The organism is Streptomyces sp. NPDC056527, assembly GCF_042794475.1.
Lineage (GTDB): Bacteria > Actinomycetota > Actinomycetes > Streptomycetales > Streptomycetaceae > Streptomyces.
The window spans coordinates 40,648-94,737 of record NZ_JBHTTQ010000016.1; the positions used below are offsets into that span (position 1 = coordinate 40,648).

General features: G+C 72.6%; 54 protein-coding genes and 1 pseudogene. 19 read left to right on the forward strand and 36 right to left on the reverse strand.

Going from position 1 to position 54,090, the window contains the following annotated elements; genetic code table 11:
- Positions 1-187: 187 nt before the first annotated feature.
- Positions 188-652 (forward strand): RICIN domain-containing protein, encoded by a 465-nt coding sequence (locus ACFQ7Q_RS11785; protein WP_383552737.1) that lies wholly within the window; start codon positions 188-190, stop codon positions 650-652.
- A 15-nt stretch (positions 653-667) separates the two neighbouring features.
- On the opposite strand, the gene ACFQ7Q_RS11790 is transcribed toward ACFQ7Q_RS11785, so the two are convergent.
- Together ACFQ7Q_RS11790 and ACFQ7Q_RS11795 are read right to left on the reverse strand one after the other, a co-directional pair.
- Positions 668-1,531: a class I SAM-dependent methyltransferase gene (locus ACFQ7Q_RS11790; protein ID WP_383552739.1), complete on the reverse strand. Its 864-nt coding sequence runs from the start codon at positions 1,529-1,531 to the stop codon at positions 668-670.
- Positions 1,532-1,592: 61 nt separating this feature from the next.
- Positions 1,593-2,525, reverse strand: coding sequence for a cupin domain-containing protein (locus tag ACFQ7Q_RS11795; protein ID WP_383552742.1), 933 nt, complete (start codon positions 2,523-2,525; stop codon positions 1,593-1,595).
- Positions 2,526-2,608: 83 nt separating this feature from the next.
- Here ACFQ7Q_RS11795 and ACFQ7Q_RS11800 point away from each other — a divergent pair, with 83 nt between their 5' ends.
- On the forward strand, positions 2,609-3,439 hold the full coding sequence (locus ACFQ7Q_RS11800) for an NmrA family NAD(P)-binding protein (RefSeq protein ID WP_383552745.1): 831 nt from the start codon (positions 2,609-2,611) through the stop codon (positions 3,437-3,439).
- Between the two features lie 126 nt (positions 3,440-3,565).
- On the opposite strand, the gene ACFQ7Q_RS11805 is transcribed toward ACFQ7Q_RS11800, so the two are convergent.
- Together ACFQ7Q_RS11805 and ACFQ7Q_RS11810 are read right to left on the reverse strand one after the other, a co-directional pair.
- Positions 3,566-4,225, reverse strand: a complete 660-nt coding sequence (locus ACFQ7Q_RS11805) for a class I SAM-dependent methyltransferase (protein WP_383552897.1) — start codon at positions 4,223-4,225, stop codon at positions 3,566-3,568.
- A gap of 97 nt (positions 4,226-4,322) precedes the next feature.
- Complete coding sequence (locus ACFQ7Q_RS11810; protein ID WP_383552748.1) at positions 4,323-4,628, reverse strand: 4a-hydroxytetrahydrobiopterin dehydratase; 306 nt, start codon at positions 4,626-4,628, stop codon at positions 4,323-4,325.
- Between the two features lie 91 nt (positions 4,629-4,719).
- Between ACFQ7Q_RS11810 and ACFQ7Q_RS11815 the strand changes: the two genes are divergently transcribed.
- Positions 4,720-5,529, forward strand: a complete 810-nt coding sequence (locus ACFQ7Q_RS11815) for a helix-turn-helix domain-containing protein (RefSeq protein ID WP_383552750.1) — start codon at positions 4,720-4,722, stop codon at positions 5,527-5,529.
- On the opposite strand, the gene ACFQ7Q_RS11820 is transcribed toward ACFQ7Q_RS11815, so the two are convergent.
- Together ACFQ7Q_RS11820 and ACFQ7Q_RS11825 are read right to left on the reverse strand one after the other, a co-directional pair.
- Positions 5,519-5,935, reverse strand: a complete 417-nt coding sequence (locus ACFQ7Q_RS11820; protein ID WP_383552753.1) for a hypothetical protein — start codon at positions 5,933-5,935, stop codon at positions 5,519-5,521. The two genes, ACFQ7Q_RS11815 and ACFQ7Q_RS11820, sit on opposite strands and share 11 nt — an antisense overlap.
- 309 nt (positions 5,936-6,244) lie before the next feature.
- Entirely contained in the window at positions 6,245-6,823 is a 579-nt protein-coding gene (locus ACFQ7Q_RS11825) for a TetR/AcrR family transcriptional regulator (protein ID WP_383552755.1), read from the reverse strand.
- Positions 6,824-6,911: 88 nt separating this feature from the next.
- Here ACFQ7Q_RS11825 and ACFQ7Q_RS11830 point away from each other — a divergent pair, with 88 nt between their 5' ends.
- The 4 genes from ACFQ7Q_RS11830 (at position 6,912) to ACFQ7Q_RS11845 (ending at position 9,277) form a co-directional block, all read left to right on the forward strand.
- Entirely contained in the window at positions 6,912-7,358 is a 447-nt protein-coding gene (locus tag ACFQ7Q_RS11830) for an anthrone oxygenase family protein (RefSeq protein ID WP_383552758.1), read from the forward strand.
- Between the two features lie 94 nt (positions 7,359-7,452).
- On the forward strand, positions 7,453-7,878 hold the full coding sequence (locus tag ACFQ7Q_RS11835; protein ID WP_383552761.1) for a DUF4267 domain-containing protein: 426 nt from the start codon (positions 7,453-7,455) through the stop codon (positions 7,876-7,878).
- Between the two features lie 168 nt (positions 7,879-8,046).
- Entirely contained in the window at positions 8,047-8,535 is a 489-nt protein-coding gene (locus ACFQ7Q_RS11840; RefSeq protein ID WP_383552763.1) for an anthrone oxygenase family protein, read from the forward strand.
- A gap of 172 nt (positions 8,536-8,707) precedes the next feature.
- A complete protein-coding gene (locus ACFQ7Q_RS11845) occupies positions 8,708-9,277 on the forward strand; it encodes a hypothetical protein (RefSeq protein WP_383552767.1) in 570 nt (189 codons plus the stop codon).
- A gap of 100 nt (positions 9,278-9,377) precedes the next feature.
- Here ACFQ7Q_RS11845 and ACFQ7Q_RS11850 read toward each other — a convergent pair whose 3' ends face one another.
- The 4 genes from ACFQ7Q_RS11850 to ACFQ7Q_RS11865 all read right to left on the reverse strand — a co-directional run bounded on the left by ACFQ7Q_RS11850 (position 9,378) and on the right by ACFQ7Q_RS11865 (position 13,307).
- Positions 9,378-9,905, reverse strand: a complete 528-nt coding sequence (locus ACFQ7Q_RS11850; RefSeq protein ID WP_383552769.1) for a GNAT family N-acetyltransferase — start codon at positions 9,903-9,905, stop codon at positions 9,378-9,380.
- 191 nt (positions 9,906-10,096) lie between these two features.
- The gene (locus ACFQ7Q_RS11855) at positions 10,097-10,654 is read right to left on the reverse strand and encodes an SMI1/KNR4 family protein (RefSeq protein WP_383552772.1); all 558 of its coding nucleotides are present in this window, start codon (positions 10,652-10,654) and stop codon (positions 10,097-10,099) included.
- A 53-nt stretch (positions 10,655-10,707) separates the two neighbouring features.
- Positions 10,708-11,937, reverse strand: coding sequence for an MFS transporter (locus ACFQ7Q_RS11860; RefSeq protein WP_383552775.1), 1,230 nt, complete (start codon positions 11,935-11,937; stop codon positions 10,708-10,710).
- Entirely contained in the window at positions 11,934-13,307 is a 1,374-nt protein-coding gene (locus tag ACFQ7Q_RS11865; protein ID WP_383552778.1) for an NAD(P)-binding domain-containing protein, read from the reverse strand. Before ACFQ7Q_RS11865 ends, ACFQ7Q_RS11860 begins: the two co-directional genes overlap by 4 nt.
- Positions 13,308-13,473: 166 nt before the next feature.
- Between ACFQ7Q_RS11865 and ACFQ7Q_RS11870 the strand changes: the two genes are divergently transcribed.
- Together ACFQ7Q_RS11870 and ACFQ7Q_RS11875 are read left to right on the forward strand one after the other, a co-directional pair.
- Positions 13,474-13,836, forward strand: coding sequence for an ArsR/SmtB family transcription factor (locus ACFQ7Q_RS11870; RefSeq protein ID WP_383552781.1), 363 nt, complete (start codon positions 13,474-13,476; stop codon positions 13,834-13,836).
- 40 nt (positions 13,837-13,876) lie between these two features.
- Positions 13,877-14,233 carry a hypothetical protein gene (locus ACFQ7Q_RS11875; protein WP_383552784.1) on the forward strand — a complete coding sequence of 119 codons (357 nt, stop codon included), beginning with the start codon at positions 13,877-13,879 and terminating at the stop codon, positions 14,231-14,233.
- A gap of 196 nt (positions 14,234-14,429) precedes the next feature.
- On the opposite strand, the gene ACFQ7Q_RS11880 is transcribed toward ACFQ7Q_RS11875, so the two are convergent.
- Both ACFQ7Q_RS11880 and ACFQ7Q_RS11885 read right to left on the reverse strand, forming a co-directional pair.
- Entirely contained in the window at positions 14,430-15,200 is a 771-nt protein-coding gene (locus ACFQ7Q_RS11880) for an aquaporin (RefSeq protein WP_383552787.1), read from the reverse strand.
- A gap of 34 nt (positions 15,201-15,234) precedes the next feature.
- Entirely contained in the window at positions 15,235-15,543 is a 309-nt protein-coding gene (locus tag ACFQ7Q_RS11885) for an ArsR/SmtB family transcription factor (RefSeq protein ID WP_383552789.1), read from the reverse strand.
- A gap of 196 nt (positions 15,544-15,739) precedes the next feature.
- Here ACFQ7Q_RS11885 and ACFQ7Q_RS11890 point away from each other — a divergent pair, with 196 nt between their 5' ends.
- Positions 15,740-16,156 carry an arsenate reductase ArsC gene (locus ACFQ7Q_RS11890; RefSeq protein WP_383552792.1) on the forward strand — a complete coding sequence of 139 codons (417 nt, stop codon included), beginning with the start codon at positions 15,740-15,742 and terminating at the stop codon, positions 16,154-16,156.
- A 102-nt stretch (positions 16,157-16,258) separates the two neighbouring features.
- The gene (locus tag ACFQ7Q_RS11895; RefSeq protein ID WP_383552795.1) at positions 16,259-17,464 is read left to right on the forward strand and encodes a low temperature requirement protein A; all 1,206 of its coding nucleotides are present in this window, start codon (positions 16,259-16,261) and stop codon (positions 17,462-17,464) included.
- A gap of 24 nt (positions 17,465-17,488) precedes the next feature.
- On the opposite strand, the gene ACFQ7Q_RS11900 is transcribed toward ACFQ7Q_RS11895, so the two are convergent.
- From ACFQ7Q_RS11900 to ACFQ7Q_RS11925, 6 genes are all read right to left on the reverse strand, one after another.
- Positions 17,489-19,204 carry an alpha/beta hydrolase gene (locus ACFQ7Q_RS11900; RefSeq protein WP_383552900.1) on the reverse strand — a complete coding sequence of 572 codons (1,716 nt, stop codon included), beginning with the start codon at positions 19,202-19,204 and terminating at the stop codon, positions 17,489-17,491.
- Between the two features lie 404 nt (positions 19,205-19,608).
- A complete protein-coding gene (locus ACFQ7Q_RS11905; protein WP_383552797.1) occupies positions 19,609-19,749 on the reverse strand; it encodes a hypothetical protein in 141 nt (46 codons plus the stop codon).
- A 52-nt stretch (positions 19,750-19,801) separates the two neighbouring features.
- The gene (locus ACFQ7Q_RS11910) at positions 19,802-20,263 is read right to left on the reverse strand and encodes a hypothetical protein (RefSeq protein ID WP_383552800.1); all 462 of its coding nucleotides are present in this window, start codon (positions 20,261-20,263) and stop codon (positions 19,802-19,804) included.
- Positions 20,264-20,344: 81 nt separating this feature from the next.
- Entirely contained in the window at positions 20,345-21,784 is a 1,440-nt protein-coding gene (locus ACFQ7Q_RS11915) for an amino acid permease (protein ID WP_383552803.1), read from the reverse strand.
- A 66-nt stretch (positions 21,785-21,850) separates the two neighbouring features.
- Positions 21,851-24,037: a phage holin family protein gene (locus ACFQ7Q_RS11920; protein WP_383552806.1), complete on the reverse strand. Its 2,187-nt coding sequence runs from the start codon at positions 24,035-24,037 to the stop codon at positions 21,851-21,853.
- Positions 24,038-24,137: 100 nt separating this feature from the next.
- Positions 24,138-24,542 (reverse strand): recombinase family protein, encoded by a 405-nt coding sequence (locus tag ACFQ7Q_RS11925; RefSeq protein WP_383552808.1) that lies wholly within the window; start codon positions 24,540-24,542, stop codon positions 24,138-24,140.
- Positions 24,543-24,851: 309 nt separating this feature from the next.
- Here ACFQ7Q_RS11925 and ACFQ7Q_RS11930 point away from each other — a divergent pair, with 309 nt between their 5' ends.
- Positions 24,852-25,625: an MBL fold metallo-hydrolase gene (locus tag ACFQ7Q_RS11930; protein WP_383552811.1), complete on the forward strand. Its 774-nt coding sequence runs from the start codon at positions 24,852-24,854 to the stop codon at positions 25,623-25,625.
- An 8-nt stretch (positions 25,626-25,633) separates the two neighbouring features.
- Positions 25,634-26,272 (forward strand): DedA family protein, encoded by a 639-nt coding sequence (locus ACFQ7Q_RS11935; protein WP_383552903.1) that lies wholly within the window; start codon positions 25,634-25,636, stop codon positions 26,270-26,272.
- On the opposite strand, the gene ACFQ7Q_RS11940 is transcribed toward ACFQ7Q_RS11935, so the two are convergent.
- From ACFQ7Q_RS11940 to ACFQ7Q_RS11955, 4 genes are all read right to left on the reverse strand, one after another.
- Complete coding sequence (locus tag ACFQ7Q_RS11940) at positions 26,252-27,376, reverse strand: MBL fold metallo-hydrolase (RefSeq protein WP_383552813.1); 1,125 nt, start codon at positions 27,374-27,376, stop codon at positions 26,252-26,254. The genes ACFQ7Q_RS11935 and ACFQ7Q_RS11940 overlap by 21 nt on opposite strands.
- A gap of 72 nt (positions 27,377-27,448) precedes the next feature.
- A complete protein-coding gene (locus ACFQ7Q_RS11945) occupies positions 27,449-28,681 on the reverse strand; it encodes an aminotransferase class I/II-fold pyridoxal phosphate-dependent enzyme (protein ID WP_383552816.1) in 1,233 nt (410 codons plus the stop codon).
- A gap of 84 nt (positions 28,682-28,765) precedes the next feature.
- Positions 28,766-29,962, reverse strand: a complete 1,197-nt coding sequence (locus ACFQ7Q_RS11950) for a sulfite oxidase (protein ID WP_383552821.1) — start codon at positions 29,960-29,962, stop codon at positions 28,766-28,768.
- Between the two features lie 255 nt (positions 29,963-30,217).
- Positions 30,218-32,068, reverse strand: coding sequence for a transketolase (locus ACFQ7Q_RS11955; RefSeq protein ID WP_383552906.1), 1,851 nt, complete (start codon positions 32,066-32,068; stop codon positions 30,218-30,220).
- A gap of 216 nt (positions 32,069-32,284) precedes the next feature.
- Between ACFQ7Q_RS11955 and ACFQ7Q_RS11960 the strand changes: the two genes are divergently transcribed.
- Together ACFQ7Q_RS11960 and ACFQ7Q_RS11965 are read left to right on the forward strand one after the other, a co-directional pair.
- Entirely contained in the window at positions 32,285-33,121 is an 837-nt protein-coding gene (locus ACFQ7Q_RS11960) for a methyltransferase domain-containing protein (protein WP_383552824.1), read from the forward strand.
- A gap of 21 nt (positions 33,122-33,142) precedes the next feature.
- Positions 33,143-33,493, forward strand: a complete 351-nt coding sequence (locus ACFQ7Q_RS11965) for a VOC family protein (protein ID WP_383552827.1) — start codon at positions 33,143-33,145, stop codon at positions 33,491-33,493.
- A gap of 23 nt (positions 33,494-33,516) precedes the next feature.
- Here the strand turns inward: ACFQ7Q_RS11965 and ACFQ7Q_RS11970 are convergent, their stop codons facing one another.
- Positions 33,517-35,493, reverse strand: coding sequence for a DUF5107 domain-containing protein (locus tag ACFQ7Q_RS11970; protein WP_383552830.1), 1,977 nt, complete (start codon positions 35,491-35,493; stop codon positions 33,517-33,519).
- A gap of 40 nt (positions 35,494-35,533) precedes the next feature.
- Positions 35,534-36,439 (reverse strand): arginase family protein, encoded by a 906-nt coding sequence (locus tag ACFQ7Q_RS11975; RefSeq protein WP_383552832.1) that lies wholly within the window; start codon positions 36,437-36,439, stop codon positions 35,534-35,536.
- Between the two features lie 68 nt (positions 36,440-36,507).
- Between ACFQ7Q_RS11975 and ACFQ7Q_RS11980 the strand changes: the two genes are divergently transcribed.
- Positions 36,508-36,840, forward strand: coding sequence for a DUF6204 family protein (locus ACFQ7Q_RS11980; protein ID WP_383552909.1), 333 nt, complete (start codon positions 36,508-36,510; stop codon positions 36,838-36,840).
- A 38-nt stretch (positions 36,841-36,878) separates the two neighbouring features.
- Here the strand turns inward: ACFQ7Q_RS11980 and ACFQ7Q_RS11985 are convergent, their stop codons facing one another.
- Together ACFQ7Q_RS11985 and ACFQ7Q_RS11990 are read right to left on the reverse strand one after the other, a co-directional pair.
- Positions 36,879-37,268: a hypothetical protein gene (locus ACFQ7Q_RS11985; RefSeq protein WP_383552836.1), complete on the reverse strand. Its 390-nt coding sequence runs from the start codon at positions 37,266-37,268 to the stop codon at positions 36,879-36,881.
- A gap of 121 nt (positions 37,269-37,389) precedes the next feature.
- On the reverse strand, positions 37,390-38,817 hold the full coding sequence (locus tag ACFQ7Q_RS11990) for an MFS transporter (RefSeq protein WP_383552839.1): 1,428 nt from the start codon (positions 38,815-38,817) through the stop codon (positions 37,390-37,392).
- Positions 38,818-38,975: 158 nt separating this feature from the next.
- On the opposite strand from ACFQ7Q_RS11990, the gene ACFQ7Q_RS11995 reads away from it, so the two are divergent.
- Positions 38,976-39,725, forward strand: coding sequence for a GntR family transcriptional regulator (locus tag ACFQ7Q_RS11995; protein ID WP_383552842.1), 750 nt, complete (start codon positions 38,976-38,978; stop codon positions 39,723-39,725).
- A gap of 77 nt (positions 39,726-39,802) precedes the next feature.
- Positions 39,803-40,903, forward strand: a complete 1,101-nt coding sequence (locus ACFQ7Q_RS12000) for an adenosine deaminase (RefSeq protein WP_383552845.1) — start codon at positions 39,803-39,805, stop codon at positions 40,901-40,903.
- Positions 40,904-40,968: 65 nt separating this feature from the next.
- Here the strand turns inward: ACFQ7Q_RS12000 and ACFQ7Q_RS12005 are convergent, their stop codons facing one another.
- The 8 genes from ACFQ7Q_RS12005 to ACFQ7Q_RS12040 form a co-directional block, all read right to left on the reverse strand.
- A complete protein-coding gene (locus tag ACFQ7Q_RS12005; protein ID WP_383552848.1) occupies positions 40,969-41,715 on the reverse strand; it encodes a GNAT family N-acetyltransferase in 747 nt (248 codons plus the stop codon).
- Between the two features lie 150 nt (positions 41,716-41,865).
- On the reverse strand, positions 41,866-43,635 hold the full coding sequence (locus ACFQ7Q_RS12010; RefSeq protein WP_383552912.1) for a CocE/NonD family hydrolase: 1,770 nt from the start codon (positions 43,633-43,635) through the stop codon (positions 41,866-41,868).
- A 161-nt stretch (positions 43,636-43,796) separates the two neighbouring features.
- Complete coding sequence (locus tag ACFQ7Q_RS12015; RefSeq protein ID WP_383552850.1) at positions 43,797-44,729, reverse strand: LD-carboxypeptidase; 933 nt, start codon at positions 44,727-44,729, stop codon at positions 43,797-43,799.
- Positions 44,726-46,711 carry a prolyl oligopeptidase family serine peptidase gene (locus ACFQ7Q_RS12020; protein WP_383552914.1) on the reverse strand — a complete coding sequence of 662 codons (1,986 nt, stop codon included), beginning with the start codon at positions 46,709-46,711 and terminating at the stop codon, positions 44,726-44,728. The genes ACFQ7Q_RS12015 and ACFQ7Q_RS12020 overlap by 4 nt, the downstream gene beginning before the upstream one ends.
- An 11-nt stretch (positions 46,712-46,722) precedes the next feature.
- Entirely contained in the window at positions 46,723-48,057 is a 1,335-nt protein-coding gene (locus ACFQ7Q_RS12025) for a M20/M25/M40 family metallo-hydrolase (RefSeq protein ID WP_383552852.1), read from the reverse strand.
- Complete coding sequence (locus ACFQ7Q_RS12030) at positions 48,050-48,883, reverse strand: M55 family metallopeptidase (RefSeq protein WP_383552855.1); 834 nt, start codon at positions 48,881-48,883, stop codon at positions 48,050-48,052. The genes ACFQ7Q_RS12025 and ACFQ7Q_RS12030 overlap by 8 nt, the downstream gene beginning before the upstream one ends.
- A 101-nt stretch (positions 48,884-48,984) precedes the next feature.
- On the reverse strand, positions 48,985-49,158 hold the full coding sequence (locus ACFQ7Q_RS12035; protein WP_383552858.1) for a hypothetical protein: 174 nt from the start codon (positions 49,156-49,158) through the stop codon (positions 48,985-48,987).
- Between the two features lie 47 nt (positions 49,159-49,205).
- The gene (locus ACFQ7Q_RS12040; RefSeq protein WP_383552861.1) at positions 49,206-49,802 is read right to left on the reverse strand and encodes a TetR/AcrR family transcriptional regulator; all 597 of its coding nucleotides are present in this window, start codon (positions 49,800-49,802) and stop codon (positions 49,206-49,208) included.
- Between the two features lie 205 nt (positions 49,803-50,007).
- Between ACFQ7Q_RS12040 and ACFQ7Q_RS12045 the strand changes: the two are divergent.
- A pseudogene (locus ACFQ7Q_RS12045) lies at positions 50,008-50,997 on the forward strand (hypothetical protein).
- A gap of 5 nt (positions 50,998-51,002) precedes the next feature.
- Here ACFQ7Q_RS12045 and ACFQ7Q_RS12050 read toward each other — a convergent pair.
- Both ACFQ7Q_RS12050 and ACFQ7Q_RS12055 read right to left on the reverse strand, forming a co-directional pair.
- Positions 51,003-53,408 (reverse strand): MFS transporter, encoded by a 2,406-nt coding sequence (locus ACFQ7Q_RS12050; RefSeq protein ID WP_383552863.1) that lies wholly within the window; start codon positions 53,406-53,408, stop codon positions 51,003-51,005.
- A 237-nt stretch (positions 53,409-53,645) separates the two neighbouring features.
- A complete protein-coding gene (locus tag ACFQ7Q_RS12055) occupies positions 53,646-54,089 on the reverse strand; it encodes an SRPBCC family protein (protein ID WP_383552866.1) in 444 nt (147 codons plus the stop codon).
- Position 54,090: the final 1 nt, after the last annotated feature.

Consider the following 54,090-nt stretch of genomic DNA (forward strand, 5'->3'; position numbering starts at 1 on the left):
TGGGGGCCTCCGTGGCCTGGGGGGCTCCCGCCGTCCTCGCCGATCCCGGGCGTCGGGGCCCCAACCGGGCGGTGTACACCGTGGGCGCCTGCGCGGGGGGGGGGCCGGCCCGGTATCGGGCCGGCCCTCTCCCATGCCCCGGTGGTCGACCGCCCCGGTGGTCGGCCACGAGCAAGGAGTACGGACAGTGAGCGGTTCGCCCGCCCCGGTCGAAGAGGGTCTCTACCGGGTACGGAACGTGGCCAGCGGGCTGCTCCTGGAGGTGTACCAGGGCTCCACCCGCAGCGGCGCGAACGTCCAGCAGGGCAAGGAGAACGGTTCGCCCGGCCAGCACTGGCACATCACGGCCGTCCCGAACGGCGGCGGCCTCTACCACCTGGTCAATGCGGCGGGCGGCAAGCGGCTCGACGTGGCGAACGCCTCGACGGAGAACGGCGCCAACATCCAGCAGTGGAAGGCGAACAACTTCGGCGCGCAGGAGTGGATCATCGAGCAGGACCTCCAGTCGCCCGGGACGGTCGCGCTGGTGAGCTTCATCAGCGGACTGCTGCTCGAGGTCGAGGACGGTTCGACGGACGACGGCGCCAACGTCCGGCAGTGGGAGGACACCGACTCGCCGTCCCAGTGGTGGCGGCTGGAGCCGGTGTCCTGACCCTCAGGGTGCCGCTCAGCCCTTGCGGGCGGTGTGGACGGTCGAGGCGGACAGGTGGAAGAGGTCCGTGCGCCGGTGCAGGGAGAGCGGGTCCGCCGGGTCGAGCAGCCGGGCGAGGCTCGCGCGGTCCTCGGCGTCGACCCGCTCGCCGAGCGGGTGCTGCAGGCGCGTGAAGTGGGCGACGATCTGTTCGCGTACGACGGCGGGCACGGGGGCCGGGACGTCGGTGAGGAACGAGCGGGTGCCGCTGGGGGTGAGGCCGGCGGCACCGAGCAGCGCCCGCCAGTCGTCGGGCTCGTCCTTGCTGTCGGGCAGTTCGGCCCGCATCTCGGCGAACCAGTCGGCGTGCGCGGCCTCGATCCTGGTCTCCAGGCCGGACCGGCCGAAGCCGACGTTCGCCGGCAGATGACGGGCGTAGAGCCCGCCCTCGACGAGGGCGATCAGACCGCCGGGCCGCAGCAGACCGGCGAAGGCGTCGAGGGCGGCCCGCTGGTCGCCGATGTGGTGGGTGGAGTTGCCGGCCCAGATGAGGTCGGCGTCGCCCAAGGAGTCGAAGTCCTCCGGCAGTTCGGCGTGGAGGGTCGTCACCCGGCCGGCCAGGCCGCGGGCCTCGGCGCGGCCACGGGCGCGCTCCAGAAGCTCCGGGGTCACGTCCACGGCGACCACTTCGGCGGCCGGGAACGCCTCTGCGAGCAGGGTGGACACGACACCGGGGCCGCTGCCGACGTCGAGGATCCGGCGAATGCCGACGGCCGGGACCAGCTCGCCGAGCCACGCGGCGGCCCGGGTGTAGAGGGGGCTGTGGAGTTCGGCCTGGCGCTCCATGAGCGGCGCCATGGCGGCCCAGTCGAGGTGCGTGCTGTTGTGGTCGTGAGTCATGGTGCAAGCCTGCGACCAGGTCTCGGGAAACGCGAGAGAAGTTGCCGTTCCGGCAACAGACTCACTCCTGCCGCCGGTACTCCTGCGGACTCACGCCCCGTACCCGCTTGAAGGAGGCGCTGAGCGCGAACGCGCTGCTGTAGCCCACCTGACGGGCCACGGACTCGATGGTGGCGTCCGTCTCCCGGAGCAGGTCGGCCGCGAGCGCCAGGCGCCAGCCGGTGAGGTACGTCATCGGCGGCTCGCCGACGAGCTCGGCGAACCGCCGTGCGAGTCCGGCCCGCGACGCGCCGGCCTTGGCCGCCAGCGAGGCGACGGTCCAGGGGTGGGCCGGATCGTTCTGGAGGAGTCGCAGCGCCGGGCCGACGACGGGGTCCGCCATGGCGCGGTACCAGGCCGGGGCCTGCGCTCCCGGCCGGGAGAACCAGGCCCGGACCGCGGCGATCAGGAGCAGGTCGAGAACCCGGTCGAGGACGACGCTCTGGCCGGGTTCGTCACGGGAGATCTCCTCGTCGAGGAAGGGCATGAGGGGGCAGTTCCACACGTCTGCGGGCAGGTGCAGCAGCTCCGGCAGCGCGTCGAGCAGCCGTCGGCTGACCTCGCCGTCCATCTGGTAGGTGCCGACGAGCACGGTGGTGGAGCCGTCGAGGGCGTTGCCCCAGCTCCGCACGCCGAGGTGCATGGCTTCGGCGAGCGGCTCGCCGCTCAGGGTGGTGCAGACGCCGCCGGGGCCGATCACCGCCCGCGGCGGGGCGTCCGGGGCGTCGGCGACGATGTACGGCTCGGGGCCGCGGGCGATGGCGAGGTCGCCGGGCCGCAGCAGGACGGGTTCGCTCCGCGCGGGGACGATCCACGCCTCGCCCTCGGTGACGCACATCAGACAGAGCGGCGCGCGGTCCTCGATCCGTACCGACCACGGCGGCTCCATGATCATCCGGAGCAGGAAGGCCCCTTTGGCCCGAGGTCCGTCGAGGAGTCCGGCGAGAGCGTCCATGAACGCCAAGCGTAGACGGAGGCGTATGGGAGTGAGCCTGTGGAGCATGGGAAGTGGGCGGCGGGCACGCGAGTCTTGAGGACATGACGACGAACACGAACGACACGCAGACGGTTCTGGTGACGAGCGCGACCGGCAAGACGGGCCGGCGGGTGGCGGAGCTGCTCGCGGCCCGCGGCGCGACCGTGCGGGCGGGCTCGCGCTCCGGTACGACCCGCTTCGACTGGGAGGATGTGAGCACCTGGGCCCCGGCGTTGCGGGGCGCGGACGCCGCGTACGTCAACTACTACCCGGACCTCGCCGCGCCGGGCGCGGTGGAGGCGATGCGGACCCTCGGCGAACTGGCCGTGGCGAACGGGGTGCGGCGGCTGACGCTGCTGTCCGGGCGCGGCGAGCCGGAGGCGGTCCAGGCGGAGGAGGCGCTGCGCGCTTCGGGGGCCGAACTGACCGTCGTACGGGCCTCGTTCTTCGCGCAGAACTTCAACGAGGGCGCGATGGCGGAGGGCGTCGCGGCGGGCACCATCGCGTTCCCCGCGGGCGACACGGCCGAGCCGTTCATCCACGCCGACGATCTGGCGGAGGTGATCGTCGAGACCCTGGACGGTGACGGCCACGCGGGTGTGGTCCACGAGGTCACCGGTCCGCGGCTGCTGACCTTCGCGGAGGTGGCGGCGGAGGTCTCCCGCGCCTCGGGCCGTGAGGTCACGTACGTCCCGATGAGCGAGGACGAATACGCTTCCCTGCTGCAGCAGTTCGGGCTGCCCGAGCCGGACGCGCGATGGCTCTCGGCGCTGTTCTCGATGCTGCTCGACGGCCACAACGCGTCGGTGACGGACGGGGTGAAGCGGGTCCTGGGCCGCGAGCCGCGCGACTTCACCGCCTTCGCTGCGGAGGCATGGGCGCCGGGGGCGTAGCTCGGTAGCGGGCCGCCATGCGGGCGACGGTCCTTCCGCTGGTCCGGCATCTCGTCCTCCACCGCCCGTCGGGAGCAGGCGTTCGCGCTCGACGCAGGGCCGTGGGTGACGAACCGGGTGATGGAGTCAGTCGCGCCTGACGGGCCGCCGGTAGGACACCAGCCGGTATTCGGGATCGTCACGGGGGCGGTCCTGATCCGGCAGCGCGGCGAGTTCGGCGACGAGCGCGGGCGTCGTCTCCGGGGAGCCGCCGAACCACGAGGCGAAGTAGCCGCGGCGCAGCTTCTCGATGGTGGCGCGCGGGGTGTTGCCCTGGTCGTGGCCGGTGAAGCGGGTGGCGCCGGCCGGTTCGAGACCGAGCGCGGCGGCATGCGCCGCGATCCGGTCGGCTCGGTCGGAGCTCTTCTCGTACGAGCGGTGCGGGGCGAGGACGGCGTCGATGTCGCTGCCGACGTCGTGGGCGGCGTCCTTGTCGACCGTGGCGATCAGGACGCCTCCGGGCCGCAGGACACGGGCGGCCTCGGCGACGATCGCGTCCGAGAACGGGACGAGGTGCAGCAGCCAGACGGCGCTCACCGCGTCGACCGAGGCATCGGGGAGGGGCAGACGCCGGGCGTCGGCGAGGACGACCCCGCCCGGTACCCGCCGGCCGGCCCTGCTGACCATGCCGGGCGCGGCATCGGCGCCGTACACGCACAGGCCCGGGCGGGTGAGCCGCTCGGTGACGAGGCCGGTGCCGCAGGCGAGGTCGAGAAGAGTACGGGCGCCGGGCGGGACCAGACGCAGGACGGCGTCCGCCGCCGCGCGTCTCGTCGTAGCGGTCCGCCTCGGTGTCGTAGTCCAGCAAGGTCTGCCCCATGGGGCAGAGCCTAGTGTGTGAAGGTCAACTGGCCCCGTGCTCGGGGGCGATGGCCTCGACCCGCTCGGCCAGCTCGAAGTCCTTCTCCGTGACCGCGGGTCCGGCCGAGTGGGTGTTCACCGACACGGCGACGGTGTTGTAACCGAGCGTCAGATCGGAGTGGTGGTCGAGCTCCTGCTGGATCTGCGCCACGTGGACGACCATCGCCGTGGCCGCGAAGTGGTCGCCGAGACGGTAGGTGCGGGTGATCCGGTCCTCCGTCAGGGACCAGCCGGGGAGCTCTCGCAGGCGGTCCTCGATCTCCTTCTGCGACAGCGGCTCTGTGGGCATGTCCGTACTCCCTCCGGTCGGGGTTGCTGACCGTGACGATACGGTCCCGGGGTCTCGATACCCGGGTCGACACCTGGGATACCGTCGGGGCATGACAACAGTCGCGAGCGACCGGGGAGTGGGGCCGCTGCTGCGCGGCTGGCGCGAGCAGCGGCGGCTGAGCCAGTTGGAGCTGGCGCTGCGGGCGGATTCCTCGGCCCGGCACATCTCCTTCGTCGAGACGGGCCGCGCCCGGCCGAGCGAGGAGATGATCCTGCGCCTCGCCGAGCACCTGGACGTGCCGGTACGGGAGCGCAACGCGCTGCTGCTCGCGGCCGGGTACGCCCCGCGGTACCAGGAGTCGACGCTCGACGACCCGCGGCTGGACACCCTGCGGGAGGGCATCGAGCAGCTGCTGCACGGGTACGACCCGTATCCGGCGCTGGTCGTGGACGGCGCGTACACCGTGGTGGCGGCGAACGAGAGCATCGGCGTGCTGCTGTCCGGCGTGGCGGAGCACCTGCTCACCCCGCCGCTGAACGCGATGCGGATCACGCTGCATCCGGAGGGCCTCGCGCCGCGGATCAGGAACCTGCGGGAGTGGCGGGGGCATCTGCTGGCCCAGATGGAGCGGCAGATCGCACTGTCCCGCTCGGAGCCGCTGCGGAGGCTCTACGAGGAGGTGGCGGCGTACCCGCTGCCGGAGGGCACCTCGGACCCCGACGACCGCGAGGACCCGGAGTCGTATCCGTACTTCGCGCTGCCGCTGCGGATCGAACACGACGGGCGGGTGCTGTCGTTCGTGTCGTCCATCTCGACGTTCAACACCCCGATGGACGTGACGGTCGCCGAGCTGGCCATCGAGACGCTGCTCCCGGCCGACCCGGAGACCGTCGCGTATCTGCGGTCGCTCAGGGGGTAGTGGCGCGCAGGGCCGACCACTGGAGCCCCGCGAACCCGGCGACGACGGCGGCCTGCATCGGGATCCACACCAGGCCGGCGGTGGTGGGCTCCAGCCAGGCGACGAGGGCGACGACGCTGAGCGCGGTCCAGATCGCGTTGATGTCGATCACGAGCCTGACGCCGAGGGCGGGCGGCTGCGGGCGGCTCGCGAGCCAGGCGACGCCCGCCGCGTACAGGGTGAGGAGGAGGCCGAGTTCGAGCAGCAGACCGGAGTCGACGCCGAGCAGCCCGCTCAGCGGCCCGGACGCGGCGAGGTAGGCGAGGCCGTTGCCACCGGTGACGACGGCGTCGAGGGCGAGGAACCGGCGCACCATCGACTGCGGCTGGGTGGTGCGGGAGAGACCGGCGAGCAGGGCCTGGGACATGACGGATCACCCTCCGTGGGCATGTGTCTAGGGGCGTGGACCCGGAACTCGGCCGGAGTGCGCCGCCCGAGTCCCGGCGAACACCACGATGCCGCCGTGGTCGACGCGGGTCGATTACGTGGGAGGTAATGGGGCGTCATGAGGCCTCGATCAGGAGACCGGTCGTCCCTGCTCCGGGGGGGCCACGACGCCCGCCGGAGTTCGCGCACGTCCGTCAGATGTCGCCGTCGGTGGCTCCCCGTCCGGCTCCCTCACCGGACAGGCAACAGGGCCCGAGGGGCCCGGCTGCGTGCTCGTCGGGGTGGTGTGTCAGACCATGGCGAGCCGGTCCACCAGTAGCTCCACCCTCGGCTCGATGTACTCCGGTGGCAGCCGTCCCGCCCGGGTCAGGGTGGCCAGGCCGTGCAGGCCGGCCCAGAACACCTCGGTGAACAGACCCGGGTGGACGCCGTCGCCGGCGACCTCGGTGAGGGATTCGAGCAGGGCGGCGAAGGCGTCCTTCAGCGGCTCGGGGGTGTCCTCCTGCGCGTACGCCAGGCCGCCGTCGAGCTGGAACAGGGCGTCGTAGACCGCCGGGTTGCGTGCGGCGAAGTCGAGGTAGGCGCGGGCGAGGGCGGCGGCCCGCTCGCGCGGACCGACCGCGGCGGAGGTCGCGGCCCGCAGCGCCACGGCCATCTCGGTGGCGCCCTCCAGGGCGACGGCGCCGATGATCTCGCGCTTGCCGCGGAAGTGGCTGTAGAGGACGGGCTGGCTGTACTCGATGCGCTCGGCGAGGCGGCGGGTGGTGACCGCGTCCCAGCCATGCTGCTCGGCGAGTTCGCGGGCTGTCGCCACGATGAGTCGCTCGCGCTCCGCCCGTTCGCGCTCCTTGCGTTCCCTTACTGACATGAATCGATCCTAGCACCGCTAGACAATCGAGCGTGAGCAGCGCTAGCGTTGACCCATCAGCTAGCAACGCTAGATCGAAGGGATCGTCATGCTCGACACACTCCAGGTCGTCACCACCGTCGTCGTCGGCTTGATGGTGGGGGTGGAGTTCTCCGTCGCCTTCATCATGAGCCGCATCCTGGACGCGCTTCCCGAGGACAGCGGCCAGCTCGGCCACGCCCACGGCGGCCGGATGCTCGGCGCCCTGATGCCGTTCTGGTACATCGGCTCGCTCGTCCTCATCGCGATCTGGGCCGTCGCCGGATGGCAGCACCACGGCGCCGGACTCGTCGTCACCGCCGCCGGACTACTGATCCTCAGCGTGGTCATGTCGATCCTGCTGCTCGTCCCGATCAACAACCGGAACAAGACCTGGACCCCCGAGAACCGGCCCGCCGACTGGAAGGAGCAGCTGCAGCGCTGGAACCGCTACCACTACGTCCGAGTCGCCGTCATCGTCGCCGCGTTCACCCTGCTGGTCGCCGCCCTCGTCTGACCCCACCGCCGCCCCGACCGCACCGGTTCACCCCTGTACATCGACTGCATCGACGGCCTTACCAAGCCGACGACGACTCGCATGGAGAAGAGCAATGTCGCTGAAGAAGATCAACACCGTCCTGGCCGCCGTCTTCATCCTCTTCATCCTCTGGTTCGGGACGGAGTACATCCTGAGCCCGGAGACGACGGCGCCGGGCTACGGCCTGCCGAGCTGGCCGTCCGGCGACGGCGACGGCTTCCTGGTCATCAAGGGAATCCGCGACGTCGTCCTGGCCCTGGTCCTGGGCATCCTGCTGGTGACGGGCCATCGCCGGGCGCTGGGCTGGGTGCTGCTGGTGGAGGCACTCGCCGCGTACGGCGACATGACCAACGTGCTGGCCCACCACGGCTCCGTGGCCACCGCGCTCGGCGTCCACGGCCTGACCGCGACACTGATGGTGGTCAACGGCCTGCTGATCATGCGCGAGACCCGCGACGTCGCGGCCACCACGGCAACGCCCACCCCGCAGCCCGCCTGACACCACCTCGGCGCGTATCGGTTCACCCGCCCACCCCCGCCGCACGGGGAGCCGCGCAGAGCAGCAGCTCGACTGCTGCTCAGCCACTTCTCCGGCCAGGGCCCGCCACGGGCTGAACAGCTCACGCCCTCCATCACCCCCGCCACGCGCAGCCACGAAGGAGTCCCTATGCGCATCCTCGCGGTCAAAGGTCTTGCCCTGCTGTCCACCGGTGCCCTCGCAGGCGCGTTCGGCTACGGAGCGGCCAACCTCGTCCCCACGTTCGATGCCGTGCCACTCCAGATGCGACTGTCCTTCCATGCACAGCTGATGGAGATGAACGGCATCACCATGCAGGGCGCCATGGGGCTGTCCGCGCTGAGCGCCGCGACGCTCGCCGTGATGACTCGCGGCACCCCACGGTGGCTGGCCGGCGGTGCGGGCCTGCTGACACTGGCATCCTTCCTGATAACCCGGCTCGGCAACGTCCCCATCAACGGCCGGATCAAGGAGTGGGCCGCCGCCGCCTCGGCACCCCGCGATCACGCCGAGATCCTGGATCGCTGGGAGGCTTTCAACTACGCCCGCACAGGCACCGCATTCGCCGCCTTCTCGCTGCTGATCCTTCTGGCTCTGCAGCACCACAGCGCCAAGCCTGGCCCGAACGAAACGGCCTGACATTGCCAGCTGCAGCGCTCAGCGAGAGGACACCCCCGGGGAGAGCGTTCCACGGTGATCAATGACTCCCCGTCACAACCGGTCCCGGACCGCCACAAGGACCACCACGCAGCTACGTACCCGTGATCCTTTCCCGTACAACCAATCGGCCGGGGCGAAGGTCAAGCAGGGCATGGCCTCTTCCCAAGTCCTTGATGAAGCCCTGCCCGAGGGGCGGGACCCGGCGGGCAGCTCCCTGGTCACCACGGAGACCGAGCCGTCCGACAAGGTCTGGCAGCTGTGGGTGGCGGTCTTCGCCGTCGTGCTCGGCTACATCGGCTACGTCGTCTGGGTGGGCTTCGCGGTCCCGGACTCGCGGTGGAGCTGGCAAGTTGTACTCGTGGCGGGGATTCCGCTGGCCCTCGGCCTGCTCGGCAGCATCGCCGCCCTGAACAGCACGCTCAACCGGGTGACGCTCGCCCGACGCGGCATCACCGTGCGGGCATCCATGGCCTACCACGCGAACGGCAGGAAGCTCGGCTACTACACGTACACCGACGCCGGCGGCAACCAGTACTCGCACCACCCTGCGGCCAACCGTTCAACGCAGAACATCGACGTCGTCTACGACCCTCGTTCACCCAGGGTCAACGCCGTCAGACGCCCTCTTGTCGAGGTGGTGCTGATGCACCTCCTCGGCTGGCTCGTCGCCCTCGGGTGCCTCGGGACCGGCGTGGCCGGAGCGGCCGCGCCCTTCATCTGACCCCTGACTTCTGACCCGAGAATGGTGTCCTGCCGGTCGTCATCTCCGATCGGCATGACACCCCTGGCCGGCCGGCCTCAGCTCAACCGAAACGGCGAGGTCAGTCGCCGAGGATCCGCTCCCACAGCAGCCCGTCCCGCCAGCTCCCGTCGAGAAAGATCGAGGAGTGCGCGACGCCGTACGGGCTGAACCCGTTGCGGCGCAGCACCCGCTGCGACGGCAGATTCTCCAGATTGGTGGACGCCTCGGCGCGGTGCAGCCCGAGTTCGTCCGTCATCACCCGGAGTACAAGCTCGACGGCGCGCCCGGCGTGCCCTTGATTCTGGGCGACGCCGGCGATCCAGTATCCGACGGAGCCTCGGCGCAGGTGCGGCTGCGGCAGGATGCCTCCGATGGTGACCTGTCCGATCACCTGGTCGTCGGCCAGCACCACGCCCGGCCAGACCGAGCCGGCCCGGTATCCGGCCAGCAGGCTGTCGATCCGCTCCTCCTGGCCCTCCGGGGTGAAGAATTCGGCCGGCTGGGCCGGTTCCCACGGCCGGAAGGCCTCGACGTCCCGCACACGATGCGCGGCTATCGGAGCGGCGTCGGTGGGCTCGATCAGGCGGATCCTGGTGCCGCTGCGCATGGGCTGATCCTCTTCGCAGTGCGTCGAATAGGACGGCCACCCTACGCGAGGGTGCCAGCGCCACCGCAGCCACGCCCGCCGGAGGATCGAGTCGATGGATCCCCAATCGAGGTCATCACCCGCCTTGTTGGGCACAACGGCACCATCACGACGGAGCTGGTGTACCGCAAGCGGCTTCGTCCCGTGCGTGTTCACCAGGGGTGGTTCGGGCCGTCCTCGGGCTCCGGGTGGTAGCGCAGGGTCGGGCCAGGTCGGTAGCGCCCCAGGAAGGGTGGGCGGTGCGGGCCTTCGACGCAGCTCAGAAGGAACTCGGTGAAGGGGCCGGGGGCCTCGTGCCACTCCCCTTCCTCCGTCTCGACCACCACGCGCCACTCGTCGGGGTCCTCCTCCTCGGGAAGGAAGTAGTACGTGGCGCCTTCCCCGTCCCCGCCCCACGGGATCAGACCGCCGGGGTGGGGATGGAAGGGGAACGGGGTGCGCTCGGGGTCGTCGAGGTGCGGCCGACCCGACATCGGCCAGATCTGGTCCAGTTCGATCTGCGTCCCCTCGACCGGGCGGACGAGCCAGAAGAGGTGGTCGAAGGAACCCGGCCCGTACAGGTCGAGGAACGCCTTGTAGTCCGTCGGCACGGCCACCCCGAGGTGCCTCTCGGCCGCCTCCCACAGCTGCGGCCGCGCCCAGCCCCAGCACGGCGGCTCGCCCAGCAGTTCCCTCAGTCGCACCGCCGCGGGCGATGGTTGGTCGCTCATGAGGGCACCCTGTCAGACCCCACTGACAGTCCCTCGCCCTCCCTTCAGTTGGGTCAACCGGTCGGGGCCTTGGGCGGGCGGGTTCCCAGGGCGGTGACGGCGGCGAGGAGTGACACCGCCGCGAGCAGGGCGAACAGTGCGGGGTAGCCGCCGAGCGGACCGGCCAGGACTGCGCCCGCGAAGGGGGCCAGAGCGGCTGCCACATGGGCGGGTGCGCCGAGGAGTCCGGAGAGCCGGCCGTAGTGCGCGCCACCCCAGCGGTCGGTGACGGAGGTGGCCTGGAGGAGGGTGAGGTTGCCCCGGACCACCCCGGCGAGCACGGATGCGGCGATGAGAACCGCGTACGGGCCGGCCACGGTCGCGAGGGCCGCGGTGGTGAGTCCTCCGAGCCCGATCAGCGTGACCGTGCGGGCGGTGACACCGAGGCGTCGGGCCAGGGACGCGTACAGGGTGCGGCCGAGGGTCTGTCCAGCGCCGCCGAGGCCGAGGGCCCATGCGGCCTGGGAGGTGGTGTAGCCGCGTTCGAGGAGGAGGGGGACGAGGCCGATGACGACGGCGTACATCGTGAACGCGGACAGGGTGAAGGTGGCGGCCAGCATCAGGAACGCGCGGCTGCGCACCACTCCCCCGCTGCCGACGGTGACATGTGACGGGCCCTCGGGGGCTGGTGGCCATGGCGCTTTCAGGGCGAGGGCGTGGGCCGGGACGGTCAGGACCGCGAGGATGCCCGCGAGCACCACGTAGGTGGCGCGCCAGGACATGTGGTCGGCGAGGATCGCGGTCAGGGGTGCGAAGACGGTGGAGGCGAGGCCGCCGGCGAGGGTGACGATCGTCAGCGCGCGGACGTGGTCGGGGGCCCACCAGCGGGTGAGCGCGGCGAAGGCGGGCTGGTAGAAGGTGGCGGCCATCGCCGTTCCGGCGAGCAGCCACCCGGCAACGAAGACAGCGGGGTTGGGGGCCGCGGCCACGAGCAGCAGGCTCAGGACGCCGAGGACGGAACCGACCGTCATGACGACGCGGGGGCCTCGGTGGTCCAGGACGCGGCCGACGTAGATCCCGGCGAGTGCGGAGACGACGAGGGCGGCGGAGAACGCCGCGGTGGTCGAGCCCGCGCTCCACCCGGTGTCCTCGGTGATCTGCGGGTTGAGGACGGGGAAGGCGTAGTAGACGATGCCCCAGCTCGTGATCTGGGTGAGGCACAGCGCGGGCAGGACGGCGCGGGGCCGCGACCGGTCCCCTGGTCCGGTCGCGGCCCCGTTCGCACGGGTGTCGAGGTCGGTCACGAGCCGCAGGAGGGTGCCGGCGTGGTGGTACCCAGCTGGATGAGCGCGGGAGAGGGGGTGCAGCAGCCGCCGCCGCCGGCCGCCTCGTCGGTCTGCGGCTGGTCGAAGAGGCCCGCGCCGCCGCACACACCGGTCTCGGGCAGGACGAGTTCGACGCGCTCGGCGGACTCGCGGTCGCCGGCGATCGCCGCGACGACGGACCGGACCTGCTCGTAGCCGGTGAGGGCGAGGAAGGTCGGCGCGCGGCCGTAGGACTTCATGCCGACGAGGTAGACGCCCTCCTCCGGGTGGGAGAGCTCGTTGACGCCGTGCGGATAGACGGTGCCGCAGGAGTGCTGGTTGGGGTCGATGAGCGGAGCCAGTTCGACCGGGGCCTGGAGTCGTTCGTCGTGGCCGAGGCGGAGCTCGTCGAGGAAGGACAGGTCGGGCCGGAAGCCGGTCAGGACGATGACCTCGTCGACCGGGTCGAGGCGGTGGCCGTCCTCGGAGATCAGCACGAGCTGCTCGCCGGCGCGCTCGACCGCCTGCGTGCGGAAGCCGGTGACGGCGTCGGCGTGGCCCTCGTCGACGGCGGCCTTCGCGGCGAGGCCGAGTGCGCCGCGGGCGGGGAGCTGGTCGGCGGTGCCCCCGCCGAAGGTGGAGCCGGAGATGCCCCGGCGCAGGATCCAGGTGGCGTGCGTGCCGGTGCCGTCGTCGGACTTCGCGAGGTCGGCTAGCGAGGCCAGGGCGGTGAACGCGGAGGCGCCGGAGCCGATGACGGCGGTGCGCTTGCCCGCGTATCGGGCCCGTACGGCAGGGTCCTTCAGGTCCGGGACGCGGTAGGAGATCCGGTCGGCCGCCGCTCGCTCGCCGAGCGCGGGGAGGCCGTCACCGCCGGCCGGGCTCGGGATGGCCCAGGTGCCGGAGGCGTCGATGACGGCGCGGGCGAGGATCCGCTCCTCACGGCCGTCGGCGTGGGCGACGTGCACGGTGAAGGGCTGGGCGTCGCGGTCGGAGTCGACGAGCCGGTCGCGGCCCGCGCGGGAGACGCCGGTGACCCTGGCACCGACACGAACCTGGTCGCCGAGGACGTCGGCGAGCGGCTGCAGGTACTGCTGGGCCCAGTCGCCGCCGGTCGGGTAGGTGCCCGCGTCCGGCTTCACCCAGCCGGTGGGCGCGAGGAGCTTCTCGGCGGCCGGGTCGGTGAGCTCGCCCCAGGTGGAGAAGAGCCGTACGTGCGACCACTCGCGCACCGCCGCCCCCGCCTGTGCCCCCGCCTCCAGGACCAGCGCCTCAAGGCCCCGGTCGACGAGGTGCGCGGCGGCGGCCAGCCCGGCAGGCCCGGCCCCGATGACCACGACGGGCAGCTGCTCGGTGGCGGTGGCGTTCATGACGAGTCCCCTTTGTTTCGACGTTCATCGATCTCCCGCATCACCAGCATGGCACTGACATCGATAAGCGTCAACATAGACATCCATCGATATGGAAGCCGCCAGAGGGCGTCGTGGAGCTCGCCGAGCCCCATGAGCTTGGTTCGACATGTGTCAACATAGACATATGTCGAATGTGAAGGTGCTGCCGCTGTTGGAGCCCGAGGTCGAGCCCTGCTGCCCGCCGCTGAACGAGCGCCCTCTGACGGCGGAGGAGGCCGAACGGACCGCGGTCATGTTCAAGGCCCTGGGAGATCCCGTCCGACTGCGCCTTTTCTCCGCGGTCGCCTCGCACGAGGGCGGCGAGGCGTGCGTCTGCGACATCTCCGACGTCGGCGTCTCCCAGCCCACGGTGTCCCACCACCTGAAGAAGCTGAAGGAAGCCGGCCTGCTCTCCTCCGAGCGGCGCGGCACCTGGGTCTACTACCGCGTCGAGCCGGCCGTCCTCGCCGCCATGGGACAGCTGCTCACCAAGGCCGCCACCGCATAGCCCCGAGGGCGGAAGCGGGCATCGAAGGGAGGTGGCCACGATGACCACCTGGGTACCGGACTCCTGCACCCTTCCCACGGCCGCGCGGCCGCTACGGGTCGCGGAGTTCGACTCGCTGTTCACCCAGCACCTGATGAACGTGTCCCGGCCGGACCGACTGAGGCTCGAGATGGTGCTCGACGGCGAGCCGGTCGTGGATCAGGCGGTGCGTGATCTGGCGGCGCGCGAGAGCGGCTGCTGTTCGTTCTTCACCTTCACCGTCAGCCCCTGCCCGGAGGGGATCCGGCTGGACATCGCGGTGGACACCGCGCACGAAGCAGTACTGGACGCGTTGCAGACGCGGGCCGCCGCGGCCGCCGTCCCCCGCCCGGACGGAGAGGGCAGCCGCTCGGCGTGATCCCGGATCCGGTGCCGATTGCCGCTCGGGCCGCGATCCTGGCCCAAGCCGGCGCGGTGCCGTAGGCGAGGCCGGCGGCGAGCCCGGACCGATCGCCGCCACGTCCACGAGCCACCTCAGGCGGCGGTCGTCCTGTCTCACGTCCGGCCGTGGCCGTCCCGCCTCGCGTTCAGGCCGCGGTCGTCCTGCCGCGCGTTCAGGCCGTGGTCGTCCTGCCTCGCATGAAGATGACCGCGACCAGGGCGAGGCCCATGGCCGCGCCGATCAGCTGCATGCCCACGAACGCGGGGACGGAGGCGGGGGCGATGCCGGCGAAGGTGTCGGTGAAGGCACGGCCGATGGTCACTGCCGGGTTCGCGAAGGACGTGGACGAGGTGAACCAGTACGCGGCGCCGATGTAGGAGGCGACCGCGACGGGGGCGAAGCGGAGCCGGTCGGTGCGGGCCAGGCCGAAGATCAGCAGGATCAGTCCGGCCGTGGCCACGACCTCGCCGAGGAGGAGGTTGCCTGCCGAGCGGTCGTGCGTGGACCACTTCACCAGCGGCTCGCCGAACATCGCGTCCGCCAGGATCGCGCCCGCGATCGCGCCGAGGACCTGGGAGGGGATGTAGGCCGCCAGCTCACGGCCGTTCACACCGGCGCCCCCGCGCCTGGCCGTCCACCATTCGGCCAGCGTGACCGCAGGGTTGAAGTGCGCGCCGGACACCGGCCCGAGGAGGGCGATCAGGACGCCGAGGCCGAAGACGGTGGCGGTGGAGTTGGCGAGCAGCTGCAGGGCGACGTCGTCGGTGAGGCCGGTGGCCTGGATGCCGGAGCCGACGACGATCGCCACCAGGGCGGCGGTGCCGACGAATTCGGCGGTGGCTCGGGCGGCGAGCGGGGTGCGGGGCGGGGTGGCGCCGGGGGCGGGCCGCGGCGACGTGTCGGCGGCTATGGCGTCGCTCGCGGCGGGCTCGGTGGCGGTCACTGGCTGGGTCTCCTCGGCAGGTGGGGCGAGAGCGTTACGGGCAGGCTCTCTTGGTGTCGGCGTTGGCGCGCGCGGCCTCGGCGAGGGCGGCGAACTGCGCGGCCAGGCCTTCGATGACGTCCGGCTTGAGGCGGTAGTAGGTGAACCGGCCGCAGGGTTCGGTCTCGACGACCCCGGCCTCGCGCAGCACCTTCAGGTGGTTGGAGAGGTTGGTCTGCTTGGCACCGGTCTCCTCCACGAGGTGAGTGGTGCACAGCGTCTCGCGGGCGAGCAGAGTCACGATCCGGAGGCGCAGGGGATCACCCAGAATCCGGATCAGATCAGTATCGACTGACGTCAGCATGGACTGATACTGTCACATCACTCGGCGCTGATACCAGGCTGGGCTGACCCCGTGAGCCCAGGGGGTCCCCATGCAGACATGACCGAGGGCTTCGGACCTGGCCCTTCCCGACGGACGTCTCGCGGTAGACGAGCTCTCCCCAAGCCGTCGACCGACGAACCTCCCCCGCACCGTTCCCGCCCCCAAGGAAGAACCGATGACCGCTCCGCTCGCCTCCGTGCTCTTCGTCTGCGTCCACAACGCCGGCCGCTCCCAGATGGCAGCCGGATTCCTGAGCCATCTCGCGGGCGACCGGATCGAGGTCCGCTCCGCCGGATCCGTCCCGGGCGACCAGGTCAACCCGTCCGCGGTCGAGGCCATGAGGGAGGTCGGCGTCGACATCTCCGCCGCCACGCCGAAGGTCCTGACCACCGAGGCCGTCCAGGCGTCCGACTACGTCATCACCATGGGCTGCGGCGACGCCTGCCCGGTCTTCCCCGGCAAGAGGTACCTCGACTGGGCCCTCGAAGACCCGGCCGGCAAGGGCGTCGACGCCGTCCGCCCCATCCGCGACGAGATCAGGACGCGCATCGAGGCCCTGATCGCCGAGATCGACGCACGGACGGTGGCGTGACCTCGGTCCGCCTGATCCCGGAGATCGCTTCGCCCGCCGCCGGTCGTGGGTATTGTTCGCGCCGTGGCGGCGGGGGCCGTACCGAGGACGCGGGGAGCTCACATGGCACGGCGCAAGGACCGAGCGCGGATGGTCGCGGCCGGGGACGACCACCGGGTGACGCCCGCTGAACTCTTCTTCGACCTGGTCTTCGTGTACGCGATCACTCAGGTGACCGCCCTGATGGCGGCCGATCCGTCGACGATGCGGGTGGTCGGCGCGATGATCGTGCTCGCGCTGCTGTGGTGGTGCTGGTGCTGCTTCGCCTGGCTGGGCAATGTCGTACGGGCCGACTCCGGGGCGCTGTTCGCGGTGCTCGTCGTCGTGATGGCCGTCGTCTTCATCGTGTCGCTCGTGGTGCCCGAGGTGTTCGCGGACGCACCCGGCGGGCTCTCGGCCCCGCTCCTCTTCGTGCTCTGTTACGGAGCCGTGCGCACCCTCCATCTGGTCTCGTACTGGATCTCCAGCCCCGACGACACCGCCCTGCGGGCCACCCTGCGGCGTACGGCGCTGCTCTCCGTGGCGCCGCCGCTGGTGCTGCTCCTCATCGGCTCCGCGTACACGGGCAAGGTCCAACTCCTGCTGTGGCTGGGCGCGGTGGTCATCGACTACGGCGGGATCTATGTCACCGGAGCCTCCGGCTGGCGGGTCAACTCCCCCGGACACTTCTCCGAGCGGCACGGACTGATCGTCATCATCGCGCTCGGCGAGTCGATCGTGGCGATGGGCGTCGGGGTGTCCGGCTTCCCGATCACGGTCGCGGTCCTGGGCGCCGCGGCGGCCGGGCTGCTCCTCTCGGCCGCGCTCTGGGCGCTGTACTTCCGGCGGCTGGCGGAGGGGGCGGAGCATCGGCTGGAGGCGCTGGAGGGCGACGAGCGGACCCGGTTCGCCCGGGACGTGTACACCTTCCTGCACCTTCCGCTGGTCGCGGGTGTGGTGCTGTGCGCGCTCGGGATGAAGAAGGTCCTGCAACAGGTCGCGGACACCGGCCACTACGACCTCTCCGAACCGCTGCACGGCGTCGTGGCCTGGTCGTTGACGGGCGGAGTCGGCGTCTTCCTGCTCGGCGGGGCCGCCATCGTGCTGCGCACCTCCGGCCGACGTCCGACGGTCCTCGCCGTGGGCGGGGTGTGCGCGCTGGCGGCCGGCGCTCTCGTCGCCCTTGTCCCGGCCCTCGTCGCACTCGTCGTCCTCGCCGCCGGTCTGACGACGCTGGTCACCCTGCACGGCAGGGGCACCGCGGAGAAGAGCGTCCAGGAAGCCGGCTGAAGCGGCTGATCCGCCGCCGTGTACTCAGTACGCGGCTTTGCGGTCCTTGATGAAGGCGCGCAGCCGGGTCGTGTCGGCGTCCGTCCACCCCTCGGGCGGGGCGACCGCCGCCCAGCCGTCGACGGCGCCCGTGCCGTAGCGGTGGCCGTGCGGCGCCTGGACCTCGTACGAGACGGCCATGTCGATCGAGGTCTGCCAGAAGGCGACGAAGGGGAACCAGTCGATCTCGGGCGTGATGTCCGGGCCGAGCGGATGGTCCAGCCAGTCGGGGCGCTCCAGGAGGAGGTCCGGCGACCACCAGACGATCGGGTCGGAGGCGTTCTGCAGATAGACCGCGCGGGGCCACTCCCAGCGGGCCGGGGGCCTGACGAGGTCCGCCTGCGGGAACTGGGCGAAGCGCACCTGTGCTCCGCCCTGGTACTGCGGGCGCCACACCGGGCTGCCGGGGTCCCGGTCGCGGCGGATCTCCCGGGACGCCGGGGAGAAGTCGGGGGCGCCGAGGAGCAGCGCCCCGTCGGTCCGGGCGAGCATGTCGTCGGGGCCGTCGAAGGACGCCTCGACGGCGTAGGCGCCGAGGCTCTCGCCGGTGACGAGGAGCTTGGGCCGGTCCTCGGCGGGGAGCGCGTCGAGGCGGGCGCGCACGGCCCGGACGAGTTCCCGGGTCGCCTGGCCCGCCTTCTCCTTGTCGACGAGGAAGGAGACCCAACTGGGCAGGTACGAGTACTGGACGGCGACGATCGCGGTGTCGCCGCCGTACATGTACTCCAGCGGCTCGGCGACGTTCGGGTTCACCCAGCCGGTGCCGGTGGTGCCGGCGACGACGAGCACCCGGCGTTCGAAGGCGCCGGTGCGCTCCAGTTCCCGGACGGCCAGTGCGGCCTGGGCCCTGAAGGGGCGCTCGTCCTCGAAGGCGGCGGGCACCGCGGAGGGTATGTAGACGCGGACCGGGTCGAGGGCCGGGCGCCCGCTCCAGGCCGCGATGCCGTCGCCGGTCGGTACGGCGCCGGTGAAGTTGCGGCCCTGCAGCCCGAGGTTCTCCCAGCGGAGCAGGGAGCCCGGGCCGCCCGAGACGTACCGCGAGACGGGTGGGTGGATGCCGTCCTTGGTATCGCCGTTGGTGGCCTCGGCGATCCGGTCGGCGACGTCGATGATCCCCCGGTCGAAGACCACGTCCCGGACGCCGACGAGCACGACGAGGGTGGAGAACACGGCCCCGACCGCGAAGGCGACGGGCTTGGGCAGGAGCCGGCCCAGCAGCCGGATCAGCTTGGCGGAGCCGAGGCGGACGCCGCGGGCGACGAGGAGGAGCGCGAGCAGGAGCCCGATCGCCATCAGCGCGATCATCGGGGTGTGCCAGGTGAGGGCGGTCGGCAGACCTTGCAGGACCCGGAGCTGACGCTGCATCTGGGCGCTCTCGGAGATCAGCCGGATCGAGAGGGCGGGGGCCACCACCCAGTACACCTGCCAGCATCTGGCCCGCGCCCGCTCTCCGGGGCGCCCTCGCACGAGCGCCCGGAAGAGCCAGGCCAGGACGGAACCGAGGGCGTAGCCGATGGCGGCGGTGATACCGCCGACGAGCGCTTGGAGGTACCAGGGGCGCGGGACGAGCGAGGGTGTGAGGGAGGACCAGAAGAAGAGCGTGGCGAGGCAGAGCGCGGTGAGATCGGGCCAGCGGCGGATCAGGTACGAGGGGTCGGGGCGGTCCCAGTAGGGGTGCCGGGCGACGGCGAGGAGCCGCATGCCGAACGGCTTCAGCCGGTCGGCGGGGCCGGCGGACCGATCGGGAGTGGCGTACCGGTCGGCCGGGATCATCGGATGATCCTCGTGCACGGTGCACCGCTCCGCAACTCCGCCCGCCGGCCCGGTCCTAGGACGTGTTGCGAAAGTAGCGCCGTCCGCCCGCAGGGCGGGCCCCGCGGCGTCATGGGGGTCTCCCCTGCTCAAGCGCAGCCGAGAGCTTGGGCAAGCGTGCGCTCGCAAGGCGGAGGGTCGCCCTCGTACCGGGCGTACTCGGGCGATCCCTCCAACACAGCGTGGGCGCACCTCCCGTGCCCGAAGGGCTACGGGGGAGTGCGTGCCTGGGGGTACCTCCCAGCGGTAGCTGGGGGAGCGTCGCGGGGCAGGCGGGACTTTCGCAACACGCCCTAGCGGGCGGGACGCTCCTCGCGGACGGGTTCCGGCTCACGGGCCGGGGCGCGTTCCGGCTCGGCGGACGCGCCGCGTGCGTTGCGGGCGGCCTCGGCCCGCAGAAGGGCGCGGAGGACGGCGAAGGGGTCGACGGGCATGGCGAAGCTCCTTGCGGTGGGGGGTGAGGGTGCTGTGAGAGGTACGGGCCTCTCAGCAGCGCATCACCACGCACCGCCGGGCGTCGTCGCGCGGGCTCGGTACGGGCACGGGTACGGGTGCGACGGCGGGGCCGGACGCCGCCGGTCCGCGCCGGCGACCGCCGTCGCGGGGTGCGGCCCCGTGGCGCGAGCGGCTCCGGGGAGCCGCGGCGGTGGGCTCGGCCTCACCCGCCTCGTGCGTCTCCGCACCGGGGTCGGCCGCGCCGGCCGCGGCGGGCAGCACCTCGCCCGCTCCGGGGCCTACGGCGCCGCCGTAGGTCCCGAAGAGGGCGGCCAGCACGAGCAGCACCGGAACCACGGCCCGCCCGAGGGCGGAGGCTCGGGGGTGCCTGCGTCGGCCGGCGGGGGGCGGGGCGCCCGTGTGGGCGCCGTGTCCGGCCGGTGCCTCCGCGTCGTACCCGGCCCCGTCGCGCACCGGCTCGCCCGCCGGGACGGCGGGTTCGGTACGCGACACGGGAGCGGGGCTCACGGAGATGCGTACTGCCCCGCTACGGGCCCGACGTGCCGCGGCGGGCGGCGATTCCGCCCGGGCGGCCTACGCGGAAGCGCCCGAATTCACGCGCTCGGACGCGCCGTCGGCCGCCCGCGCCGGACCCGGCACGGAGACGGGGTCCGGGCCGGTCGGCTCGGTCTCCCGCCGCACCTTGCGGGCCGACATCCACGCGTACACGAGCACACCTGCGAAGAGGAACAGCACGCCCTGGTACACCGCCGCGTACCCCGAGCCCGCCACGAGCCACATGGAGAAGCCGAAGGCGGCCCCGGCCAGGACCCCGTCGCGGATCAGACGGGCGCGGTCGACGCGCTCGGACCGGCCGGAGAGCAGGAAGTAGATCTGGGCGGCTGTCGACAGCAGGTAGGGGACGGTGGCGGTGAAGGTGGTGACGAGGACGAGGATCTCGAAGACGCCCTCGGTGCCGACCGTGTAGTTGTAGACCGTCAGCAGCGAGGCCAGGACGACGGTGACGAGGACGCCGACGGTCGGGACGCCGCGCCGCTTCCGGGCGAAGACCTGCGGGAAGAGCCCGTCGCGCGCGGCCGCGTAAGGGGTCTGGGCGCTCAGCAGGGTCCAGCCGTTGAGCGCGCCGACCACGGAGACGAGAGCCATACAGGCGATGGCGGCGCCACCCCACGAGCCGCCGAACATGGCGTTCACGGCGTCCGAGAACGGCGCGGAGGATTCGACGAGCCGGTCGTGGGCGACCGTACCGAAGACGGCGAGCGTGCCCAGGAGGTAGATCGCGGCGGCGCCCAGGGTGCCGAGGACGGTGGCACGGCCGACGTTGCGCCGCGGATCGCGGACCTCGCCCGCGCTGACGGCCGCGGACTCGACGCCCAGGTAGCTGAAGAGCAGGATCGCGGCGGAGGCGGAGACCGCGCCGAGCGCGCCGCCCTCGCCGGCCTGGAACGGTCCGAGGTTGGCGCTGTCGAAGAAGAACAGTCCGCCGACGGCGACCAGGAGGAGCGGCACGAACTTGAGGACGGTCGCGACGAGCTGCACGGCCCCCACGTACCGGGTCCCGGCGAGGTTGGCGAGCGCGGGAAGCCACTGGAGCGTGAGCGCCGCGGCGATGGTCGCGAGCTTCGACTCGTGGACGGGGATCAGCACGTCGAGGTAGCCGACGGCGGCCACGGCGAGGGCCGCGTTGGAGACCCAGGCGGTGATCCAGTACGACCAGGCCGCGAGGAATCCCGCGAAGTCGCCGAAGGCGGCACGGGCGTAGACGTACGGGCCGCCGGTCTGCGGGTGGCGGTGGGCGAGCCGGCCGAAGACGAGGGCGAGGGCGATCGCGCCCAGGGTGAGGACGCCGAAGGCGACCAGGCTGATCGTGCCGAAGGGGGCGACGGAGGCGGGGAGCAGGAAGATTCCGCCGCCGATGATGTTGCCCATGACCAGGGCGGTGGCGATCGGCAGTCCGAATCGCCGGGCGTGCTTGGTCTCTTCTGCGGACTGTTCGGATATGGCCGTGCTCATGGGGGGTGGTGCGCCTCTCGTCGTGCAAACCCGACCATGGTCCGGCAGGCGAGACGCCCCACCAAATCAGCTGCTTTTGTCCGGTCCGGCGATGCCCTTGACCGGAAGAAACGCTTCCGCATCGCGTGTGGGCGGGGAAATCTCCAGCGGCACCTGCGGCCCCACGCACTCTCTCAGCCAGCGGCGCAGCACCCGGTGGAGCTGCTCGGCGCCCACGAGTTCGGCCCCGGCCGCGACCGGCGCCGAGAATTCCACGGGCGAGAGCAGGAAGGGGTGCGACTGCTCGCCGCCGAGACCGCCGTGCGAACCGATCTGCTCCTCGAAGGCATGCACGGTGCCGGTCGCCGGGTCGTACATCGAGTTGACCATGATGTCGGCGACGTGCGGGAACCCGTCCGTGCGCCGTACCGCGTCCGCCGCCCCCCGCCCGAAGACCGCGAGCGGCCCGTCGTCGGCGAGCTCGGCGACCGGCACCTCCGCGCCGTCCCTGCCGAGCACGACCGAGCCGTGCTCGGCGCTCGCGACCAGCAGGAAGCCGATGCCCGGATGGTTGGCGAGGGTGTGCAGGAGCGCGGGGTGGCGGCGCTCGATCTCCTCGCGGGTCATCCGGTGCGGCACGCCGGGGAAGGAGATGAGCCCCAGGTTGCCGGAGGCGAGCACGACGGGCCCGGCCTTGTCGGGCACCGCTCCCCCGTCCTCGTCCACCGGTCGGTGCAGCGCGCTGCGCAGCGCGTCGCGCGCCGCGTCCCTGGCCTCCGAGCCCTCCCCAGACTCCGTCTGGGGGTGCCCCCAGCGGTTCCGCCGGACCCGGCGCGGCACGGGCAGCCCGCATCCGGCGCGTACGAGATCCCGCAGGGTGAGCCCGTACGCGCCCTCGAAGGTCTCTCCGGGGCTCTGGCCGTGGTCGGAGAGGAGCACGATCCGGTACGGGCGGGGCGCGTGCTCGGCGACCTTGGCGATCAGCGCGAGCGAACGGTCGAGCCGGGCGAGGACGCGGTCGGTGTCATGGCCGTGCGGGCCGGAGTGGTGGGCCACCTCGTCGTAGGCGACGAGGTCGGCGTAGACGGCGGTCCGCCCGGCCAGCAGGTCCCCGATCACCGCGGCCACGACGACATCGCGCTCCACCACGGTGGCGAAGGCCCGGATGAAGGGGTAGGTGCCGCCCCGCGAGACCCTCGGGGTCTCCTTGCGCAGCCGCGCCCGGATCGACTGGACCACCTCGCGGGCGGCCTCGGCGACGAACGACCCCGCCGTACGGACCGCGTTGGCGGGGTCGGAGAAGTAGGTGAAGTACCCGGCGCGCGAGCGGTTGCGCCGACCGCGGCGGGCGGCCATCGACAGCACGAGGGCGAGCTGGTCGGCGCCGCCGCTGAAGAGGTTGCCCCGGGAGGCGCCGTCGACGGTCAGCAGCCCGCCGTCCCCGGTGCGCTCGATGGCCCGCCGCTGGAGCTCGACGGCGCTCGCGGGGCGGTTGGAGACCATCAGCCGGCCGCTGTCCTTCTCGTACCAGCGGAAGGCGGGCACGTCCTCGTTGGAGCCGTGCAGGATGCCGAGCTGGCTGGCGCCTGTCTGGCTCGACCAGTCGGTGCGCCAGGGGGTGAGCCGGTGGGAGCTGTCGAGCCAGTCGGCGACGGTGGGCATCAGCCCGTCGGCCACGGCGTCCCGCAGCACCAGGTGCCCGACGCCGTCGAGTTGCAGGAAGAGCGTGCCGGGGACGGGTTCGGGGCCTCCCCCTGCGCCCGGTGGCGTGCGCGGACCCCCGTTCACGGCCCGGGGGCGCCTGCGGTCGGCGAGCCGGTAGAGGCGGCGGCGATAGGCGTCGTCGTCGCGGACCGCGAGCGCGGTGGAGGTGGCCGAGGCGACGGCCGACATCACCGCGGCGACCACGACGGCGGTCTCCGGGTCGGCGGCGCCGCGGCCGTCGGGGATGAGCCAGAGCGCGATCAGCAGCAGGGAACCGTTGAGGAAGAACACCAACAGGCCGAGGACCAGGGCCGGTACGAGCAGCAGCGCCCGGACGATCACGGGCCACACCAGCGCGCCGAGCAGACCGAACGCACCGGCGCCCCAGACCGCGGTGAGGGCGGTACGGGTGATGCTGTCGCCGTCGGCGGACTGGAGTTGGAAGTCGGGCAGCAGTCCGGCCAGGGCCAGCATGGTCAGCGTCGACACCGCCCAGACCACGACCACCCGCACCAGCGCGCTCCCCGCGGTCCGCCAGCGGCCGGCGGTACGCCATCGCCCGTCACCCACGCCTGGTTCACCTTTCACCCGTTACCTGCCTCAAGCGTGGCACATCACCCAGGGGCGCGGTCAGGGCGGGAAAGGGGTGCGCGGACACCGGAGGACGGCACTAACAACCGTCGTAGCCGGCCGTGGGCATCGAGAGGCGGCGGTGCACGTCGGCCTTGGCCGCGGCGTCGTACACCGGCTCGTCGAGACCCGCGGTCTCCAGCCGTACGCCCCGTCGCTCGCACTCCGCGAAGAACGCCGGCACGTCGGTCAACGCCCGTGCGAGCACCCGTTCGTTGGGGGCGACGAAGAGGTCGACGTGCCCGGCGTCCACATCGGCCCAGAGCGCGGCGTGGTCGGGCCGGATCCCGTAGCAGAGCAGTTGTCTCGCCACGACGTAGCCCTTGTGCAGGGCCCACCGGGCGCACATCGCGTGCTGGCTGCGGGTGTCGACCAGGAAGGGGTCGCTGTCGAGTTCCTCGAGCGGGGTGAGGCTGGCGATCGCCGCCACCCGAACGTCGTCCATGGAGCGACCCTACTCCGAACCGGCTCGGGCGAGGAGGGCGTCCCTTCCCACCGCTCCCGGGCCTCACGGTGGCGAGGAGTAGCCACACGTATGACAGATCTGCCAGCCGTCCTGGGTCACGGCCAGCACGCCCCCGCAGCGCGGACACTGCATCGAATGGCAGGTCGTCCCCATCGTGCTCACCACGGCTCCCATCGCCTTGCTCCACGATCGCTACCCCCGCGACCCGCCTCGGACGCCCCGCGTCGCCCGCTCGGGACATCTACCCTCGGTATCAGCGCATCGACTCGGGCGGAAGGCGGCGTACCGGTGGAGGTCACCTGGTGGGGTCATGCCACCTGCACGGTCGAGGACTCCGGGGTCCGGTTCCTCACCGATCCGCTCTTCGCGCGCCGGCTCGCGCATCTGCGGCGGCGCCGCGGCGCGCTGCCGCCGCCCGAGGCCGCGGCCGCGGAGGCGGTGCTCGTCTCCCATCTGCACGCCGACCATCTGCATCTGCCCTCGCTGGCCCGGCTCGCGCCCGGGACGCGGCTGATCGTGCCGCGCGGCGCGCCGGGCGCGGTGGCGGGGCTGCGGAGGCTCGACGGCCGGGGTCTGCGGCTGACGGAGCTGGAGCCGGGCGACGCGGTGACGGTGGAGGGCGTGACCGTGCGGGCCGTACCGGCGCTGCACGACGGCCGGCGGCTTCCGCTGGGGCCGCACCGCTCCCCCGCGCTCGGGTATGTCGTCGAGGGCGAGGCCCGGACGTACTTCGCCGGCGACACCGGTCTCTTCGACGGGATGGCCGAGGCGGTCGGCCCGGTGGACGTGGCGCTGCTGCCGGTGGGCGGCTGGGGTCCCTATCTGGGACACGGGCATCTGGACGCGCGGCGCGCGGCGCGGGCGCTCGCGGCGCTCTCCCCCGCGGCGGCGGTCCCGGTGCACTACGGCACGTACTGGCCGATCGGCATGGACGCCATCCGGCCGCACGAGTTCCATGCCCCGGGCGACGAGTTCGTCCGGCACGCGGCGCGGCTCGCGCCGAAGGTGGCGGTGCACCTCCTCGGCCACGGCGAGCGGGTGCGGCCCGAGGTCGCCCCGTGATCGATCTGATGGGGGCGGTACGGGACCTGCCGCCCGAGTCGACGCAGCAGGCGGTCGGCTATCCCACGCTGTTCGCGCTGGTGGCGCTGGGTTCGCTGGTGCCGGTCGTACCGACGGGCGCGATCGTCAGCTCGGCGGCCGTGGTCGCCTTCCACCAGACGTCTCCGCTGTCGCTGCTCTTCGTGTTCCTGGTGTCGGCCTCCGCCGCGCTCCTGGGCGATGTGACGCTGTACTGGCTGGGGCAGCGCGGGGTGCGGTCGCGGAACGGCTCGCGCTGGCTGGAGGTGCTGCGGGGCCGGGCCGCCCCCGACCGCCTCGCGCAGGCGCAGGCGAAGCTGGAGACCCACCAGGTGTCGGTGCTCGTGCTGTCGCGGCTGGTGCCGGCCGGGCGGATTCCGGTGATGCTGGCGTGTCTGCTGGCGCGGGTGCCGCTGCGCCGGTTCGTCCGTGGGGACGTGCCGGCCTGTCTGGCGTGGGCGGCGACGTACCAGCTGATCGGGATCCTCGGCGGCTCGCTGTTCCCCGATCCGTGGCAGGGCGTGCTGGCGGCGGTGGCGCTGACGGTGCTGATCAGCGGGGCTCCCGCGCTGTGGCGGCGGATACGGGGAGCCGGGCGCGACAGCAGGTCAGGGCAGAAGCACGCGTGAGGCGCCGACGGGGAGGTCCCACAGGTCCTCGCGGCGCAGTCCGGCCCGCTCCCAGGCGGCCCTGACCCGGGTGAGGGGTTCGAGGACCGGCTCGGCGGAGAGGACGAAGGTCGCCCAGTGCATCGGCGCCATCCGCCGTGCCCCGAGGTCCTGGAAGGCGCGGACGGCCTCCTCGGGGTCGGTGTGGACGTCGCTGAGCCACCAGCGGGGGGCGTAGGCGCCGATGGGGAGCAGCGCGAGGTCGATCCCGGGGTGGCGGCGCCCGATCTCGGCGAACCAGTGGCCGTAGCCGGTGTCGCCGGCGAAGTAGACCCGGCGGTCGAAGGGGTCGGTGAGGACCCAGCCGCCCCACAGCGAGCGGCAGGTGTCGAGGAGGGTCCGCTTGGACCAGTGGTGCGAGGGGACGAACTCGAAGCGCACACCGTCGAGTTCGGCCGCCTCCCACCAGTCGAGTTCGGTGACCCGGTGGAATCTGCGACGGGTGAACCAGCGGCCGAGACCGGCGGGGACGAAGACGGGGGTGTCCCGGGGCAGCCGTTTGAGGGTGGGGGCGTCGAGGTGGTCGAAGTGGTTGTGGCTGATGACGACGGCGTCCACCGGTGGCAGGTCCTCCCAGCGCACCCCGACGGGGGTGATCCGGGTCGGGGTGCCGAGGATCCGACGGGACCAGACGGGGTCGGTGAGAACGGTCAGACCGCCGACGCGCAGGATCCAGCTGGCGTGGCCGGCCCAGGTGACGGCGAGCGTGTCGGGCCCGGCGGCGGGCAGCGGGCCGGGGGCGAACGGCAGCAGCGGGATGTCGCGCAGACCTTCCGGGCCGGGGCGCACGGCGCCCTCGCGGGCGAGCCGGGCCATCGCGCGGACGCCGGGGAGCGGCGCGGTGAGCCGGTCGGCGAAGGAACGCGGCCAGTCGGTCCTGGTCCGGCCGAGGGGCTGGAGGACGGGGGCGGCGGGAGCGGTCAGGCCGTCGGATGCGGCAGGTGCGGGTGCGGTCCGCCCGTCGGATGCGGTCCGGTCCTCCGACCCGATCCGGCCGTCCGATGCGGCCCGGCCGTCGGATCCGGTCCGTGGGGCCCGCGCGGGCCGTGCCGTCTGTTCCGTCATCTGCGAGCTCCGTTCTGCGCAGGTCGTCGAGGACGTGCTACGGGCGTACGGGGGTCCGAAGTGTCCCGGGTGTCACCGGAGTTCCTCCAGCGCCGCTCCGAAGGAGCTCAACGCGCGGGCCACGTGCGGCAATTCCACCGGCTCCGCCGCGGTGAGGGACTCCATCCGCTCCTCCTCCGTCGATCCGAGGAAGGCTCCGGTGTCGAACCGCACGCGCAGGGCGCCGATCTCGTCGCCGAAACGGTGCCCGCCGGGGACCGGGGTGCCGAGCCGCTCGCTGAGGTGGTTCTCCAGCTCCATGGAGTCGGTGACACCCCGGGCGGCGAGCCCGGCCCGGAGCGGGCCGAGGTCGGCGTAGAGGTGGCGGCCGGCCTGCGGGGGCCGGGCGAGCGCGCCGGCGGTGAGGACCGCCCGGTGCGCGGCGGCGGCCACGCGCGCGTGGAGACCGGCGGAGAGGGCCGCCCGTACGGTGACGTCCTCCGGCTCGTCGAGGGCGTGCGCGGCGGCGGGGGCGACCGGTCCCGCGACGAAGGCGCCGAGCGCGGTGAGGATGTCGAGGGTGCGGGCGCGGGGGTCGGTGTAGCGGTCGGCGCGTGAGGGGTCGGTGGGCGGGAAGCGGGCGACGGCGCAGGGCCAGGCGACCGGGGCGAGGGCGCCGGCCAGGTCGTACAGGACGGTGACGTCGTCCGGGCACATCTCGGCGGGGCTGAGGAGGACGGTGTCGTGGCGCCGGTGCAGGGTGTCGCGCCAGGTCTCGTCGCTGATGATGTGCAGCCCCTCGGCGACGGCTGCCTCGCATGCCTCGCGGACGAGTTCGGGCGGCGCGACGGTGGCGGTGGGGTCGTCGGCGACGGAGAGCAGCAGCAGCCGCGGGTGGCCGCCCTCGGCCCGGACCCGGCGGACGGTTTCGAGCAGGGCGTACGGGTCGGGTACGCCACCGCACTCGGCGGGGGTGGGCACGTGATAGGCGGGGCGGCCCAGGAGACGGGCCTGCGGGGTCCACCAGGCGGGGCACGGCCGGGGCATCAGGACGTCGCCGCCGTGGGCGGCGATCAGGGCGAGCAGCAGGGGCTGCGCGCCCGGGGCCGCGACCACGTCCTCGCCGTGGGTGCGCAGGCCGCGCCGCCACCAGTAGCCGCTGGCGGCCTCGCGGAGCACGGGCCCGCCGCCGGGTGGTTCGACGGTGGTGCGGCCGGCGGCGGCGGCGAGGATCGCGGCGAGTCCCGGGAGTACGGGCAGACCCGGTTCCGGTGCCGGAGGGCCGTAGCGCACCGGTCCGCGGCCTTCCGGAGCCGTCTGCCTCATCTCCCGTACCTCCTGGAGCACCGGTTCGCGCCCGCACGGCGCCCACAGTGCCCTTTATACGAAGGTTCGGGGAGGTTCGCTGCCTCAGACGACGGCGACCGGGTGTCGGACCACCGCGTTGAAGAGGTAGCCCTGGGTGTTGTGGACGGCCCGCTCGGGCTGGACGTTCCCGGCCGCGTCGGTGGTACGGGAGAGCAGGGTCGCCGGGCCGGTGCGGTGCGGGCGCCACGGCACGGTCCAGCGGACCCAGCCGTCACGTCGGGGGGCGTCGAGGAGCCGGGCGGGGCGCCATCGGGCGCCGCCGTCGGCCGAGAACTCCACCCTGCGCACGGGCGCGAGGGCGGACCAGGCACGGCCGGTGAGGTGGTGGACGCGGCCGGCCTCCAGCGTGGCGCCGAAGGGGAGCTCGTACCCGGACTTGAGAGTCTGGCGGGTGATCGGCGCGCTGCCGCCGGGGGGATGCGCCGCGCCGAAGAGCCGGTAGTAGTCGGTGGACCAGGGCGAGGAGAGCGGGATGGTGGAGACCTGGATGTCGCCGAGCCACTTGATGGAGGCGATGCCGACCCAGGACGGCACGACGAGGCGGACCGGGTGTCCGTGGTCGTACGGAAGGGGCTCGCCGTTCATCTCGTACGCGAGGATCACGTCGTCGAGCGCCTTGGCCACCGGCAGCGGCCGGCGGACCCGGCCGAGGTTCACGCCCCCGGTGACGTACTCGTCGTCCAGGCCGCTCGGCTGTACGTCCACGGCGTCCGCGGCGATCCCGGCGCGGCGCAGCACGTCGGAGAGGCGGGCCCCGCGCCAGCGGGCGGCGCCGACCGCGCCGAGGGTCCAGGCGGTACCGCTGACGGTCTCGCCCTGCTGGGTGGCGTAGAGGCTGCGGCCGTTTCCGGCGCACTCGACCAGGGCCGTCCGGGTGACGGAGGGGAGGTCCCGCAGCTGTCCGTAGGTGAAGTGGACGGGGCCGCGGCCGTGCAGTCCGTCGCCCCAGAGGGTGAGCCGCCAGGTGGCGGCGTCGAGGACGGGGGTGGAGGTGTGATTGCGGACGAAGAAGCGGTCCGTGGGGGTGAGGAGGCCGGTGTTCCGGAAGGAGTCGAAGCGGGACTCGGCGTTGGTCCCGCGGATCGTGAACAGCTCGGGCGGCAGCGGCTTGACGATGCCTGGCCCGGAGGCCGCCGTCGCGGGGGCCGCGGCGGCCGGTCCACCGAGTATGGAGGCCGCGGGGACGGTGGCGAGCACCTTCAGCAGGGACCGGCGGTCCGGCACGGACACGTGGGGCACGTTTCTCCTCGGGTGCGACGGCGGATGCGGGAGCGGGGGTATGTCGGAGGGTGGGTGCGGCGGAGGGTGGGAGCGGCGGTGCGGCGGAGGGCGGGGGGACGACGGCGTGCGGGATTTCGGGGGCGGCGTGGGGGCACGACGAGGGTGGCGGTGGCGCGACGAGCGTGGCGGCGGGCCCGATGCTAGGCGTACGAGAGCCCCGGGAACGGTCCGTTCACGGGTTCGTCATATGAGTGACCGTCAGGTCCGTCGGGCCTAGCGCACCAGCACGCGCTCCAGCATCAGTTCGACCGCCGAGACGATCGCGTCGGCGTCGATGCCGGCCTCGTGGAGCTGTTCCTCCGGGGTCGCGGAGAGGGGCATCGAGCGCACGGCGAGTCGTGCCAGGCGGGGCATTCCGCCGTGCCCGTTGGCGTACGCCTCGGCGACGGCGTCGCCGAGCCCGCCCTCGGGATGGTGGTCCTCCACCGTCAGGACGCAGCCGGTCGTCCCGGCCGCCTGGTCGAGGGTCTCGGTGTCCACCGGCTTGACGGAGTAGAGGTCGATCACCCGGATCGGCAGACCGTGCTCCGCGAGCCGGTCGGCCGCCTTCAGCGCCTCGTGCACGGTCACCCCGGCCGCGACGACGGTCGCCCGGTCGTCCTCGCCGTGGCCGCGGAGCACCTTGCTCCCGCCGACCGGGAACTCCTCGTCGGGCCCGTACACGACGGGGGTGCCGCCGCGGGTGGTGCGCAGATAGCGGACGCCTTCGAGGTCGGCCATGGCCACGACCAGCTTCGCCGTCTGGTTGGCGTCGCAGGGGTAGAGCACGGTGCTGCCGTGCACGGCACGCAGCATCGCCAGATCCTCCAGACCCATCTGGCTCGGCCCGTCCTGGCCGATGGACACCCCGGCATGCGAGCCGACGAGGTTGATCCCGGCCCTGCTGACGGCCGCCATCCGGACGAAGTCGTACGCGCGGGTGAGGAAGGCGGCGAAGGTCGAGGCGTACGGGACGTAGCCGCGCGCCTGGAGTCCTACGGCGGCTCCGACGAGCTGCTGCTCGGCGATCCAGCACTCGAAGTAGCGCTCGGGGTGCGCCTTCGCGAAGAACTCGGTACGGGTGGAGTCGCCGACCTCGCCGTCGAGCGCGACGATGTCGCCGCGGACCGCGCCGAGGGCGGCGAGCGCATGCCCGTAGGCGTCCCGGGTGGCGACCTTCTCGCCCCTGGTGTACCTCGGGAGCCGCGGCGCGCCGTCCCGGCCGGGGCGGGGCACCAGCGCGGCGGGCGGATCGGTCACCTGGACCCGCAGATCGCTCCGGCCGCCCAGCTCGGCGATGGCGGCCTCGGCGTCGGGGAGCGGTTTGCCGTGCATCCCCTCGCGGTTCTCCACGGCGGCCACGCCCCGGCCCTTGCGGGTGGCGGCGAGGATCGCGGTGGGCCGGCGGAGGGTCGCGCGGGCCTCGCGCAGCGCCCCGTCGACCTCCTCGACGTCGTGGCCGTCGATCCGCAGGGTGTGCCAGCCGAAGGCTTCGAGGCGGGCGGCGTAGGCGCCCAGGTCGTGCTGGTGGCGGGTGGGCCCGCGCTGGCCGAGCCGGTTGACGTCGACGATCAGGGTGAGGTTGTCCAGGCGGCAGTAGGCGGCGTGCTCCACGGCCTCCCAGACGGACCCCTCGGCCATCTCGCTGTCGCCGCACACCACCCACACCTGGTACGGGACGCGGTCGAGGAACTTCCCGGCCAGCGCCATGCCGACCCCGATGGGGAGGCCCTGGCCCAGCGAGCCGGTGGCGACGTCGACCCAGGGCAGCCGGGGCGTGGGATGGCCTTCGAGCAGGCTCCCCCTGGCGCGGAAGGTGAGCAGTTCGCTGTCGCCGACGACGCCGGCGGCCCGGTACATGGCGTACAGCAGCGGCGAGGCGTGTCCTTTGGAAAGGACGAGCCGGTCGTTGCCCGGGTGGTCGGGGCGGTCGAAGTCGTACCGCAGGTGCCGGGCGAGCAGCACGGCTCCGATCTCGGCGGCCGACATCGAGGACGTCGGATGCCCGGAGCCGGCGGCGTCGGCGGCGCGCACGGCGTCCACGCGGAGCTGCCGGGCGAGCGAGGACATCGTTTCGTACCGCATCACGGACCTTCCTCCACGAGTCTTCGCGGCGGCCGGATCAGGTCACCGTGCGCGTACCCAGGCTGCCGGGGCCTATGCCCCGTGATCCGCCCCGGATCACCGGGCGCGGGCCGCGTGATCCGCATCAACTCGATGACCGCATAGCGAGATTGCCATCTCACCATGCGGCAGTCGGGCGTACCGTGGCCACACCAACCCACACGAGGGAGTCCGGTCATGACCCATGCCTCCGAGCAGTCAGCGCTGCGGGAGACCGCCGTCTACACGCACGGGCACCACGAGTCGGTGCTGCGCTCGCACAGCTGGCGCACCGCCGCCAACTCGGCGGCCTATCTGATCCCCGAGCTGCGCCCCGGTCTGGACGTCCTGGACGTGGGCTGCGGCCCCGGCACCATCACCGCCGATCTGGCCGCGCTGGTGGCCCCCGGCCGGGTGACCGCGGTGGACGCGGCCGAGGACGTCCTGGACAAGGCACGGGCCACCTCCGCCGAACGGGGCCTGGAGAACGTGGAGTTCGCGGTCGCCGACGTCCACGACCTGGACTTCCCCGACGACTCCTTCGATGTCGTCCACGCCCACCAGGTGCTGCAGCACGTGGGGGACCCGGTGCGGGCGCTGAGCGAGATGCGCCGGGTCTGCCGTCCGGGCGGTGTGGTCGCCGCCCGGGACAGCGACTACGGATCCTTCGCCTGGTACCCGGAGCCGCCCGCCATGAAGACCTGGCAGGAGCTGTACCGGCGGGTCGCTCGGGCCAACGGCGGCGAACCCGACGCCGGGCGGCGGCTGTTCGCCTGGGCGCGGCGGGCGGGGTTCACGGACGTGACGACGACGGCCGCCACCTGGTGCTTCGCGACGCCGGAGGAGCGGGCGTGGTGGAGCGGTCTGTGGGCGGACCGGACGACGGAGTCCGTGTACGCGAAGCTGGCGGTGGACGGCGGTCACACGACGCCCGACGCGCTGGCCGACGTCTCCGAGACGTGGCGGGAGTGGGGCCGGCAGGAGGACGCCTGGTTCATGGTCCCGCACGGAGAGATCCTCTGCCGCGTCTCGTGAACCTCAACTAGGCTCGTGGGCATGGAGATTCTGGGGACCACGCTTCGTGTCTGCGTCGACGACCTCGATCCGGCCGTGGAGTTCTACGAGCGTCTCACCGGCGCCTCCGCCCTCCGCTTCGAGCGCGGCGGGGTGTCGGTCGCGGCCATCGGCTGCTTCCTGCTGATGAGCGGACCCGAGTCGGAGCTGGAGGTCCTGCGGAAGGTCGCCGCGACCATCTCCGTCCAGGACGTGGACGCGGCGTTCACCTCGCTGTCGGAGGCGGGCGCCAAGATCCTGGCCGGCCCGGTCCCCACTCCGGTGGGCCGCAATCTGATCGCGGTCCACCCGGACGGCTCCGTCTTCGAGTACGTCGACCGCCGGACCGTCTGACCGGCCGGGTCCGACGGGACGTCTCAGGGACGCATCCGGAACTCGTAGGAGTCCGGCAGCGGTTCGTCGGTCATCGCCGACCACACGTCGCCCAGTATCTCGGCGCCCTCCCGCAGGTCCGGCACCTCGAAGCCCGCGTCGAAGACGGCGCGGGCCTCGGGCTTCCGCCCCTCGGCGAGGAGGAGACGGGCCTCGGCGAAGCGGAACGCGCCGCGTGCGCGGACCGGCGCGGGCAGCCGCTCCCAGAGTGCGCGGGCCTGCGCCACCCGGCCGGCGGCGAGGAGTGCCGTGAGGGCCTCGCGGCCCAGTGCGGCGGACACCACGGTGTCCACGTCCCCGGGCAACGTGTCGAAGGCCTCCGCGAAGCGTTCGGCCGCCCGCTCCGGGTGGCCTCCCTCCTCGTCGGCGACGGCGAGGCAGTACAGCAACGGCCACCAGCGCATGCCCGTCTGCCCGAGTCCGCGCTCCCAGCTCCGTACCGCCTGGGCCAGGTCGCCCGCGTGCCACTGCGCGATCCCGAGGTGGTACTCGGTGAGCGGCTCCGCGGGGGCGGTCTCCAGCATGTCGCGCCAGTGGTCCGCGACCAGCGAGGGGCCGGGGGCGGCCCCGTCCTCGCGAGGTGGCAGGACGCCGGTGCGGAGCAGCTCCAGCCAGGGCTTCTGCTCCGCGCCCAGGGTCGACGCGGGGAACGGGGTTCCCGGCAGCTCGTGCCCTCCGGCGAGGACTTCCAGCGCGCCCCAGCCCGAGCCCGCCGCGAGGACGGTCACCGGTGCGGCGTCGGCCGCGCCGTCGCGCCATGCCGCGTACGCGGCATCGACGGCGGTCCGTGGCAGCGCCTGCTCCAGGCTCTCCTCCACGCTCGCGCGGGCGGCGGCCCAGTCCTCGCCGTGGACCGCCGAGGGCTCGGCGGTCAGCGGCCCGTACGTCTCCAGCCAGCTGAACTCCGCGCCGCCCTCCAGCTTCAGATGCTCCAGCTGGGTGCGGGCGAGTCCGGCCTGGATCTCGGCGTATCCGGGTGCTCCGGGTTCGGTGAGCCACTCCTGCCAGCGCCGTCCGCCGCGGGCCGAGCCCCAGAGGAAGAGCTTGCGCCCGCGCAGCAGGTCCGTGGAGGTCTGGACGAGCCCGGTACCGGTCTCGTCGAGGGCGGCGATCCAGCGCCGTCGTTCCTCGGGGACGTCGTAGAAGTAGTCGGCGGGGAGCGTGCTGCGCAGCGGGTACGTGCGGTCCCCCGCCGTACCCGTCTCGTCCTCGGCGACCGGGACGGGGACGCGGCGCAGGCCGCGCTCGTAGCCGTGGTGCCAGGCGTCGTCGGCGGGGGCGATGATCCGGCGGTCCTCGGGGACGGCGGTGTTGGACCACCAGTAGACGGGGACGGTCCGCTCGTGCGGGTTACGGACGCGGACGCCGACGTGCAGGAAGTCGGAGTCCTCGGGCAGCCACAGGTCGACCTGGAAGGGCAGGTCGCGCAGCCGCTCCCACTCCCACAGCCGGAGCATCTCGCCGCCGCCGGGGGCCGGGACGATCGCGGCGTGCACCGGGGAGCAGGAGAGGGTGGTGTGGCCGGTGGCGCCGATGTTCCATTCGATCCCGCCGGCGAACCAGGCGCCGTTGAGGGCGAAGGCGGCGGGCTGGAACACCGGGTTGCGGTGGACCAGTTCGCGCCCGGTGGGCTTGTGGTGCAGGGAGTGGACGCGCCCGCCGAGTCCCGGCAGCACGGTCGCGCGCAGCCGGTCGTTCTCGATGACGATCGCGTCGAGCGCGGCGGGGGTGCGCTCGCGTCCGTAGCCGTCGCGGACCGGGACAGGCAGCAGGCTGCGCAGCGGCGCGTACCCCAACTGGCGTGCCATGTCGCGCGGCACGTCCTCCTTGACGCGTGCGTCGAGGAGGGCGGCCGCGTGCGCCGCGCCCGGGGTCCGCAGGGCGGGCAGGGGGTTGTCCGGGCCCAACGGGGCCGCGGGCAGGGTCAGTACGGCACGTCGTACGGTCGTCATGTCGACCATGGAACACGCCGGGCGCGCTCCTGACCAGGGGCGCCGCTCGTCAGGCTTCGGTCAGGGCGGCGACCACGAGGTCCGTGAGCAGCGCTCCGGCGGTGCCGTCCGGGTCGAGATCGGGGTCGTAGATCGTGACGTTGAGCCCGACGCAGCGCTCGGAGCGGACCAAGGTCCGGAGCAGGAGGACGAGTTCGTCCGGCAGGAGGCCGTCGGGGTCGGGGCTGTCGACGGCCGGCATCACGGAGGGATCGAGGACGTCGGCGTCGAGATGGACCCAGTAGCCGTCGAGGGCAGGGGTCCCGAAGGCGGTCACGGTGGCGGCGGCGAGGTCGGCGGGACCCCAGGCGCGCAGTTCGGAGACGGTGACGACGGGCACCTTCAGGGCGCGCAGGTCGACGAGTTCGGGATCGTCGTGGTAGGCGTCGCGGATGCCGAGGAACCGGACGTCCTCGTCGCGGAGGTAGGGCTTGAGGCCCTCCAGGTCCGTGAGGTCGTCCTGGCCCCGACCGGTGGCGAGCGCGGCCTCCTCGCCGGCGGCGGCGCCCACCCGGTCGGAGTTGCCGGTGTGGCGGAAGTCCGGGGAGGCGTCGATCGCGGCGAGCCCGTAGCGGCCGAGGCGGCGCAGGGCGAGGGAGGCGCCGAGCTGGATGGAGCAGTCGCCGCCGAGGACGAGGGGGAACTCCCCGGCCCGTACGTGTCCCTCGATGCGGTCCGCGAGCGTGCGGGTGTACGTGGCGAGGGCGGCAGCGTTGAAGACTCCGTCGCCCTCCTGCCAGTCGCCCCGGTCGTAGCGGGGCGGGACGACCACGCCGCCCTCCGACGCGCCGAGCCTCCGCACGATCCGGTTCTCGCGCAGGGCGCCGGCGAGCTTGTGACAGCCGGGCACGGTGCCGGGGGCCGGCGGGCGCAGGCCGAGGTTGGACGGGGCGTCGACCACCACGATATTCCGCATGCGCCTCATCCTCGCCGCCGTAGTCTGGATCTTCAACGAGTTTCGTGATCGACGTGAGGACCAGGGGAATGGGCACCCAGCACACCTACCGGGTGATCGTGCGCGGCACGTTCGACGGCCTGTCGGAGGCGAGCCGGGCGCGCTTGCTCGCCGAGGTCGACGAGCACGGGATGTCGGCGATGCGGTTCACGGACGAGGGGTCGCTCGCCTACGACAGGACGCTGAAGCACTTCTCGTACCGGGTGATCGTGGTCTCGGACGCGGAGGACGGCGAGGAGATGGCGGCGGCGATCGCCGAGGACCGGGTGGAGACCGCGCTCGGGGAGCTCGGGCACGACCACGGTGAACTCAGGGCGTCCGTCACGGACATGGACACCATGAAGATCAACTACAAGCGCTGACCGCCCGTCGAGGACCGCCTCCGGCGGCGGGCTGCTGGTCAGCGGCGGGCCGAGCGGACCTTCCGGGGGCAGGTCTCGCCCTTCCTCACCACACCGATCACGACCGTGGTGCGGCCGTCGAGCGCCACACCTTCGTCCGGATGCTGGGTGCACACCGTCCAGTTCGACGGCCACAGCACCCGCCGGTCGCTCCCGCCGACGTCGTGGACGTCGATGCGGGTGCGGTGGTCGAGCGCCGTGAAGACCTGCCACAACCCCTTGCCGAGGAAGCCGGGCATCGGCGGGGCCTCCTCGTCGGCCACCGCCTCCTCCCCCGCGGTGACGACCACCACCGCGAGCGCGAGCACCGCACCGGTGGCGATCCGGCCCGGCGTGAGGGGCCAGATGCGCCGGGCCCGGCCCGTGCTCGACGTCTCCTTCGGCCTCATCGCCTGACCTCTCCTCCTCGTACGCGGCCGCCCCCGTGGGACCAGGATGGAGGGATCCGGTCCACACGGGGGCGGTGGGAGGGCCGTACGGGTGAGGGTGCGGCCTCGCCCTGCGGCCTGGTCAGTGGTGGGCGAGTACCGGCTGCGGCGCTTCGGCGGGCGTTTCGGCCGGGTCGGGGCGCTTGATCAGGAAGGCCGTGAGGACGCCGACGCCGAGCAGGGCGAGCGCCGTGTACATCGCGTGCTGGTAGCCGGCCTCGGTCGGGCCGCCCGCGTCGCTGCCCGCCGTGATCATCGCGGAGGCCAGGGCGATGCCGAGCGAGGCCCCGATGCCGAAGCAGGCGCCGTTGAGGCCGGAGAGCGAGCCCGGCTTGTCCTTCGGGGCGGTGGTGACGGCGAGCCCGTTGAGGCCGGTCAGCATGAATCCGCCGTACGTGACACCGAGCGCCGCGAGCGAGGCGACCAGGATCCACTCGTTGTGCAGGAAGAAGGTCGCGAAGAGGAAGATCGCGAAGTTGGCGACCGCGCCCGTGACGACGATGGTGCGCCAGCCGATCTTCGGGCCGAGCCGGCCGGTCAGCGGGGCGGAGATCACGCCGATCAGCTGGATCGGGGTGAGGAAGAGGACGGCGGCGGTGACGGCGGAGAGGCCGAGGCCGACCCTGGCGTCCTGCGAGAAGAGCGGGATCGTGAGCGCGATGGCGCCGAAGGCGCCACCGAGGGTGCAGACCGTGGTGAGCAGCAGCGGCCAGGCGCGGCGCGAGGCGAGCACCTCGATGTCGATGACCGGGTTGGCCGCGCTCTTCTGCGAGACGACGAAGAAGACGAGCGAGGCGAGGCCGCCGAGCAGGAAGCCGAGGGTGAGGACGGAGGTCCAGCCCCAGGCGGCCCCCTGGGCGAGGCCGACCAGGATGCCGGTGAGGCCGAGCGCGAGGGCGGCAATGCCGCGGGAGTCGAAGCGGCCGTCGGTCGCGGTGGCCGGGACGTCGGGGACGTACCTGCGTACGCCGATCAGGCCCGCGACGGCGATCAGGGTGGAGCAGACGAAGATGCCGCGGAAGCCGATGGTGTCGGCGATCTGGCCGCCTGCGATGGCGTCGACACCCGCGAGGCCGCCGTTGACGGCGGTGATGATGCCCGCGGCCTTGCCGAAGCCGGCCGGGGTCAGCAGCTGGTTGAGGGTGAGGAAGGCGAGGGTGAACATCGCCGCCGAGATGCCCTGGAGGATGCGGCCGGCGATGAAGATCTCGATGTTCGGCGCGAAGACGCAGAGCAGGTTGCCGGCGATCAGGACGAAGGCGCAGACGATCATCATCGGCTTGCGGCCGCGCTGGTCGCTGAGACGGGCGAGGGTGACCTGGCCGATGGCCGCCATCAGGAAGAAGAGGGTCTGCGAGAGACCGGCGGCGGCCGTGGTGGTGCCGAGGCGCTCGATGACATCCGGCAGCGCGGGGCTGAGCATCGTGGCGTTGATCTGGTAGCCGAGGACGGCGAGCACCATCGCCAACAGCATGGGCCCGCGGCCCTTGAGGTCGGATGTTGCTGACATGTGGGCCCCTTTGCCGTGGATGTCATTTCGACGAACTCTACTTGTCTGACAAGCAGCGCCCAGACAGAGTGAGTTCTACGCGCGTCACACGTCAAGTCCCTTTGACCTGTGATTCCGGATACCGTTCACTTGCCGACAACCAGGCAGGAGGAGGGGCAGTGGCAGTCAGCGGACAGCAGCGGCGACCGGTCGTGGTGCTCTACGAGCGGATCGCGGACGCCATCCACGACGGCACCTATCCCCCCGGCTCGACCCTCCCCTCCGAGCCCAAGCTCGCCGGCGAGCTGGGCGTGAGCCGCCCCGCCCTGCGCGAGGCGCTGCTGCTCCTTCAGGAGGACGGCCTGCTGTCCGTACGGCGCGGGGTCGGCCGGACCGTCAACGACCACCCGCCCCGGCGCGGCTTCGAGCACATCCAGCCCCTGGAGGAGCTGATCGGCTCGGGCGCTCCCCTGCGCGTACGGGCGCTGCTGCGGGCGGTCGAGGAGCCCACGGACTTCACCACCCAGCACCTGCTCGCCCCGGCCCGGGCGGAGCTGCGCTTCTGGGAGTCCCTGCTGGCCGGAGAGGGTGCGGCGGCGGCCCTCAGCCAGGAGTGGGCGGCCGCCGACGACGTACTGGAGCGGGCGCACCCGGCCTTCGCGGAGGCGCTGGAGGCCGAGTCGGCGCCCGAGCGGACCTCGATGCTGGCCGTGCTCGCGGCCGCCTCGCGCGGAGTGCCGCTGGGGGCCCACAGCAGTGTCACCGCGACGCTGCTCGGCCAGCGCCGGGGCGAGCAGCTCGGCCGCCCGGCCGACACCCCGGCGGTGCTGGTCACCCAGGTCGTACGGGTCGGGGACACCCCGGTCCTCGCGGCCAAGCACATGCTCCCGACGGGCGCGCCGGCGCTCCCGGTCCTCCAGTCGAACTGAGCTCGCACCCCTCCGGAACCAGGCGGGCGACCGCCGTCACAGCGACCCCGCGTCGTCGTGGCGTACACTTCCGCGCCATGCACTTGTCTGACAACCCTGCCGCCCCGCTCAGCTCCCCGGTCTCCACGCCCGTCGCCGAGTGGATCCGCCGCGCGCCGAAGGCCGTCCTCCACGACCACCTGGACGGCGGCCTGCGCCCCGCCACCATCGTCGAACTGGCCCGGGAGTGCGGCTACACCGCGCTGCCGACCGAGGACCCGGCCGCGCTCGCGGTGTGGTTCCGCGACGCCGCCGACTCCGGCTCGCTGGAGCGGTACCTGGAGACCTTCGCCCACACCTGCGCGGTGATGCAGACCCGCGAGGCGCTGCACCGCATCGCGGCCGAGTGCGCCGAGGACCTGGCCGCGGACGGGGTCGTCTACGCCGAGATCCGCTACGCCCCCGAGCAGCACCTGGAGGCCGGGCTGAGCCTCGACGAGGTCGTCGAGGCCGTGAACGAGGGCTTCCGAGAGGGCGAGCGCCGCGCCGGCGGCCGGATCACGGTCCGCGCCCTCCTCACCGGGATGCGCCACACCGACCGTTCCCTGGAGATCGCGCAGCTCACGGTCGCCCACCGCGAGGAGGGTGTGGCCGGTTTCGACATCGCCGGCGGCGAGATCGGCAACCCACCGGCCCGCCACCTCCCCGCGTTCCAGCACCTCAAGCGGCACAACTGCCACTTCACGATCCACGCGGGCGAGGCCGTCGGCGCGGAGTCGATCCACGAGGCCGTGCAGGTCTGCGGCGCCGAGCGGATCGGCCACGGCGTGCGGATCACGGACGACATCGCCGAGGACGGCACGCTCGGCCACCTGGCCTCGTACGTCCGCGACAACCGGATCGCCCTGGAGGTCTGCCCGACCTCCAACCTCCAGACCGGTGCCGCCAAGGACTACGCCTCGCACCCCATCGACGAGCTGCGCCGCCTCGGCTTCCGCATCACGCTGAACACGGACAACCGGCTGGTCTCCGGCACCACCATGAGCGAGGAGTTCCAGCACATGGTGGACGCCTTCGGCTACGGCCCGGAGGTCTTCGAGGAGTTCACGGTCGCCGCGCTGGACGCCGCGTTCCTCCCGCTGCCGGAGCGGCAGCGGCTGATCGACGAGGTCGTGCGCCCGGGGTACGCGGCGCTCTGACGTCCCGGGTGTACGCGGCGGCCCCGCACGGTCATGTCGACCGTGCGGGGCCGTCCGCTCTGGGCCTACGCCGGTACGAGCGGGCCGCGCGGCGCCGCCGCGTCGATCCGGGCCGCACCGTCGAGCAGGGGCGGTCCGGCCGTCCGCGCCGCGCCGTCGAGCCGCGGCCCCCGCTCGACCCTGGCCTCGATGACGGCACGGACGGCCGGCCACTCCTCGTCGAGGATCGAGTAGAAGGCGGTGCTGCGCACGGCCCCGTCGAGCCCTCGTGAATGCGCCCGCCGCACGCCTTCGCAGGTCGCTCCGAGGCGTTCGATGGCGGCCCGCGAACGCAGGTTCCGGGCGTCGGCCCGCATCGAGACGCGCCGTACACCCCATACCTCGAAGGCGTGCCGGAGCATCAGCAGCTTGGCCTCGGTGTTGATCCCGGTCCCCTGGGCCCGGGGGGCGAGCCAGGTGTTGCCGATCTCCGCGGCGTCCGGCACCGCGCTGGCCGGATCGCCGTACGGCATCCCGGGCACCGAGGGCCAGACCAGTGGCCCCTGCCAGTAGTCGAGTTCCAGGAACCTCGTCGCGCCCACCACCTGCCCGTCGGCGGTATTGACGACGGCGAAGGGAAGCGTTCGGCCCGCGGCCTGGTCGGCCAGGGCACGTTCGAGGTAGATCTCCGCCGCGTCCAGATTGTGGGGGACGGGCGTGAACGCGTACGTCGTACGGTCCTCGGAGCCGGCCGCGGCGATCGCGGCGGCGTGCTGTGGTGCGAGGGGTTCCAGCCGTACGGTGCGGCCGGACAGCACAACGGGAAGTGGCACGGGGCCTTCGGTCCTTCTGCGAGTGGGAGCTGCCCCGCGCCGACGTCACGGCGCGAAGGCGGTGGCACAGTCTCCGTCCCGCTGCCCGCAGAGTGGGAAAAGAACAGGTAAAGAACACCCGAAGGTCGCGTGAATCCACCCTTCTGGCTGCTACCCCACCTGGCCCTTGACAACGGGCAGCTCCAGAGTGCCGGTGTCCTCGGGCGCGGCGGTGACGGTCACCGGCTTGATGCCCCGGTTCCCGGAGTACGCGTCGTCACTGGCGGCGATCACGAACTCCAGACGATGGCCCGTCTCGTAGCGGTGCACGATGCCCGGCAGCTCCACCGTGAAGGGCCGGGTCGCGTCCGGTACCCGTACCGGTGCCACGAGCCGGTTGACCAGCGTCTTCGTTCCGTCCGGGGCGATGTCGTAGACCTTGGCGAAGAGCACCAGCTTGTCGGCGGCGTCACCGGAGTCCTGGACGCGCTCGGCCTTCGGGGAGACGACCCGGAGCGTGGCCCTCGGGGAGCCGACGACGTCGACGGGGGCGGCCAGCGGGGCACTGGTCCAGCCGAGGTAGGTGCCCTTGATGTCGTACGGCCGGGGGTCGGGCAGGCCGATGAGTCCGGTGAGCGAGGACTCCGAATGGCTCGTGGGGACCAGCCAGTTGCTGTACTCGCGCGAACCGCGGGCGACCTTGGCCCGGTTGTCGACGAGCTTGCCGTCACCGGACAGGTAGAGCTTCCGGCTGAGTGCGGGAACCCGGGCCGCGGTGCCGTAGCCGCTCTGCCAGGAGCGGTAGTACGCGAACTCGGCGCCGGTGTCGACGCTCCGGTCGCCCCGCAGATGGCGATCGAACCAGGCGAGGACGCGCTGCCCGACGTAACTGGTCTCCAGGTTGCCCTGGCCGAGGTCGAGTTCACCGGGGGCCTGTCCCCCGCTGTGCCCCCACGACTGCCAGATCATCTTGGTCTCGACGCCCCGCGCCTGGAGCCGCTCGTACGTGTCCTGGGCCTCGTTGAGGTTGAAGAGGCTGTCCGACTGGCCCTGGACGATCAGCGTCGGCGCCTTGACGCGGTCGAGGTACGAGACCGGCGAGACGCTCCGGGCGAAGTCGAGCATCTTCTCGGTGTCCGCGTCGCGGTAGCGGCCGGAGTTGAGCAGTCGGACGGTGTCGCAGGCGTCGGTGACGAAGTGCAGACAGCCGAGCGAGTTGATGCGGGAGGGGTCGAGGGAGGGGACGAGCAGCGGCTGCCCCTCGCCCATGAGGTAGAAGCCGTTGGCCCACTGCCACTTGAAGACGCCGGGGGTCGCGCGGTCGGCGCCGTTCGGGGCGAGCGAGTAGGCGAGGTCGTTCCAGGTGATGAGGGGGACGAGGGCGTCGAGCCGGGGGTCGACGGAGGCGGTGGCGAGCTGGATGGCACCGCCGTAGGAGCCGCCGACCATGCCGACGCGCGGGTCGCCGGCGCCGTCCTTGGTCACGAAGTCGGCGCGGGTGCCGTCGTCGGCGGCGCGCGTGCCGCCGAGGAAGTCGACGAGCCGGGTCGCTGCCCGTCCGTCGATGCGGGGGTCGTCGAGGGAGATCAGGCAGCCGGACTTGCCGAAGCCGAGTCCGGAGTAGACGAGTCCGACGTAGCCCCGGGCGGCGAAGGCCTTCCCGATGGCGTCGGTGGAGCCGTCCGCCTTGCTGCCGCCGAACCCGTTGGTGGCGAGCACGGCGGGCGCCGGGTGCGCGGCGTCCACCCCGGCGGGGCGGTAGAGATCGGCGTCGATCACACAACTGCGGCCGCCCGCCTCGACGGTGAAGCTCAGCGGGGTGACGGTGTACGTGCCCGGTTCGGCCGCGCTCGCCGGGCCGGCGAGCGCGAGGGGTGCGGCCAGTGCCGAACTCGTGGCCAGGGCAAGGAGCTTGCGGGACAGCGGTAGCGCACGGGACACGGACACGGGACCTCCACGCTGAGGATACCGACTGGTAAGTATCGATCTGGGCCCATGGTGTGACACGTGTCAGATCTCCGTCAACGCGCCTGACAAGGGTTGTTGACGGAGATTCAGTGAAGGCCGTAGGGGCTCATAGGTGTCGGCGCGGCGGCACCGGCTCAACGCAGCGCGGGCACGTCCAGCGTCAGCGTCCCTGCCTCCGCGTCCAGGACGCCCGGTACGCCGAGGGGGAACGTCAGTGCCGTCTCGCTGTGCCCGAAGCCCATCTCCTCCACCACCGGGACTCCGAGACCTCCGAGCCGGTCGGCGAGCACCGCCCGGACCTCCTCGTAGGGGCCGCACTCCTCCCACGAGCCGAGACCGATCCCCGTGACCCCGTCCAGCCAACCGGAGCGCAGCAGTTGGGTGAGGATGCGGTCCAGGCGGTACGGCTCCTCCCCCACGTCCTCCAGGAGCAGCAGACCGCCGTCGGCCGAGGGGCGGGCATGCGGGGTGGCGAGGTCGGCGGCAAGGAGGCTCACACAACCGCCGAGGGTGACGCCGTGGGCCCGGCCCGGGACCATGGCGCGAGCGGTGTCCAGGCCGAGAGTCCGCACGGACTCGGGCTCGAAGAGGGTCGCCCGCAGGGACTCCTGGGTGCGGGGGTCCTTGAGGAAGGCGGCCGCCGCGACCATCGGCCCGTGGAGCGTGGCGATGCCCGCGCGTACGGCGAACGCCTCGTGCAGGGCGGTGACATCGCTGTAGCCGACGAAGACCTTGGGCCCCGCGGCCCGTATCGCCGACCAGTCGACCAGATCCACCATCCGCTGGACACCGTAGCCTCCCCGCGCGCAGATCACCGCGGAGACGTCGAGATCGCACCATGCCTCCTGGAGGTCCCGGGCGCGGGCCTCGTCCGCACCGGCGAGGTACCCCAACCGATCGTGCGTGTCCAGGACATGGGGCGCCACCACGGGCTCGAGGTCCCAGCCGCGCAGCAGGTCGAGCCCGGCCGCGAGCCGCTCCTCGGGGATCGGCCCGCTGGGCGCGACGACGGCGACCCGGGCGCCCGGGCGGAGGCGCTGGGGACGGGTCGGCGGCGTGACGGTCACTTCTTCAGCTCCAGGAGGGGCACGTCGGGTCGGGCGATGCCGAAGGTCTGGGCGTACAGGGAGAGTTCGGCCTCCAGGGCGCGGATCATGGTCTCGGCGCGCCGGAAGCCGTGGCTCTCGCCCTCGAAGGCGATGTACGCATGCGGGACCCCGCGTCCCGCCATCCTCCCCAGGAACCGCTCGGCCTGCGCGGGCGGGCAGATGACGTCGTCGAGCCCCTGCAGCAGGAGGAAGGGCGCGGAGATCCGCTCGACATGATCGAGCGGCGAGCGTTCCCGGTAGCGGGCGGGCACCTCGGCGAGCGGGCCGACGAGCGACTCCAGGTACCGGGATTCGAAGTCGTGGGTCTCGTCGGTGGCCCAGCCCAGCAGATCGAGAATGGGGTAGATGATCGTGCCGCAGGCGTACACCTCGGAGGTCACGAGGGAGGCCGCCGTGGTCCAGCCGCCCGCGCTGCCGCCCCTGATCGCCAGCCGCGCCGGATCGGCGGTGCCCTCGGCGGCCAGCGCCTCGGCGACGGCCGCGCAGTCCTCCACGTCGACGACGCCCCACTGCTCGCGCAGCCGCTCGCGGTACTCCCGGCCGTAGCCGGTGGACCCGCCGTAGTTGACCTCGGCGACGCCGATGCCACGGGAGGTGAAGTAGGCGATCTCCAGGTCGAGGACGAGCGGAGCGTGCCCGGTCGGCCCGCCGTGCGCCCAGACGACGTAGGGCGGCAGCTCCTGGCCGGGGGCGATCCGGTCGGGGTTGTGCGGCGGGTAGACGTGGGCGTGGATCTCGCGGTCGTCGGGGCCGGTGAAGGTGCGGATCTGCGGTTCGGGGTAGTACGCGGGGTCGACCGGGTCGTCGTGGGCCGAGCCGATGACCCGCGCCCTGCCGGTGCCGGTGTCCAGCTCCACGACCTCGTAGGCGCTGCGGGGACTCGCGGCGACGCCGACGACACGGGGGCCGTGCACGGCCAGGGTGGAGGCCCACTCGGTCCAGGGTCCCGCGGCGTCGACGAGTTCGCCGCTCTCGGGGTCGAGTATCCCGAGAGCGGTGGCGCCCCTGCCGTGGATGACGGCGACGAGGCCGTTCTCCAGCGGGTGGAACCATCTGAGGCCGATCTTCCACAGCGGTCCGCCGAACTCCTCGGGGCGGGTGCAGAGGGCGACCGGTTCGCCGCCGGGGTCCGCGCGGTAGAGGTTCCACCAGCCGCTGCGGTCGCTGACGTACAGAAGCCGCCCGTCGGCGGTCCAGTCGACCTGCGGCACCGACTCCTCCGGCCCGCCGGCGACGGTCCGCGCGCCGTGGAGGGTGCCGTCGGCCTCGACCTCGGCGAGGAGCACCTCGGTGCCGTCCCACGGCATCCGTGGGTGGTCCCAGGCGATCCAGGCGGCCTGCCGGCCGTCCGGGGAGAGCCGGGGCCCGGTGACGAACCGGTGGCGTCCGTCGGAGAGTTCGCGCACCGCGCCGCGGTCCTCGGCGGCGGAGCCGTCGAGAGGTACGGCGGCCAGGACGCGGCGGACGTCGGTGGGGGCCGGTCCGGTGAACTCCTCCAGGACGCACCAGACTTCACCGCGGTCGGGGTGGATCACCGGGTCGGCCCAGCGCAGTCCGCCGCCGACGGTGGAGACGGGAGTGAGGGGCCGGGGCTCGGCTCCGGGACCGGCGTCGGGTGTGTACGCGTAGAGACGCTGGTCGGGGAAGTGACCGAAGACGACGAGCGGTCCGCCGTCCGTGCGGGCCAGGCCCGCCCAGGGCTGACCGCCGTACTCGACGACCCGGCTGCGGACGTTCCACGGGGCGGGGAGCACCGACTCCTCGGTGCCGTCGGCCCGTCGGCGGACGAGCGCGCGCCGGCCGCCCTCGGTCGGGCGTGGCGCGGTCCACCACACCTCGTCGCCGACGGCGCCCACGTACTCGGGGCGTCCGTCGTGCCGGGCGGCGAGTGTCGCGTCGATCGGGGAGGGCCAGGTGCCGTAGGCGCCCGTCGGTACCATCACGGCTCCCCCTACGCGGACTTCAGATAGTGGTCGAGGACGCGGACGCCGAAGTGCAGGGCGTCGACGGGGACGCGCTCGTCGACTCCGTGGAACAGCGCTCCGTAGTCCAGGCCCGGGGGCAGCTTCAGCGGCGAGAAGCCGTATCCGGTGATGCCGAGCCGGGAGAACTGCTTGGCGTCGGTACCGCCGGACATGGCGAACGGGACGACGTGGCCGTCGGGGTCGAAGTGCTCGACGGCGGCGCGCAGTCGGGCGAAGGTGGGCGAGTCGACGGGGGCTTCCAGGGGGACCTCGCGGTGGTGGAACTCCCACTCGACGTCCGGCCCGGTGAGGCGGTCCATCGTCTCGGTGAACTCCTCCTCGCCGCCCGGGAGCATCCGGCCGTCGACATAGGCGACGGCGTGCCCGGGGATGACGTTGACCTTGTAACCGGCTTCCAGCATCGTCGGGTTGGCGCTGTTGCGCACGGTCGGTTCCACGAGCGCCGCGGCCGGGCCGAGCTTCTCGAGGAGCAGGTCGACGTCGAAGCCGGTCGCGCCGATGTCGGTCTCGATGCCGTACAGGGCGGCGAGTTCGGTGAGCGCGGCCCGTACGGTGGAGGTCAGGCGGACGGGCCAGGGGTGGGCGCCGATGCGGGCGACGGCGGCGGCGAGGCGGGTGACGGCGTTGGCCGTGTTGACCTTCGAGCCGTGTCCGGCCCGGCCGTGCGCGGTGAGCTTGACCCAGGCGGTGCCGCGTTCGCCGGCGGCGATCGGATAGAGGGTCATGCCGGGCGTCGGATGGAAGCTGAACGCCCCGGATTCGCTGATGCCTTCGGTGCAGCCCTCGAAGAGGCCGGGGTGCTCGTCGGCGAGGAAGCCCGAACCGTCCTCGGCGCTGGCCTCCTCGTCGGCGGTGTAGGCGATGACGATGTCGCGGCGCGGCCGGATGCCCTGGCGGGCCCAGGAGCGGACGACCGCCAGGACCATCGCGTCCATGTTCTTCATGTCGACGGCGCCGCGGCCCCAGACGACGCCGTCGCGGACCTCTCCGGAGAAGGGGTGCACGGCCCAGTCGGCGGGCTCAGCCGGGACGACGTCGAGGTGGCCGTGGACGAGCAGGGCGTCGGCGGAGGGGTCGGTTCCCGCGATGCGCGCCACGACGTTGGTGCGGCCTGGGGTCCGTTCCAGCAGGGCGGGTTCCAGGCCGGCGGCGGCGAGGCGTTCGGCGACGTACTCGGCGGCGGGCCGCTCGCGGCAGTCACCGCCGCCTCGGTTGGTGGTGTCGACGCGGATGAGCTCGGAGGTGAAGGTCACGACCTCGTCGAGCGCCGTGGCGTCCGGCCCCTGATCCGGCTCAGCCATACTGCTCCTCCACCGCGGCGGAGACGATCGTGGTGACCGCCTTGAAGGTGCGAATGGACTCGTACATCGTCCCGCTGGTGTACGCGACCCGGCGCTCGCCGCTCTGCGCCACGCCGGGCACGACCGTGGCGGACCCGGCCAGATGCTCGGCGTCGAACTCGATCTCCGTCGTGAACGGCCCGCCCCGCACCGGCTCGTGCCGTACGGCGAGGGCGGCCGCGGCCTTGGCCGCGACCCGGATGTCGCCGGCCGTACGCTTCGGGGTCCGGCACACCGCCGCGTACCGCGAGATGTGGTCCTTGACGGCCACCTTGCGCGCCTCGGGTGCGTATCCGAGGGCGTCGTCGCAGGTCAGGTCGTCGCCGGTGACGAGGACGACGGGCACTCCGTACTCCGCGACGACATGGGCGTTCAGCAGTCCCTCGCTGGCCCGCTCGCCGTCGAGCCACACACCGGTGATGGAGTTGGCGAGGTAGGTGTGCGCGAGGACGCCTTCGGCTCCGGCGCCGGTGTGGTAGCCGACGAACGCGATGCCGTCGACGTCCCCGCGCTGCACCCCCTCGACCATGGACAGGGCCTTGTGCCGGCCGGTGATCATCTCGGCCCGCTCGTCGAGCTGTTCGAGCAGCAGGTTCCGCATGCTCGAGTGGGCCTCGTTGACCAGCACCTCGTCGGCGCCGCCGTCGAAGAACCCGAGGACCGCCGCGTTGACGTCCGAGGTGAACATGGACCGGCACCGTTCCCACTGGGGTGTGCCGGGAATGACGTCGCCGGGCCAGGTGACGCCGGTGGCGCCTTCCATGTCGGCGCTGATCAGGATCTTCACGAAACCCCTGTCCCCTCACGTGCGGTGACGACGACGCTCATGCTGCGTCACGTTACGCCCCGGGGAAGGGCCGGGCCAGGACCTCGGGAAGGTTTAGTGGTCTAGACCTCTACGAGCGTGCGGCGGCGCCCCGACTCGGGCAGGAGCGACAGCAGGCCGAGGACGACCAGCGCTGCGCCGAGCCAGAGCGGCGAGCGGAGCCCGTACGTGTCGACGAGCATCCCTCCGACGGAGGAGCCGATGATGATGCCGAGGGTGATGAACGAGGAGTGCACGGCACGGCGGGGCGCTCGACCCCGCAGAGGGCTTGACGCGCGCGAGGTCAGACGGTCAGGGCGTCCAGCGCGATGGCGGCGATGGACTCGATGACGGCGCGGTCGGCGCCGTTCTGCGCGGAGACGCGCATCCCGGCGACGGAGGCGTTGAAGAACCGCGCGAGCTCGTCGGCCCGACGGGCCCGCGAGAACACTCCGGCGCTCTGGCCGGCGGCGATGGTCGCCGCGAGCGCGGTGAGCCGGCGCTCCTGGTCCCGCCCGAGGAGCGCGGCCGCCTGGGGGTCGCGCCCGGAGACTTCGACCGTGCTGTTGACACCGAGGCAGCCGATGCCGACGCCCGCCCGCCTGTGGGCCTCCTCCATCTCGACGACCGACGCCATGACGCCCTTCAGACGGTCGACGGGCGGGACGGTCTCGTCCTCCAGGAGCGCGAGCTGACCGCTCGTGGTCATCTCGATGTAGCGCGCGAGCGCCCGGAGGAACAACGCGTGCTTGCTCACGAAGGTGTTGTAGATGCTGCTGCGGCCCAGGCCGGTCGCCTCGCACAGATCCTGGGTGGAGGTGGCTTCGTAGCCCTTCTCCCAGAACAGGTGCATCGCGGCGTCCAGGGCGCGCGCCTCGTCGAACGTCCTCGGGCGTGCCATGGGGGGAACCGTAGCAGGTATTGGACCGATCGGTTCAATATCGAATTCGGGCGATACCGCGCCAACAGGCGCGTATAGGCTTGCGGGCGCAGTTCCCGCTCCCCGACCGTCAGGAGACCTCTCGGTGACCACCGTGATCGCCCCTTCCGAAGCCGAAGCCGTACCGGTTCCCGATGCCGGCGCGACCGACTTCGTCGTCCAGGACGTGCCCGACGCGGTCGTCCGGGACGCGCGGGAGTTCGGGGTGTACGCCCGCACCGGCGGCTGGGCCTTCGCGCTGAAGGTGGCCCGGAGCGTGCGACCGGGCGGACAGGCCGCGGAGGACTCGCCCAAGGTGTCGGCGAAGGCCTTCGCCGAGCTGGCCGAATGCTCCCCCGAGCGGGTCATGCGCTACTACAGGGCCTGGGACATGGCAGCCGACGACGGGCTCGTCCCGCAGTTCGAAGCGCTGGTGCCCGGCGAGGACATCGAGCTGCCCGAGGCCGACGTCTGACTGTCGTACTACTCCTCCCGTTCCAGCGCCGCCTCGGTGAGCGGGCATGCGATCACCGCCGCGGCGGAGGCCGAGGGCATCCGGCCGACGAAGGCGCTGGAGGTCGCGGAGAACCCGACCGCCCTGCGTGCCGCGATCCTCGCCGACCCGGGCACGGCCGAGGCGGCGCGCGGCGCGCTGCTCGACCGGATGAAGGAGGACCCGGCGCTGCAGACCGGGATGGCCCGGGCCATCGCCCGCACCGACGAGCTGAAGAAGGCCGTCGCGGGCGAGGCCAAGGCGGCCGACCGGATCGGCTACGTCCGGCAGATCGTCGAGAAGGGCCGGATCCGCACCCCCGCCGGGCAGACCGTGGAGGCGCCCGCGGCGGTGCGCGCCGAGGCGGAGCGGCACCTCTCCCTCATCGACGAGCTCGACGACTCCGAGGAGACGGGCGAGTGGGCCGGCGAGGCCTACGAGGCGGTGAAGGGCATGGTCGCCGAGGCCGTCGAGGCGGACCCGGCGCTGCGCGTCCAGGAGCGACGCACGAAGTTCTACAACAGCCTGCAGAAGGCCACGAAGGTCTTCGAGGAGCTGACTCTCGACGAGGTCCTGGAGGAGGACGTCCTCGAGGACGACATGCTCCAGCGCCTCGAAGCCCTTCAGGAGGCGATCGGCAGCTGCATCAGCGCGCTGCGCAAGGCGACCGACGCCTCCGACTGACCCGTTCAGTCCTCGTGGCCGAGCTGGAGGTCGCGTTCGGTGCGCCCGCCGCCCGCGACCTGGAGGACGGTGGCGACCGGCGGATAGCCCGCCGCGATCACCGTGTACTCCCCCGAGGACAGGTCCACGAAGCGGAAGGTGCCGTCGGGCCCCGTGGTCAGCGTGTCGACCACGTTGCCGGCCGCGTCGAGGAGCGTCACGCGCGCGTCCTCGACCGGCCTCCCGCCGCCCGCGCGCACCGTGCCGCGCAGCACCGCGCCGCCCGCCAGCTCGATGTCCTGGCGGGTCTCGCGGGAGGCCTGCACGCTCACCGGCAGCGCGGCGGGCCGGAAGGCGGGGGCACCGGCGGCCAGCGTGTACTCGCCGGCCACCAGCTCCGTGATGACGTAGCCGCCCTCGCGCCCGCTGCGGGTGGAGGCGACGACCTCGCCGCGTACGTCGGTGAGGGTGACCGCCGCGCCCCGTACGGGAGTTCCGTCGGCGGTCACCACGGTGCCGGCCAGCCGGCCCGCGCCGCCGAGCACCACGTCGAGCTCCACCGGCCGTTCGCCGACGGTGACGGAGACGGCCTGCGGCTGGTGTCCACCGGCCGCCGCGATCAGGACGTACGAGCCGGGACCCGGGACGCTGAGCGCGTAGCGCCCGTCCTCGCCGCTGCCGCCGCGGCCGATCTGCTGCCCCTGGACGTCGATGAGGGTGAGGGCCGCCCGTGGGACGCGGCTGCCGTCGTGGTGCTGGACGGTTCCGCAGACCGGGAGGCCGGCGGTGTACGCGGCCGGGGCGGGGGCGGCCGACGCGCGGGCCCGGGGGACGGCGGTGGGGGCCTCGGTGGTGGGGCTGTGGTGGGACACCAGCGGTTTCTCCTTGAGGAAGAAGGCGAGGGCGAGGCCGAGCACGAGGACCGGCACGAGATAGAGGAAGATCCGCGGCATCGCGTCCGCGTACGCCTGGATGTAGGCGTCGCGCAGCGCGGGCGGCAGGGCATGCACCGCCTGCGGAGTGATCGATTCGGCGGCGGGCAGCGGGCTCCCCGCCGTACGGGGCAGGGAGTCGGCGAGGGCGTCGTCGAGCCGTGAGGCGAAGAGGGCGCCGAAGACGGCGGCGCCGACGCTGCCACCGATCTGGCGGAAGTAGTTGTGGGCGCTGGTGGCGGTGCCGAGGTCGGTGGGGCGTACGGAGTTCTGCACGGCCAGGACGAGGACCGGCATGACCAGGCCGATGCCGAGGCCGAGGACGGCCTGCCAGACGCTGTGGTGCAGGCGCGGGGTGTCCGTCTCCATCCGGGAGAGCAGCCACATGCCGACGACCGAGACGGCGCCGCCGAGGACCGGGTAGATCCTGTAGCGGCCGGTGCGGGTGATGAGCTGACCCGAGACGACCGAGGCGAGCACGATCCCGCCCATCAGCGGCAGCATGAGGAGGCCGGACTCGGTGGCGGTGGCGCCCTCGACCATCTGGAGGAAGGTCGGCAGATAGCTGGCCGCGCCGAAGAGGGCGATGCCGACCACCGCGCCGACGAGGCTCGTGACCGTGAAGACCGAGTCCCGGAACAGCCGCAGGGGGATGAGGGGTTCGGGCGCGAAGTGCTCGACGACGAGGAAGAGCAGGGTGGTTGCGACGGCTCCGCAGCCGAGGCCGGTGATCACCTCGGAGTCCCAGGCGTACTCGGTCCCGCCCCAACTGGTGAGCAGCACCAGGCAGGTGGAGGCGGCGGCGAGCAGGATCGAACCGAGGACGTCGAGCCGGGCCCGGGTCCTCGGCCTGGGGAGCTTGAGCACCACGGCGACGACGGCGAGGGTGACGAGCCCGAAGGGGACGTTGAAGTAGAAGCACCAGCGCCAGGAGACATGGTCGGTGAAGAAGCCGCCGAGGAGCGGGCCCGCGACGGAGGCGAGGCCGAAGGCGGCTCCGATGAGACCCATGTAGCGTCCGCGTTCCCGGGCGGGGACGATGTCCGCGATGATCGCCTGGACGCCGATCATCAGGCCGCCCGCGCCGACGCCCTGGACGGCCCGGAAGGCGATGAGCTCGTCCATCGACCGTGACCAGCCGGCCAGGGCGGAGCCGATGACGAAGACCACGATGGCGAAGAGGAAGACGCCCTTGCGGCCGAAGAGGTCACCGAGTTTGCCGTAGATCGGCAGGCCGATGGTGGCGGTGAGGAGATAGGCGGTGATCGCCCAGGACATCCGGTCCAGGCCCTGGAGTTCACCGACGATCTTCGGCAGGGCGGTGGCGACGATCATCTGTTCCAGCGCGGCGAGGAGCAGCGCGAGCATGAGGCCGAAGAAGACGAGCCGGACGCGACGGGGGTCGAGAGCGGCTTCCCCGTCGGTGGGCGGAGGCCGGTCGGCGGGCGGACCGTCCTCGACGAGCGGTACGCCGTCCTTCGCCAGCGTGATCGCACCCACGTGCTGCTCCCCTCGTCACGACGTCAGCGCCGCGCCATTCTTCGCATTGGGCACGAAGCGGGAGCAAGTCGGACGGCACGAGGGGCCGATGGGGTCAGAGCTGCCGAACAGCCCTGCACGGGGTGGCACTTGGGGCGCTCATCAGCGCGTTTACGAAAGCCCCCGCGCCCCCTCGGCGCACGGGGCGCTCTCACGGGGGCGGCGGGGAAACCACTCGAATCGGTGACCGACGAGGCGTTACTTCTCCACTTCGGCGGCCAGCTTGGCCAGAACGGCGTCGTAGATGCGGCCGAGCCCCTTGGGCGCGAAGGTCTTCTCGAAGAATCCGCCGATGCCGCCGGCGCCGTTCCACACGGTGGAGACGACGGCCTTGGACTTCCCCTCACCCGCGGGGGTGACGGTCCAGGTGGTGACCATGGAGGAGTTGCGGTCCTTCTCGACGAGCTGCCCGTCGGTGGGCTCGGTGACCTCCAGGAGGCAGTCGCGGACGCGCTTGCTGGTGGCCTGGAGCTTCCAGTGGACGAGGGTCCCCTCGCCGTCGCCGCCCTCGCGCACCTCGTACTCGCTGAAGTGCTCCGGCAGCAGCTTCGCGCGCGTGCCGCTGTAGTCGGCCAGAGCGTCGAACACCGTCTCCGGGTCCGCCTGGACGATCCGCTCCGTCGTGGCCTCGACCTGCGCCATT

What these genes read in the sequence shown, in the direction of transcription:
- ACFQ7Q_RS11800 (WP_383552745.1), top strand. Translation starts at nt 2,609, where the DNA reads ATGACGACGAACACGAACGACACGCAGACGGTTCTGGTGACGAGCGCG.
- ACFQ7Q_RS11915 (WP_383552803.1), bottom strand. Translation starts at nt 21,784, where the DNA reads ATGAGCACGGCCATATCCGAACAGTCCGCAGAAGAGACCAAGCACGCC.
- ACFQ7Q_RS11795 (WP_383552742.1), bottom strand. Translation starts at nt 2,525, where the DNA reads ATGGACGCTCTCGCCGGACTCCTCGACGGACCTCGGGCCAAAGGGGCC.
- ACFQ7Q_RS11965 (WP_383552827.1), top strand. Translation starts at nt 33,143, where the DNA reads ATGGAGATTCTGGGGACCACGCTTCGTGTCTGCGTCGACGACCTCGAT.
- ACFQ7Q_RS11865 (WP_383552778.1), bottom strand. Translation starts at nt 13,307, where the DNA reads ATGAACGCCACCGCCACCGAGCAGCTGCCCGTCGTGGTCATCGGGGCC.
- ACFQ7Q_RS12025 (WP_383552852.1), bottom strand. Translation starts at nt 48,057, where the DNA reads ATGGCTGAGCCGGATCAGGGGCCGGACGCCACGGCGCTCGACGAGGTC.
- ACFQ7Q_RS12000 (WP_383552845.1), top strand. Translation starts at nt 39,803, where the DNA reads ATGCACTTGTCTGACAACCCTGCCGCCCCGCTCAGCTCCCCGGTCTCC.
- ACFQ7Q_RS11840 (WP_383552763.1), top strand. Translation starts at nt 8,047, where the DNA reads ATGCGCATCCTCGCGGTCAAAGGTCTTGCCCTGCTGTCCACCGGTGCC.
- ACFQ7Q_RS11855 (WP_383552772.1), bottom strand. Translation starts at nt 10,654, where the DNA reads ATGAGCGACCAACCATCGCCCGCGGCGGTGCGACTGAGGGAACTGCTG.
- ACFQ7Q_RS11935 (WP_383552903.1), top strand. Translation starts at nt 25,634, where the DNA reads ATGGGGGCGGTACGGGACCTGCCGCCCGAGTCGACGCAGCAGGCGGTC.
- ACFQ7Q_RS11850 (WP_383552769.1), bottom strand. Translation starts at nt 9,905, where the DNA reads ATGCGCAGCGGCACCAGGATCCGCCTGATCGAGCCCACCGACGCCGCT.
- ACFQ7Q_RS11975 (WP_383552832.1), bottom strand. Translation starts at nt 36,439, where the DNA reads ATGCGGAATATCGTGGTGGTCGACGCCCCGTCCAACCTCGGCCTGCGC.
- ACFQ7Q_RS11895 (WP_383552795.1), top strand. Translation starts at nt 16,259, where the DNA reads ATGGCACGGCGCAAGGACCGAGCGCGGATGGTCGCGGCCGGGGACGAC.
- ACFQ7Q_RS11900 (WP_383552900.1), bottom strand. Translation starts at nt 19,204, where the DNA reads ATGCGGCTCCTCGCCGTCGCCCGGCACCCCTACTGGGACCGCCCCGAC.
- ACFQ7Q_RS11955 (WP_383552906.1), bottom strand. Translation starts at nt 32,068, where the DNA reads ATGCGGTACGAAACGATGTCCTCGCTCGCCCGGCAGCTCCGCGTGGAC.
- ACFQ7Q_RS11825 (WP_383552755.1), bottom strand. Translation starts at nt 6,823, where the DNA reads ATGTCAGTAAGGGAACGCAAGGAGCGCGAACGGGCGGAGCGCGAGCGA.
- ACFQ7Q_RS11845 (WP_383552767.1), top strand. Translation starts at nt 8,708, where the DNA reads ATGGCCTCTTCCCAAGTCCTTGATGAAGCCCTGCCCGAGGGGCGGGAC.
- ACFQ7Q_RS11980 (WP_383552909.1), top strand. Translation starts at nt 36,508, where the DNA reads ATGGGCACCCAGCACACCTACCGGGTGATCGTGCGCGGCACGTTCGAC.
- ACFQ7Q_RS11885 (WP_383552789.1), bottom strand. Translation starts at nt 15,543, where the DNA reads ATGCTGACGTCAGTCGATACTGATCTGATCCGGATTCTGGGTGATCCC.
- ACFQ7Q_RS11835 (WP_383552761.1), top strand. Translation starts at nt 7,453, where the DNA reads ATGTCGCTGAAGAAGATCAACACCGTCCTGGCCGCCGTCTTCATCCTC.
- ACFQ7Q_RS12055 (WP_383552866.1), bottom strand. Translation starts at nt 54,089, where the DNA reads ATGGCGCAGGTCGAGGCCACGACGGAGCGGATCGTCCAGGCGGACCCG.
- ACFQ7Q_RS11970 (WP_383552830.1), bottom strand. Translation starts at nt 35,493, where the DNA reads ATGGTCGACATGACGACCGTACGACGTGCCGTACTGACCCTGCCCGCG.
- ACFQ7Q_RS11985 (WP_383552836.1), bottom strand. Translation starts at nt 37,268, where the DNA reads ATGAGGCCGAAGGAGACGTCGAGCACGGGCCGGGCCCGGCGCATCTGG.
- ACFQ7Q_RS11790 (WP_383552739.1), bottom strand. Translation starts at nt 1,531, where the DNA reads ATGACTCACGACCACAACAGCACGCACCTCGACTGGGCCGCCATGGCG.
- ACFQ7Q_RS11870 (WP_383552781.1), top strand. Translation starts at nt 13,474, where the DNA reads ATGTCGAATGTGAAGGTGCTGCCGCTGTTGGAGCCCGAGGTCGAGCCC.
- ACFQ7Q_RS11905 (WP_383552797.1), bottom strand. Translation starts at nt 19,749, where the DNA reads ATGCCCGTCGACCCCTTCGCCGTCCTCCGCGCCCTTCTGCGGGCCGAG.
- ACFQ7Q_RS11940 (WP_383552813.1), bottom strand. Translation starts at nt 27,376, where the DNA reads ATGACGGAACAGACGGCACGGCCCGCGCGGGCCCCACGGACCGGATCC.
- ACFQ7Q_RS11875 (WP_383552784.1), top strand. Translation starts at nt 13,877, where the DNA reads ATGACCACCTGGGTACCGGACTCCTGCACCCTTCCCACGGCCGCGCGG.
- ACFQ7Q_RS11960 (WP_383552824.1), top strand. Translation starts at nt 32,285, where the DNA reads ATGACCCATGCCTCCGAGCAGTCAGCGCTGCGGGAGACCGCCGTCTAC.
- ACFQ7Q_RS11990 (WP_383552839.1), bottom strand. Translation starts at nt 38,817, where the DNA reads ATGTCAGCAACATCCGACCTCAAGGGCCGCGGGCCCATGCTGTTGGCG.
- ACFQ7Q_RS11945 (WP_383552816.1), bottom strand. Translation starts at nt 28,681, where the DNA reads ATGAGGCAGACGGCTCCGGAAGGCCGCGGACCGGTGCGCTACGGCCCT.
- ACFQ7Q_RS11820 (WP_383552753.1), bottom strand. Translation starts at nt 5,935, where the DNA reads ATGTCCCAGGCCCTGCTCGCCGGTCTCTCCCGCACCACCCAGCCGCAG.
- ACFQ7Q_RS11925 (WP_383552808.1), bottom strand. Translation starts at nt 24,542, where the DNA reads ATGGACGACGTTCGGGTGGCGGCGATCGCCAGCCTCACCCCGCTCGAG.
- ACFQ7Q_RS11810 (WP_383552748.1), bottom strand. Translation starts at nt 4,628, where the DNA reads ATGCCCACAGAGCCGCTGTCGCAGAAGGAGATCGAGGACCGCCTGCGA.
- ACFQ7Q_RS11815 (WP_383552750.1), top strand. Translation starts at nt 4,720, where the DNA reads ATGACAACAGTCGCGAGCGACCGGGGAGTGGGGCCGCTGCTGCGCGGC.
- ACFQ7Q_RS12040 (WP_383552861.1), bottom strand. Translation starts at nt 49,802, where the DNA reads ATGGCACGCCCGAGGACGTTCGACGAGGCGCGCGCCCTGGACGCCGCG.
- ACFQ7Q_RS11830 (WP_383552758.1), top strand. Translation starts at nt 6,912, where the DNA reads ATGCTCGACACACTCCAGGTCGTCACCACCGTCGTCGTCGGCTTGATG.
- ACFQ7Q_RS11890 (WP_383552792.1), top strand. Translation starts at nt 15,740, where the DNA reads ATGACCGCTCCGCTCGCCTCCGTGCTCTTCGTCTGCGTCCACAACGCC.
- ACFQ7Q_RS12020 (WP_383552914.1), bottom strand. Translation starts at nt 46,711, where the DNA reads ATGGTACCGACGGGCGCCTACGGCACCTGGCCCTCCCCGATCGACGCG.